We start from the raw sequence: 57,671 nt of genomic DNA on the forward strand, positions 1-57,671 counted from the left end.
GTATATTATTTCAGGGTATGAAAAAAATTGACCCAGATCAGTTACCAAAAAATAATTAACCAAAAAGTAGTACAACACTCGCAAAACAACACTTAACCAAATGATTTATATAGATTTAAATCACATTTTAAATTTGAATAAAAAACAAGCAAACAAAACATTTTCGTATACACCTTGTCATATTCTGTAAAAAAGTTTCATTTTTAGTCAGTTAAGTTACATGTACATGGATAAATACGTGCCACTAGGAGTATATCCATCAAATTGCAACTCACCAGATTTTGACACGAATTTTATTAATTCTGTGCATCTGTTAACAATTTATCAACTCAATCTCATATACGAAGCAATGATTGCTTCAAACGTAACAAAAATATTTCTTTTTCCCTCTTTTACTACAGCATCCATACTCATCGTGAAACTAAAATGACAGCACTCTCCTAGCCCTTTTCTCTTCATTAGTTTTTCTACAAAAAAACAGGCTATTTAACTTAGTTTTTTTCATTAGTTGTTTCTTCATTTCTGCATTACATTACGCCCAATTCACCTACTTCGGTCATTTGGAGGTTCAACAATATGCAAAATTTAGAACTGGCAATATTCCTTCAATTCTTTCTAGGTTTAGTTGCCGCAGTTAACCCTATTGGCATCATGCCTGTGTTCGTTTCTCTTACGGCTCACATGCCTCCAGAAGAAAGGAATAGGACAGCCTTACAAGCAAATATTGCCGTTGCAGTTATTCTGATGGTGTCGCTAGTGGCTGGGCAAATGCTGCTTGATATGTTCAGCATTTCTTTAGATTCGTTTCGCGTAGCGGGCGGGTTACTTCTGCTTAGCATCGCTTTCTCGATGATGAGCGGTAAGTTAGGTGAAGATAAACAAAACAAGCAGGAAAAATCAGAATACATAAGCAAAGAACAAATTGGCGTGGTTCCACTGGCTATGCCGTTAATGGCTGGTCCTGGTGCGATTAGCTCAACCATCGTGTACGGTTCTCGCTACCCAGCAGCAATTGATACATTTGGAATTGCCCTGAGTATTGTCGCCTTTGCTTTATGTTCATGGATGCTATTTCGTTCAGCCCCAGTCATAGTGAGATTTTTGGGGCAAACAGGCATCAATGTGATTACTCGTATCATGGGCTTAATTTTAGGTGCACTTGGTATTGAATTCATTGCGAATGGATTAAGAAACCTCTTCCCAGGGCTTGCTTAACCCATATTGACTGTCTATCTGGTTATCAAGTCTTGGTAACCAAGTGTTGTTCATTCGATTAAGCACTGAATACCGCAACTAGAACGCTGAGGTGAGGAACGTAGAGGTGAGCTCTACCCTCGCCTCTTTCAAGTGAAAACGGTACTATTGAAAAATCATAGTATTTACAGCGCCAACTTATGTCTCGCCACTCACTTAAGCATCATTTATACGTCATTATCTTTGGTACGCACACGCCAGCAGGAAGAGCTTTTGATATCGGCTTAATTATTGCGATCATTGCTTCTTTGATTGTGCTGGTTTTAGATTCCATCCCAGCTTTAAATGAGCAATGGTCAGACGTATTCATGTATTTAGAATTTGGTTTCACTGGCCTATTCACTATTGAATACTTACTACGCCTTTACTGCTCACCGAAACCAAAAGCTTATGCTGGTAGCTTTTACGGTGTCATCGATTTACTAGCAATTCTCCCGACTTATCTTGCGCTTTTCTTCCCTACAGCGGCTTATATCAGCGTGATTAGAATGCTGCGCGTGATGCGAATCTTCCGAATCCTAAAATTAGTTCGCTATTTGCAAGACTCTAATATCTTATTGCGCTCTCTCTTGATGGCTAAAAGAAAGATCCTAATTTTCTTTAGTACTGTTGGCATCTTAGTCATCATTTTAGGCTCGATAATTTACGTTATAGAAGGACCAAAGCACGGCTTTACTTCAATCCCACAAAGCATATATTGGGCGATTGTGACCATTACAACCGTGGGCTATGGTGATTTGGTTCCGCAAACTAGCATAGGCAAAGCTATCGCTTCTATTACCATGCTGCTGGGCTATTCAATTTTAGCGGTTCCAACAGGGATCATTACTGCTGAACTGAATCAAGAAATGAACTCGCATAAGTCATTAGTAAAATGTCCTAACTGTTCTAAATCAGGTCATGAAAGTGACGCGATGCATTGTAAATATTGTGGCAGTGAACTGGCAGACCCAGATAAAAGAATTACCACTCCAGAATAGGCATTCAGCAAAACAATCACCACCTCTCTAGGCGGTGGTTCTTAGGAGCCAATAAAGCAGGTTGTGCCATATAGAGATATCTTGTTAGATAGGCGCCTTGCTATAGAGATAACTTGTGTTATTAAGATATCTCGTGCCATAGAGATAGCTAGCCTGCTATCTCTAACTTAACCACATTACTTTTATCACTTTTTACTAACTGTTCTACTAATGCATCGGCAGTTAGAGGTTTAGATAAATAAAAACCCTGCCCTGTTAAACAGCCCATATCAAACAAGTCTTGCTGCTGTTGTTTCGTTTCAACCCCTTCAGCGACAACTGATACGCCCAATTCATTGCCTAGTTGAATAATCGATTTGAGCAAGACCTGCGAGGTATTATTCAATGTGTAATCCATAACAAAACTTCGATCAATTTTAAGTGTTTGAAAATCAAAATCCTTCAAATAAGAAAGCGAGGAAAACCCCGTACCAAAATCATCCAACGCAATTCTTACACCTAATTGTTTAAGCTCCGAGAAAATGACTTGTGCAAGTTCAATGTCTTCCACCATCACCGTTTCAGTAATTTCAATTTCAAGCTTATTCGTAGACACATTTGAATCTACAATAATGTTTTTTAATCGCTCAAAAAACTCTGGATGTTTAAGGCTTCTTGCTGAAATATTGATTCCTATAATGCCAAGATCGACTCCCTGCTCTAACCATCGTTTCTGCTGGTTAAGTGCCTTTTGAGTAACCAATAAATCAAGTAACCTAATTTGCCCGGTAGATTCAGCAACTGGAATAAAATCATTCGGGTTCAACAGTCCCTTAGTTGGATGCTTCCATCGAACTAATGCTTCAACACCTTCTACTTTTTCCGTTGCTAAGTGCCATTTAGGAAGATAATGAAGCTCAAATTCATCGTTTTCGATCGCGATATTGAGCGCAGTCTCCGTGTCCTTCTGAGACATTGCAATGCGGTTAAGCTCTTTTGAATAAAACTGGAAGTTGTTCTTACCCATTGATTTAGCATGGTACATGGCGTTATCTGCGTAACGAATCAAGCTATCTTGTGTCGCGCTGTCTTCCGGATAAATAGAAATACCAATACTTGCAGAAACGTGGACATTAGCACTTCCAAGTTGAAATGGAGCCGCTAAGGCATCATTGACTTGTGACGCGATTTTGTTCGCAACACTGATAGCTTTACTGACATCAGCAAGGTGACCAAGTACCACGACAAACTCATCACCACTGAAACGAGCAGATAGATCGGTCACACGTATGCAGTGGTTAATACGTTTTGCCACCAGCTTAAGCAGCTGATCACCAACATCATGACCATGCTGGTCATTCACTTCTTTGAAGTGGTCAAGGTCGATAAAAAGCAGAGCAAACGATTTTTTTGAGCGTTCAGCATTGAGGATAGATTGGTTAAGCCGATCTAAAAACAATGAACGATTGGGTAGACCAGTAAGTGGGTCAAAGTATGCTCTGTTATGTAATTGAGTGTTTTTTTCTTCAATGGCACTTTTGGCATCCGTCAAAGACTGTAAAAGAGAGTCTCTATTTTTCTCATACTTATGCTGGATTCGAATGGAATAAGCGGCAATCACAATGACAGCAAGAATAAGTGTAATACTGGTTCTCGTGTAACTATCAATCCCAAGCTCATAACTGGCTTTAATCACCCGCTGTATATCATCAGCCTTACTCGCAAATTCTAAAAATTGCTCATCACGTCGCACGGAACTGAACACAACAGCACGGTCTGATTGAATATGCTGATAGTTCGCTTCAGCTTTAACCCTGAAATCAGCCAACATCTCGCGTAAGGCGATAAGTCGTTTACGAATTTCAGGGTCATCAACAGGTTGATAGCTCCCCATGATACTTTCACCACCCTCTAACAGAGCAACGACATGCCAATCGGCAATTTCAAGGTAGTACCATACTTCCTGTATTGATTGGGCGGTATCACCCGACATAATTTCATCAAACCACAAATACGCTAATGTGCCATTAACCTTTATCTCTGCTGCTGCTTCCGCTAACGGAGATTTTTTAACCAGCAAATGAGTGGATTGAGACACAAGTGCCGAAGTAAATGTGATGACTAACACAGCTAATAGTGATGTAAATAAGTACTTACGTTTCATATGACGATACGAGTTTGATGACCAAAAATAAGAATAAAAACAGAAGCTTTAAACCATAAGTCAGAATTATTTCAATTTAGTGAATCTCCAGAGTTTTATGACTTTCATGAAAGTTTGATGAACTTTTATTCAATGAGTTGTTTAAACTATTGAGAAGATTTATATTTTTCACCAATTATCCTATTGGTCTTTCCACCTTCACTATGCTTAAAAATAATGCCTAACACTTTGTTCGCTCTAATCACTCGACTCTTATTTAGCTTTACTTTAGTTTCAGCCGATTTCGTGTGGGCAAAAGATTTAATCCAAGTTGAAGGCTCAAGCACTGTGTACCCAATCACTTATCAGTTGTCACAACAGTTCATGTTAGCGGAAGGGACTAAAACGCAGGTGGTCATTGGGATTACGGGAACAGGTGGTGGCTTTCGCAAATTCTGCCGTGGAAGAACCGATATATCCAACGCATCAAGACCGATTAAAGAAACTGAAAAAGCATTGTGCAAAGCAAATGGAATTGAATTTTTAGAACTGCCTGTAGCCCTAGATGCATTAACGGTTGTCGTAAATAAACAAAACAATTGGGTTAATTCATTTTCTTTAGAACAGCTCAATAAAATTTGGCGTGCGCCCTCAGAACAAAAACTGAATACTTGGGAAAAAGTTAACGCACACTACCCCAATCAACCTTTGAATTTACACGGACCTGGCTCTGATTCTGGCACTTATGATTATTTTGTCGATGTCGTACTGGATAAAGAAACAAGTCGCCAAGATTACATAGCGAATGAAGATGACAATGCCATGACGGCTGAAGTGGCGGCTGATAGATACGCAATGGCTTTCTTGGGGTTTGCTTATTACTCGTCGAATCAAGATAAGTTAAAAGCTATCGCCATTGTGAATGAAGATGGGGCAGCGACACTGCCTAGCGTTGAGAACGTAACAAACGGGCTTTATGGGGACTTATCAAGACCACTTTTTATTTATGTGAATAAATCCGCCTTAGATAACCGAGCTTCATTAAAGCGTTTTTTAGAACTCTACTTTCATCAAGACAATATCCATAGAGCAGTTACCAAATCCGGTTATATTCCTCTATCATCAGAAATGTACGACAAAGCGCGAAGCATTCTACAACAAGGGAAAACAGGATCTGTATTTAACAATGAAGATCTAAGCCAAAATTTTGAACAGTTTTTATATCAAGAATAATTAACACCCGCTAGTATCAGTGACGACTTCTGCTGTCGCACCTGAACTATCAGCAAAAGCATGAATTTCATAACGAGAATAGCACTGTGTCGCTTCTATTTCTTCTTTCGTTGGATAAGGATAATGTGTTTTTGCTTCGACTAATTCTGATAGCGTAAAAATCATATACACAGGTACTGTATATCCCGGGCTGTAGTTATCATAAACTGCCCAAACAAACTCTGGATCTTTAGAAAGGTTATTTGAAGAATCTAAAACGATGAATTTAGGCATTCCATTAGGTTTTGTTGCAGGAAATCCGTAGTGGTATTCTCGCCCTTCATCATCTGAAGTATTGGAACCAGCCCATGCTTTATGCTCTAACCCAGCTAACACTCCCTTGCCTAAGCCAATACCAGCTGCATTATTAAGAACACCAGACACGCCTTGAATAACGGAAGCTCTGGCATCGTCTTGTAAATTAAGAAACCTTGGGGCAGCAACTACGGCTAATATACCTAAAATAACAATGACAACAATTAGCTCAATTAATGTAAAACCTTTCGTTTTCATGGGGACCCCTTCTTGATATTCGGGGGCTACGTTATCGCCATCTTGTAAAGAACTTGTCAGCTAAAATGAAAAAAGCACCGTTTAAGGTGCTTTTCAGAAAATTCTTACAGATACTACTTCTCAGCAAGAATGATACGTAGTGTACGACGAAGTGGTTCTGCAGCACCCCATAGTAATTGGTCACCAACAGTGAAAGCGTTCAAGAAGTCATTACCCATAGACATCTTACGAAGACGACCAACAGGAATAGACATTGTGCCCGTTACTTTTGCTGGAGTCAGCTCTTGTGCAGTAATGTCGCGATCGTTTGGAATCACTTTTACCCAATCATTATGAGTCGCGATAATTTCTTCAATCTCATCCATTGGCACATCTTGCTTAAGCTTGATAGTTAAAGCTTGAGCATGACAACGCATTGCGCCAATACGAACACATGTACCATCAATTGGAATTGGCGCACCGTCTAGGCCAAGAATTTTATTAGCCTCAACGCCAGCTTTCCACTCTTCTTTACTCTGACCATTTTCACGCTTCACATCAATCCAAGGGATCAATGAACCAGCAAGTGGCGCACCAAATTGATCAGTTGGGAATGATGCTGAACGGATAGTGTCTGCAACCTTTTTATCAATATCAAGAATTGAGCTTGATGGGTTAGCCAATTCAGAACTTACGCTGTCATTGATCACTCCCATTTGAGAAATCAATTCACGCATGTTCTTAGCACCGGCGCCAGAAGCTGCTTGGTAAGTCATTGCGCTTACCCACTCAACTAGACCTTTTTCATAAAGCCCGCCAAGCCCCATAAGCATTAAGCTAACGGTGCAGTTACCACCAACAAAAGTGTTTGTGCCGCTATGAATGCCTTGCTGAATTTGAGCCAAGTTTACAGGGTCTAGTGTAATGATAGAGTCTGCATTCATACGAAGCGTAGAAGCAGCATCGATCCAGTAACCTTTCCAACCCGCTTGACGCAATGCTGGGTAAACTTTCTCGGTGTAACCACCACCTTGACAGGTAATGATTGCATCTAATTGTTTGAGGCTTTCAATATCAAAAGCGTCTTGTAGCATGCCCGCGTCTTTACCGCCTAAAACCGGTGCAGGAATACCAATTTGAGATGTGCTGTAATAAACAGGTTCAATAAGATCAAAATCTTTTTCTTCAACCATACGCTGCATTAGTACAGAACCAACCATGCCACGCCAACCGACTAGACCTACTCTCATCTCGAACTCTCCATGTAAAAATTAAATTGCTTATCCCCATCTATAAGTTTTTCAGCCAAAGAACTCAAGTGCTTTTTGTCAAAAATTGTAAGTTTTTCGTTTCTTTTAAGTGAACACGGTGAATCATGGAGTTATCCATATTGAGAACCCAGAGCTTATTGCACTGATTAATCGCCTGTTTTTATCCTAACCATCAAGAAGTAGAACAAAAAATGCACTAAATATTATCTTTATTTATTTCAATTAAACAGAAATTACCACTAACGATTATTAGTTAAGCAGAATAATACTTCACATAACGAAAACAACGTGCGACAGAAATCAACATGTAACAACCATGAATTTAACAAATAATTAGACCATAAAACCACAAGATATATATTTAATAGTCAAATATCACAACCTTTGCGTATTTTTTCGATATAATAAACTAATTAATGTAGTGTCCACTGCGTACCCCACCCCATAATAAAGCACTACAAATGCTCGAAATAACAAGAGGCTTCTATGCAGCAACGAATAACCCGCCTACCTAGCCTGTTACAGGTAGTCATAGCGTTAGGATTATTTTTATCACTCGCATTCTCTTTCACAGCACAACTTGATCTCCCAATTCAACTCGCCCTTTATATAGGCTGGTTTATTATCATTGGGCTTGGTATTCGACTCGGTCATGAATATAAAGATCTAGAGAAATCAGCATTAAACGGAATATCTAATGGCTTAGGGGCTGTTTTAATACTTTTAGCTGTTGGTGCGCTTGTCGGAACCTGGATCTCAGGAGGCATAGTACCTACCATTATTTACTATGGTCTTAAAGCGATTCACCCTTCAATTTTCCTTCTTGCTACTATGATCATTTGTTCACTTACTGCTCTAGCAACGGGGACTTCTTGGGGAGCGGCTGGTACAGCTGGTATCGCGATGATGGGAATTGGTCAAGGGCTTGGCGTTCCAGCACCTATCACAGCTGGTGCCGTGCTTTCTGGCTGTTATTTCGGTGATAAAATGTCGCCACTTTCTGATTCAGTGATCCTTGCTTCTTCTATGTCAAATGTGGAAGTTGTTGAGCATATTAAGGGAATGCTGCCAGTAGCCTTAATTAGCTATGTAATTACGGGCATCATGTTTACTGCATTTGGATTTCACTACGCAGGTAATGTTGACATGACTCAAGTTGAATCAGTCATTAAAGCTATGGAAGTCCAGTTCTACATTACACCTTACTCTTTCGTACCTGTTCTGATCGTTCTTGGCTTGCTTGCTTTCCGTATGCCTTCTTTCCCAGTTATCAGTTTCGGTTCTCTACTCGGTATTATCTGGGCGGTGATGATTCAAGACATCGATTTCTTAACTGCATTCAATACCGCTTGGGCACCATTCTCTATTTCATCAGGCGTTGAATTTATTGATTCGATACTCAACCGCGGTGGTATGTCATCAATGCTCGGCTCTGTCGCTGTTATCGTATTTGGTTTAGGCTTTGGTGGTCTGCTTGATAAGGTAGGTGTACTTGAAACGATAGCTAAAATATTCGAGCGACGCGTGAATAGTGCAGGTTCTCTAGCAACCAGTACGATTGCCACAGCATTCATGGGTAACGTATTCGGTTCAGCTATGTACGTTTCTTTGATTCTCACTCCAAAGATTTGTGCGAAGAACTATGACCGCCTTGGCTATAAGCGTAAGAACCTTTCACGTAATGCTGAGTTTGGCGGGACATTAACTTCAGGTATGGTGCCATGGAGTGACAATGGTATTTATATGGCAAGTATTCTTGGTGTGGCTACACTGTCTTATGCGCCTTTCATGTGGCTAAGCTTCATTTGTATTATCGTGACTATTGTGACGTCTTACATGGGTTGGTTTGTTGATAAATGTGAGCCGACTGCACCAGCAGCCGAAGAAAACGTTCAAGCGGATTTAAGTAAACAATCAGCTTAAATCTTTAAATTAAGAACCCTGTAAACATAAAAGAGCGCCCAATAAGGCGCTCTTTTTCATTGTAATTCTCCGACTGAAACGGTCAAGTATGAATATAGATAGCTAGTTATATCTCTTTGCCTATTCACCTTCAGAAGTAATAGCTTCCAACTTTAGTCATCTGAAACATATTCCTGAGCCGCTTTAACCGTAGCGCAGATAGCATCAGCTAACTCCTTTAAATCGGCTTCAGATACCAAGTTAGATTGCTTCAATGCCAATTCAATGCTGGATGATATTGTACCTAATCGATCAGCTTTAATACTGCCTGCGACACCTTTAAGGCTATGCACAACTCGCAAAGCCGAAACTAAATCTTCTGCTAATAATCGCTTAAATTTATCTGCATCCTGAGCATGATCTTGAATAAACACAGAGAGCAACAAAGCCACAGATTCTTCATCATCATCTAAATTTTCAAGCATTGCCGGTATATCAATAACCATTGTAGAGTCATTAGTTGAGCTAGAATTGGCTCCTGTCATATTAATTTCTTGAGCGCTCATCACTTGCTTCGCTCTACAATTTTCTGGATTAAGCCCATCAAACAGGCTTGAGCTGTCTTGAATTGAACTTTTAGCCGGAAAGTCATTCGAATATGAAACACCGCTTTGCTCAATATTGCTTGAAACATCACTTGGTCGATTATTTGGTAGATTACTTAAAGTATTTTGAGACAGCTCTTCAATATGGTTTTGAAGAATACTATCTGTATGTTTATCAGAAGTACTACTAGCAGGTGGTGACTCCTCTCTCTGCGAAGCAACTTTTGCTAAAGTGAACAGAGCAATAACAGAGAAAACTGACACGAAGTTAATAGCGGTCATCCCGAGTAAAAAATAAAACTGCCCTTCATGGAATTTAGCTTCGACAAGGATAATCTGCTCTTGAGCAGAGTTTTGTTTCATTTTTTCAATGATGTAATTGAGCCTTGCGTAATCACCTAGCACCCCTGAGCCTTCGGCTAACATCTTCTGAATCTCTTGTTGTTCAGTTAAATCTAAATCGTAAGATGCCTCTAATATAGAATCGAACGTTCGATAAATTGCCGGGGAAGATTGGCTGTCAGAATAAATAGCTTCAAAAACAACCACACCTAACTCGTTAAGCAGTCGCTTAAAATATTCAGATGACTGTTCATTTGAACGTTGTAATTTTATATCACTAACCAAATTCTGAAGTTGGCTTTCAAGAGGGCTGAATTCATTAAATTTTTCTAAAAACTGGTCCGTCGAATACAGCAACTGATTGATATCAGGAAGAAACCAAGAATCTTTAAATTCAGATTCAATTTGTAAGCGAATCGAATAGACTAATTGAGCATCTAAGGCGAGATTATTGACTCTGGTGATTCGTAATGGCTCTTCATGGTAGATAGATTGACGCAATTCGATAATTCGGGTACCCAGTTCTTCTACGCTTTCAAGCGACTGGTTATAAGAACGACTTATATGAAGAAGAGTAAGTGAAGGCAATAGCCATATAAAAGCAATGATTATGAATAGCTTTAGCCGAATGGATGGCTTTTGAGGGATCGTGACTGATAGTTCCATCTAGTTTCCTTTGCGACACTATTTAACGACGTAAGCTTTTAGAGAAAGCCAAATTATCGATATTTATGCAAAATGTTGAAAGCGATGACATCCTATCATCGCTTATTTTTAATTATTTACCGCTAGAACACATTATTTATTACGAGTCAGCTGATCTCGCAAGTTTGGTGGTGTACCCTTAATCGTTAACGTGTCTGTCTCTGGATCATAAAAAATACGCTCACCCAATAACAAACTATCAAAGCTGACATTTAAACCGCCACCAGCACCTACATATTTTGTAAGCTTGCGCATAGTTGCTCTATCGGCAGGAAAGCTATCTTCTAGCTCATATCCTTGCTCGTTAGTATAGTCGAAAAAGCTAGTGCCATCTGTGCTTGCTGGCAGTTCACCAGATAATTCGCGAACTTGAACTTCATCGCCCGCTTTAAGCTGTTCATTGCAGTAATCAGCCACTTGTTTTTTATAGCTAATGGCTTCTTCTTTTTCTAATTTAGAATCAGAAACAAAATCTTCAACGGCTTGCATTAGCACTTGGTTTTGCTGCTTAGTATCTAAACCCACTTCAGCTTGTAGAAAATCCAAGAAGAAATCGGCAACTTTACGACCTACGCGCCCTTTAATATAAGCAAGGTAGCGGTTCGATTCTTTGTCGGTCTCATAAGTCGAAAGATCGACACGAGCGACAATATCCATTTTTGAAATATCCAGATAATCAGTTGCGCTGATATCTAAACCCTCAGTGACTTTCAAGCTTTCATTAGAAGGCAGTAAACCAATGAACAGGTAATCAGTAGCAAGTGATTGATACTCGGCTAAAATCAAAGTGCCTTCATCTGCAAATGGGTACTTCGATAGCTCATCTTTTAGACGTAGCGCACTTTGTTGAGAGAAATCGTAAAAGTTTCGTTCGCCTTTACGCAGCTCTTGCAACCATAGTTGAAATTCGCTGTCAGATTTAAAAGATCCAAATCCTTTGCCGGCTTTCGAATTAAAAACTCGATGAAGCTCGGCAACAAGGCTTTCAGATGAAGAATCGTTATTTAAAGATTCAGCTCGATAGTTAACAATCAGTTCTTCCTGATCATTCTTTCTTAGCTGATGTAAAATTACGTTGGAAAGGTGAAGGCTCATAATGAAAATATTATCGTTCAGGTTTCAGTTGTCATGAATAGTAGGTTATCATAAGCCGCTTTTACTATCATTATTAGAGTCCTTATGCCGATTATATCTAAATACACAGATGAACAAGTTGAAAATATCCTAGCTGAAGTAGGTGCTGTACTTTCTAAGCATAAAGCTTCACCAGAACTTTCACTGATGATCGCTGGAAATATCGCAACCAATGTCTTAAATACAAATGTTGCTGCTTCACAACGCAAAGGAATTGCTGAAAAATTTGCAGAGGCTTTAGTCTCTTCATTAGATGACACTAAATCCCACTAAGACTGACAGACGGATAAAAGAATAATAAATGGTAGACAGCGCAAACTCATATAGCGATCGTGTTTCTCGCCTTGTTGGCTGGGGACACTGGTTTGCATTCTTCAACATCATTGCTGCGATGTTGATCGGTACTCGTTATATTACCCAATCGGCTTGGCCTGAAACCTTATTAGGGCAATTCTATTTAGCTGTATCTTGGGTTGGTCACTTCGGCTTCTTGGTTTTCGCTCTCTACCTTTTAGTGCTATTTCCACTGACTTTTGTATTACCCGCAAAGAAATTACTGCGGTTGGTTGCTATATGTTTTGCCACCATAGGCTTAACTGTTCTCCTAATTGATACCCAAACCTATCAAACTATTAATCTCCATCTGACCCCTGTGGTGTGGGAATTACTGTTTAGCGAAGAACAAACGGCGATCAGCTCCGATCTTCAGCACTTATTTATTGTTATGCCGCTTATCTTCCTGCTCCAACTTGGCTTATCCGAGTGGGTATGGCGTAAGCAGCGTAAACTCGCGCACAAACACGTAGGTCGCCCTTTAGCCGCAGTCTTCTTCCTGTGCTTCATGGCAAGCCATGTCATTTATATTTGGGCTGATGCGTATTTCTATAACCCAATTACGAACCAGAAAGCCAATTTCCCTCTTTCTTACCCAATGACAGCTAAAAGCTTCATGGAAAAGCATGGTTTATTGGATAGAGAAGACTACCTCCAACGCTTAAAAGATAGCGAAGGTGATGTTGATCTTGTTCGTTACCCATTAGAAACCATTCAATATAATCGCCGAAGTGATGATTTAAACATTTTAGTGGTAAGCGTAAATAACCTACGTTCAGATACACTAAATGCGGATTCAATGCCAGCGAGCTATGCTTACGCACAGAACAGCATCAATTTCACGAACCATTACAGTTCAAGCAATGATATGTATGGCGTATTTGGGTTGTTTTACGGATTACCAAGTAGCTACTCAAGCAGTATAAAAGCGCAAGGTTCAAGCTCTGTATTACTCGATGTATTGGATCATAACGGTTATCAGTTTGCCGCTTTCAGCGGTGACAATTTTGATGACAATTTATACAGCGAAGTGATTTTCCGAAATAAAACACTCAGCGATTATGAATCAACCTTTGATGATGCAAGTGCTGTTACAGCTTGGGCTTCATGGTTAGAAACATCAGCAACCAACGATCCGTGGTTTAACTTCATTGAGTTAACGACCTTGGATAACTTTTCGAGTGAGACTCAGCCTAAACGCAGCCTTCTAAGCCCTAGCGAACGATTTAAACAAGATTACCGTCAAGCAGCACAAGCCGCTGATGCACATTTGTCTAAGATTTATGAAGAATTAGAGCGTTTAGAATTAGATAAAAATACCGTTGTGATTATCACTTCAAACCATGGTACTGAATTTAATGAAACGCAGACTAACAGCTGGGGAGCAAATTCCAACTACAGCCGTTACCAACTGCAAGTCCCTATGATAATCAATTGGCCAGGTAAAAAAGCGACGGAATACTCTCATCGCTCAAGCCATTTAGATTTATCAGTAACGCTGCTTCAAGATTTACTAGGCGTGTCTTCAAACCCTACAGATTTCAGTAGTGGTCGAAATATTTTTGATGAAGGCAAACGAAAATGGATTTTAGCGGGTGACTCAAGAGAGCTTGCTCTCGTCACACCAAAACAAACTACAGTGCTAGATAAGTTTGGTAACTACAAACTTTATGATCAGAATTACAAACGCTTAAAAGATACAAACCCTCGCCTTCCAGTATTGATGCAAGGTTTAACTGAATTACAGCGCTTCTATACAAAAACAGACTAGGTAACGAGCTAAATTAAAGAGTAAAACCTATCTGAGTTGATATAAATATCTAGCTAAATTAAAAAAGGAAGCCATTGCTTCCTTTTTTATTATCGTCAATGTACATAAAACAGACAAACGAACTTAATTATGCAAATTAGGGGTTTACAAGATCTCTGTACCCTTATATTATGCACGCCAACGGAGGGATGGCTGAGTGGTCGAAAGCACCGGTCTTGAAAACCGGCAACCGTTAATAGCGGTTCTAGGGTTCAAATCCCTATCCCTCCACCACATTAAAGAAAGCCGCTGAGAAATCAGCGGCTTTTTTGTATCTGCTAAAACGCCCTGTTATTTCCATTCTTATCTATAAGCTTCAGCAACAATACTTGCCAAGATATCATTACGCTGCTTTCTGGCTTACTTCAAAGCGACCCACTAATTGATCTAATCGGCTAAGTGCATTTCCCATTAAAGTAACTCTGCGAGCTAACTGTTTTGTGGACAACTGTAACTCCGAGATTGACTGTTGAGCTTCATCTGCGGTTTTTCCATTTTTTTGACTGCTTTCATCTAGATTAGACATAGTCATAAATAACTCACTGACCGCGACTTGTATCTGCTCACTTCGAGCATTTGAATCAACCATCAAATTACCTTTACTCACATTCTCAACACCATGCTCCATCGATTCAACAGCGCTACGTGATTTAGTATGAATAGCCTTCATCAAGTCACTGATATGATTTGCAGCTTTTGATGTACGATCGGCTAGCGTTCTAACTTCAGAGGCCACTACAGAAAACCCGCGCCCGTGTTCCCCAGCTCTTGCTGATTCAATCGCAGCATTTAAAGCTAGCAAATTAGTCTGTGCCGTTATGTCGGTAATAATGTCTATGATATCTGAAACTTTAGTCATCTCATTATTTACTTCATTAACACTTAATGCTGAACTTTCGACGATATCACGAACCACTTCCATCCCCTGGACAGATTGGTTGTATTCTTCCTCTGCACTTTTTACAGCTTGCTCCATAACCGTATCCATTTGCGTTGCAGATACAGTGGCATTAGTAATTTCACTTTGCTGATACTGGCTTAATTGCAGCATATTACTTAACGCTTGAGATGCCTCTTCACTCGTTTGGTTCATAGCCACACTTCGTCGGAACATAGACTCTGACACCTGCCGAACTTCATTACTCGCATGAATCAATTCGCTAATAGTACTATCTAAATTATCGATAAAACTATTGGTCCAGCGCCCCAAATTACCTAACTCATTATGACTAAAAGTGCTAGGGTCTAACCGCCTGCTTAAGTTCCCATCCCCCTCAGCTAGAGTCTGCATTACACCCGTCATTTCATGTATTTTGTTAGCTAAAGGTTTGGCACTGAAAGTTCTAAACAGAAAGAAACTTAACAGCGCACATGCAAGTGTCATCCCTACATGCATAAAAGACGTAAGTGAAAATAAGTGAGTCAGCAATAATGGAACCACTAAGGGCAAAAGCGTACAGCCAATAAAATACTTAGATAAGGTATAGCTCAAGCTTCTATCTCTGTAGACTTCCTCTAAATCAGATTCGCACATCATACCAAACACATCAGGGGAGCCATCCAGCTGAAAAATAACGCCTTTACCAATAACGGGGATATGACGATAATCCGAATAACCGGGATATTCGACGAATAAGTTACTGCCATTTTTTATGGTTTCTCTTACTCCTGGGTGGAGTTGCTTGGTGGCAGGATCTGTAAAACGGATTTCAAATTCAGTGTGATGTCGAACCCTGACGGTACCCCAATCTGTATTGATTCCTTGTTTTAAGTTTTCACCATGCGAAAAAGTGTCATCTTCAAAGCGAGAGCGAGATAAAGCCATACCCTGCTCAACTTTAGGATCATGATTCGACTCAACCATAAAAATATAGTTGTCACCCGACTCACTATAAATATGCCCAGCTTCTCTTTGGATAATATCGCCAATAACATCATTCGGAACACGCCCACATAAACATAATGACTTACCATCTTCACGAGAGAAAGGAATGTAAAACATCATTGTAACTTGATCATGAAATGACGAGCTTGAGGGACCAACTTTCAATGTTCGAGAGTCAATATACGGGCCATGAAGATAACGTTTAGATAAGCCCTCATCTAGTGCTTTTTTGTCTCCAAGCATTGCTCCAACATGATCCACATGACTTGATGACTGTGCTATTCCTTGAGAATCCACGACCGCCAGTTCGGAAAAAACAGTACTCCGCTTAAGTAATCCAATTAGCGCCTCTTTCTCTTGTTCAGCAGTTCGATTCGCCAGATAGATGGCTGAATCCTCTAAGAAATGCCATTGATTTTCGACCCAGTTATGCAGAAGTTTGACTCGCGTTTGAGCAATACTTTCAAAGGTTTGCTCAAGTTCTTGTGTCCTGCCCTTATTTAAAAAGCATGCCCTACGCATCGCCAGCTTCCCAGTTTCACCAAACCACTCAAGCCAACCGCGTTCCTTGTCCGTTAGGTTCATTTTTATCCCTTATGTACTTATATATTATATATAGACAAAGCAATTTATAGACCACAATCGGGTAACGCTAAACTAGGTAAAAAATGATACAAATCAAACAGATACAGCGTGCCACAAGCATCAAAACAGTGCATCGCCTGACTCTTTTTGGTGCTCTACCTTTTTAAGCATTGGGTACATGAGTACATGAGTACATGAGTAAAATTAACGAAAGACTTTATGGACAGCTCTAAGCAGTTGTAGGTGAATGGGGATCTCCACTGATTCCCTATCTACTCACTCACACAATAATAAACACCTTTTGTGGTAAAGAGGTAGATCGCACAATGCAACAAACGCCAGCAACCTTCATTGCTAGCGTTTAATCTTAACTAAGCCAAATTGCTATTGTTGAAGCGTTCTCAACACCACCACTTCATTCTGATCTAAGTTAAATGTACCACTACCATCCGATACAACGACTTGATCACCGCCTAAGACATTATCGTAAGTTCCGTTTGCTAAACCTAAGTTAATGGCATTCACCGAAGTGCTGTTACCTAAATTCATTGCCACGACGACCACATCATCCCCAGCATTGCGCTCATAGACTAAAACATCATTGCTTACCCAACGTTCAATGTAAGAGCCTTGCTGAATTGCATAACTTTCTTTACGCAATTTACTCAGTTTCTTAATCATTTGATAAGCCGGCGTATTAGTATCAAAACTTGGCATCATTTCACGGTTATATGGGTCATTGCCCACCTGCCCAAATCCATTGGTCGTAAAGTTCGCTGCATAGTGTTCAGTACCATAGTAGATACAAGGGACACCGCGAGAAGTCATAATAAGAGCTAAACCTAACTCAACACGATCTTGAGCGAAAGGAGCACTCTGGCGACCGCCCCATTTATCTTTGCCGGGTCCAAAGTTGGTAGCGTCTGAACGAAGCACCGTAGATAAACGTGGAGCATCATGGTTATCTAAGAATACAACCTGCCAATCACTCGATGTAAACTTAGTATCGCGAATTTTCATGTACTCATTAATCGCGTACATACCGGTACCATTGGCACGCAACAGCGCATCTTCTATCGTATTACGTAGACCAAAATCCAATAGTGCAGAACCAGATGTATTAGCAAAATCAATCGACTTAGCATTAATACCTGTAGCGGTGGCACCTGCATCCATCCATTCTCCGAAGAAATAGAACCCAGGCTTACCCTTCGCTTTTGCGTAATTGTTCAAATCGCCAGTCCAGCGTTGAATAAAAGATTTATCCATATGCTTGATCGCATCAATACGAATGCCATCTACACCGAGGTCAATCCAGAACTTTGCTCCTTCAACTAAGTATTGATAGGTTTTCTCCTTACTTTGGTCAAAGTCAGATAGATTAAATAAGTTGTGGTTTCGAACTTGATAGTAATCATCCCAATTCGTCACTCCACCATTATGGTGATACCAGCTTTCAGTATCGCCATCGAAGTTAGTTTGGTACACACCATTCTTATATAACGCACCATATTCATTTTCATCATTGGGGTTAGAATGGTTTGGTGCATAATCCAGCACCAACTTCATGTCATACTCATCCATTTTCTGGCTAAGAGTGCGAAAATCGTCAATCGTGCCTAAGTGCTCATCCACCTGGAAGAAATCACGTCCCCAGTAGCCATGATAACCAGCGGAACCATCTTTGTTTAATTGGTCGACATTATTAACAGGCGGAGTAATCCAAATAGAAGTAATACCCATGTCTTTTAGGTAATCTAACTTACCTAACAAACCTTTGATATCACCACCAAAATACTTCTTATAATCAGATCGGTCTGCAGAGTAAGTCTGAGCATTATTACCGGTATTATTTGCAGTATCGCCATCAGAAAAACGATCTAAAAAGACGAAGTACATCGTCTCATCACGCATATCAAAAGCGAGTTTTTCATGGACTACAACACTGTTGGTATCAGCGTAGAAGTTAATCTCATACGTTTTATTAGGATCAACAACGAAGTTAGCTAGTGGGTAATTTTCTGACCAATCACCAAAACGGTCGATCTTGAAACTTGGAGGGTTACTGCCATCCCCTGTATTAAATTTTTTAACTATTTGCCAATGGTTAGGTTTCACTTTAACCATGCTTTCTGTTTGCCAATTATTTGCAGTTCCACGAAAATAAGCTTGATTCCAATCTGCAGCAGCAGGCAAGGAAGCAAGCAATACTGAAAAGAGTACTAACTTGTTCTTCATCATCTTGTCCTATTTTACGTTGATAAGTGGTTATTAGGGGTGCAGCAAACCCTCCAAATAAAGTCTTGGATGGTTATATCGATATTAAATAGTCTTGATTTACTTTTTACTTTTTACTTTTTACTTTTTACTAAAAATAACCCCTATATATATTTAGGGGATATTTAAAGAGCGAGAGTTGTGGTTAATAATTTACAAGGTTATATTTTCTTCTGTTTCCGCATCAAATATATGACAGAACCCTGAATCAAAATTAAACCTCACATTACTGCCAATATCCGAGGTGGTAATAGTTTGATTATTAACACGAGCAACAATTTCATTATTACCAATTCTAAAGTACAAATACTTTTCATTACCTAAGTTTTCGACGACGGTTAATTCACCAAGGTGAACATTCACCGTTTCATCATCGTTAGCTAAATCAATATGCTCAGGTCGAATACCTAAACACACTGGCTTATCTATATAGTTAAGCAACTTCTCTTGCTTATCTTTAGGGATAATAATTTGGGCACCAGGTGCAAGTTCTACGTAAATATCGTCACCAAGTTTGCGTAAGGTTGTGCTCACTAAATTCATCGCTGGTGAACCAATAAAGCCCGCTACAAATTTATTTTTTGGGTAATTATAAAGATTGGAAGGGGTATCTACTTGCATGATGTTGCCTTGGTTTAACACACAAATTCTATCCCCTAGCGTTAGCGCTTCTGTCTGATCATGTGTCACATAGATCATTGTTGCCGGGTTGCCCTCTTCTTTCAAAGACTGATGCAATTGAGCAATTTTAACTCGCATTGAAACACGCAATTTGGCGTCAAGGTTAGACAGTGGTTCATCAAACAAGAATACATCCGGTTTACGTACAATCGCTCGTCCCACGGCTACACGCTGGCGTTGTCCACCCGACATTTCTTTCGGTTTACGATAAAGCAAATCTGTAATTTCTAATTTTTCAGCCGCTTCTTCAACACGTTGTTTGATCTCTTCTTTCGGCTTTTTCTGCATCTTTAGACCAAAAGCCATGTTGTCAAAAACCGTTTTATGCGGGTAAAGCGCATAGTTTTGGAACACCATTGCAATGCCACGATCTTTAGGAGGTAAATCATTAACGACTTGATCACCAATACGAATATCACCACCTGAAATACTTTCAAGACCCGCTATCATGCGTAGTGTGGTGGACTTAGCACAACCAGATGGACCCACGAATACCATGAACTCACCTTCATGAATATCTAAGTTAATTCCATGTACAGCTTTAAAGCCATTGTCGTATTCTTTTTCTACTTTGCGTAGGCTAACTGTTGCCATTTGATACTCCGCATACGGGTTATATACTCAAGTGTAAAAATAAGGCTCACTTGGTATCGCTTATTCAAAAAATTAAAACTGTCTATTTAGCGAATAGTTCTACTTAGCGAGTGATTCTAAAGAGTAAAAACACTCGCTAAATAGGCAAAAGAAGAGAGTACTTAGTCACTTATAGGTGAACCTAAAGACTTTGAAGATCGATTAGTACTCTCAACGGAAATAATGCTATTTACACGCCTTTATAAGAGCTCGTACTGGTTTCTTATCCTTATTGATCTCAATACTCCACAAGTATTTTCCATCTTCAGGGATGTTTACTGTTGTATTTTTTGCAAAACCACCACGTTTCAGTTCTTTTTCATAGCCTACAAGCATCTCTTTGCCTGCAGCAGTAAATTGAGGATTCCAACTCATGGTTGCAAACTGTAAGCTTACATTTCCTGCTTTTTCTTCACTCACTACTTGGTAGATACCATTACCTTTATGAGACATCTGGCGGTTATCCATGTGCATCCACTGGCCGTCAGGGAAAGTACCAATCACAAACAGTGAAGGGCGAATAGGACCACGGTCTTCAACACTCGCTAAATTACAGTCAGCAAAAGGACCAGTAGCAAGGTTTTGAGCAACTGCTGGAGCATCTGAAGTGCTTGCACACCCCATTAATGCAGAAGACAAAAGAGCAGTAAGCAGCAGAGTACGTTTCATTATAAATTCCTTATTATTCTAATCATTAAATAGTCAGATTCATCTTCGTGTCATGATCGAAAATATGACTAAAGTAAGTATCAAAGTTCACGTTAAAATATTTACCAATATCATCGGTATTCAAAACTTTATTTCTAACCTTTGAAACAAACAGTTTATGTTCAATATTAAAAATAAGGTTATAGCCATTATTCTGTTTTTGTAACTCAGTAAACTGACCTTCTACGGTATTCAATTTATCATTATCATCGGCTAGATAAATGAAATCAGGTCGGATACCAAACTTAACTTTTTCGTTAATATAGTTGGATAAGCATTCTTGGTGATGAAGCGGGATATTTAATGTGGAGTTATCTCCTAGCTCTAAATACACACCTTCAAAACCATCTCTTATATAAGCATCAACAATATTAATTGATTCGTTCATAAAATTATTACTTAATAATATTCATAAATTAAAAACTCTCGCGATAAACCCCTTATTCTTAGGAGATTCATTACTATTCGATTTCTTACTTTCATTTGTTAATTTATTAAGTGTGGCTAAATTTTTATAATACGAACGTGCGTCTTTTGCTGGATAGCCAAACAAATCACTATTTTCTGGGAAAGAGTGGCTCACACCTGATTTCGCTTTAACAACCGAGTTCTTGCCTATCGTGAGGTGTCCAGCAGTGCCAGCTTGACCATGTACAATTACATTATCTTCAAGAATGGTGTGCCCTGCGAAGCCAGTTTGAGAGACTAATAAACAATGCTGCCCAATTTTACAGTCATGGCCTATTTGCACTAGGTTATCAATTTTGGTGCCTCGCCCAATCACGGTATTACCCAAGGTGCCACGGTCAATTGTGTTGTTACATCCAATTTCAACATCGTCTTGAATAATCACCCGACCAACACTTTCTACGCGTTCATAGCGTGTTAGCTTGCCAGTCATATATTCAAAACTGTAATTACCTATCGAGTTATTGGAATCGATAGTCACGTTATTACCGATCGCGGTCCCTTCTTTGATAACCGTATTGGCATGAATGGCGACATTATTACCTATCGTCACGCCGTTCATGATTTTCACACCGGGCATAAAGTGGCAGTTCTCACCTATTTGACAATGCTTTCCAATATAGACATCTGGAGCATCAGAAGTATTGCCTTGATCAAACAATTGATACTTATGTACTTTATAAAAGCGCATCAGTTGATTGAGCTTATCGGCATCAAGCTCATCAATAACAATTTTCGTTTGAGCTTGGGTTTCAAGCACGACTTTTGGTCCAACAATGACATCCGCTAAAGTTTCAGAAAGCCCCTTAAGATCTGACTTAGCAAATACTATCGCTAACCCTCCTTTCTCATCGCTTGATACTGGGCGAATCGTTGATATCTCTATCGACTCATCACCTACCACTTTACCACCAAGGATTTGAGCAATTTCTGAAACTTTGAGCATAATGTCCGACCTACTATTTATTAAAAGCGGTATAAAGCTTGTAAGAAGAGGGTATTTTGTTCAACCACTTTTTCATCACCTGCATATTGAGCAGCATTCGATGTTTCAGTGTCTTTCGCCCATTCATATTCAGCTTTCATTAACCAATCATCACCTACAGCTTGCTCATAGCCTACTGTCGCTTTACGAATATCTTTGAAGTAGTCGTCGTTACTGCCAATGCCATTCGTTTCGTTTTCACCGATACGCGCTCTCACATACATAGTACCTGCATCATCAAAGCTGTATTGAACGATTGGCTCAGCGTATTTTTCAGTAAAGTCACTGACTTTATTGCCGTTTGCGTCGTTTTCTTTAATTTGGTAGAAAAACTCAACACCCATTTCCCAATTACCAAAACGCTTATATGGCTTGAAGAGTAAACTATATCCCTCTTCTTTTATCGTGCCCCACGCACTCTTATCTTCATCATTCAATAAATATTCAAGGTTTGAATAGAAACCAGCGCCATACTCATTATCCCAATAGGTTAGATAGGGTCTAAAGCTGTGTTCCGTTGTGGTATGGCGCAATCCACTAACACCTGCCGTGGTATATATCTGGCTTCTTGTATATTCGATGTCATAGACCGCACCAGTCGCCCAGCCACTGCCTATGTTAAAACCTTTGTTCAATGACAAAAGATGCTTGTAGCCATCTTCTGTTTCAGAATAATGACTTCCGTCCTGCTTGATTAACTCTTTCTTACGGTCTTCCAATTTAAACGCATACAGAGCCGACATGTTCCACTTTGCATTTTTGTAGAACAAACTGACTACTTCGTGAGTCCTAGTTTTCTCAGTAGATTCAGTCCCCCCCCACTGCGCCCAGTCGGTAGTCGTTTTGTATTCATACTCAACGGATGATCCAACGTGACCGCCAAACTGCATAGCTTCATCAAAAAAAGTATCTTCAGGTGCAAAGCCTCGGTCGCTTGCTAGTGCAGTGGTGCTAATGAGTAGGGTGTTAGCTATCACTACAGACAATATTGTTCGTTTCACAGTATTTCCTTATTAATCCGGCAATGGAGTTATTTTTAATAATTCTGGCCACGAATTTTAGTAGTTCACGTTGAACGCCTAATTATTGTTCTGCATTTATTTTTATTTTTCTTCCTATAGAAATGATATATGAGACATTGGTCACCTTTACCTATGGAAATAATTGACCACCATCACGAATAGTAGGGTTTTCACCAACCTAAGCGTCAAATTGAGCCTAGTTCTTGCTGCCGTTCCTTAACTAACCAGGTTTCATACATAACAAGCTACAATACTATTAAACCTGTAAATATAGTGACACAAATCACAAACACACTTCTATTCCACTCAATTCGTATTGACATATTTTGGTCGAGACATAACCTAGTAGTATCTTATGAACTACTACTTTGATTGTGCGGTGTGGATATGAAAAAAAATCTATTTACGACAACGTTAATGGCTGCAGCTTTAGTATCAGGATTCGCTTGTGCTGAAGAAATTGTGCCAGAAAGCGGTGCAGAGCTATTAATTTGGACAGATAAATCAACTGTCGATTACATGGAATATGCAGCTGAATCTTTCAACAAAGATTTCGCCCAAGATATTAAGTTCTCATTTAGAGGGCTTGCACCCATCGACTCGGCATCTCGACTGATTCAGGATGGTGGCTCAGCGCGTGTTGCTGACGTTGCCGAGATTGAACATGACCTACTGGGGCGCTTAGTTGTTGCCGGTGGCGCAATGGAAAATCTAGTCTCTGCAGACCGAATCAATAGTACATTCATGCAAAATGCTATCAGTGCGTCACAAGCAGAAGGCGGCAGTTATGGCTTTCCTGTCAGCTTCGCAACAACGGCTCTTTTCTATAACAAAGATCTACTGCCTGAAGCGCCTGAAAACTTTGAGGAACTCATTGAGTTTTCAAAATCCTTCAACAGTAAAAAAGAGCATAAGTACGCCTTACTTTGGGATATCCAAAATTACTACGAGTCACGTATGTTCGTCACACTCTATGGCGCTTATGAGTTTGGTAATAACGGGACGGATGCAAAAGATATTGGCATTGACTCTGAAAAGGCTCAACAAGGTTTAGAGGCAATGAAGAAACTGCGCGTTGCTAATGACTCTAACCCTATTGATATGCGTAACCCGCAAGTTCGCCGTGGTTTATTTAGCGAAGGTAAAGTCGCCGCGATTATCGATGGTCCGTGGGCGATTCAAGGTTATAAAAACTCAGGCATCAACTTTGGGGTTGTGCCTATGCCTAAATTAGAAGGTCAGCAACCTCGTACTTTCTCAACAGTTAGGCTTGCAGTTGTCTCTTCCTATACTGAATATCCAAGAGCAGCTCAATTATTTGCTGACTACCTCACGACCGACAAAATGCTCAAGAAACGTTACGAAATGGCACAAGCTATCCCGCCAGTTCAAACCGTTATGGAAGAGATTATCGTCGATGCTGACGAAGCAACTTACGCCATTATCACTCAAAGTTTCTATTCAGACGCTATGCCTTCAGTACCTGAGATGGGGTTCATTTGGTCGCCAATGGCAAGTGCAATTACGGCATTTTGGGTAAATGATAAGTCACCAAAAGACGTATTAGACCGAGCTCGCTCAATTATCGAAGAACAGATCGAACTCCAAGAGTAAAGAGGATCTATGTTGTTATCAGAGACTAAGCCGGCACCACGAGTGCCTGCTGCTCTCCTCATAATGGGGAGCACACAACTCTTAAAAGGTCACTGGGTAAAAGGTGGCGTATTCTTAGCAATGCAGCTAATTACGTTACTGGTTTTCCCTGAGCTACTCTCTTCGCTGAAAGGGTTAGTCACTTTAGGCGACGTAGCTCAAGTGCGTAAAGGCTTTACGATCACCCAAGGCGACAACTCAGTATTTATGCTGGTAGAAGGTGTGATCGCCCTACTCTATAGCTTCTTATTCATTTGCTTATATTTAGCCAACGTTAAAGATGCAAAAGAAACCCAAAGAACCAACCTGACTTTACGTGAACAGATCAAAGATATTTACGACCAAAAATTCGCATTTATCATGCTGTCCCCTGCTTTTGTAGCCAGTATTGCTTTCATCATCATGCCGATCATCATTACTGTGATGGTGTCATTTACTAACTATTCTGCTCCTCACCATATCCCACCAAGGAATTTGGTTGATTGGGTCGGTTTTAAGAATTTCTTTGCCTTATTTGAGCTTAAAATTTGGTCAAGTACCTTCTTTGGCGTGGCATCCTGGACAGTAATGTGGGCATTTTTTGCCACTATCTGTACTTGCGGTTTTGGATTTTTGTTGGCGCTTGCATTGCAAAACAAAAACATCAAAGCAAAGAAAGCGTGGCGTTTTGTTTTCATTCTTCCTTATGCCATTCCAGCCTTTGTGACCTTGTTGATGTTCCGCCTACTTTTGAATGGTATTGGCCCGGTTAACGCGGTATTGAATTCTTGGGGACTAGATTCTGTTGCTTTCTTATCTGATCCATTTACCGCAAAAATCACGGTTATTGCAGTCAGTGTTTGGGTCGGTGCACCTTACTTTATGCTTCTTATCGCGGGTGCATTAACGAATATTCCCGAGGACCTTTACGAAGCCAGTGAAGTGGATGGAGCCAATAAACTCCAGCAGTTCTGGGAAATAACTTTGCCTATGGTATTACACCAAGTTGCGCCATCTCTAGTGATGACCTTTGCCCATAACTTCAATAATTTCGGTGCAATTTTCCTATTAACCGAAGGTGGTCCAATAAACCCTGAATATCGATTTGCTGGTCACACCGACATCTTGATCACTTGGATCTACAAACTGACATTAGATTTCCAGCAGTACCAAATTGCTTCTGTTATCTCAATTGTCATCTTCTTATTCTTGTCTGGTATTGCTATTTGGCAGTTCCGCCGCATGAATTCCTTTAAAGACGATGTAGGTATGTAACATGGATAAGTTTATTGGAAAAATCGGTACAGCTATCGTTTACCTCTTCTTAATAACCAATGCGTTGTTAGTACTTGGACCGGTAATTTGGACTGTTATGGCGTCATTTAAAGCGGGTAATAACTTATTTAGCTCATCGTTTACAGGGATGGAGTTTACTCTTGACCACTACCGAGCACTTTTTACCGACACGCCATATTTTGAGTGGTACAAAAATACGTTCTTCCTAGCTACCGCCAATATGATTATTTCACTGATCGTGGTAACCATTTCGGCATTTGTATTCTCTCGTTATCGCTTCAATGGAAAACGGAACGTGATGATGAGTATTTTGGTGTTACAGATGTTCCCTGCGTTTCTATCAATGACCGCTATTTACATTTTATTGTCCAAAATGGGCTTAATTGATACTTACGCTGGCTTACTGTTTGTTTACGTCACAGGTTCTCTTCCCTTCATGATTTGGCTTGTGAAAGGTTACTTCGACGCTATCCCAACATCATTAGATGAAGCGGCCAAAATTGATGGCGCAGGTCATATGACGATTTTCTTAGAAATCATTTTACCACTAGCCAAACCTATCCTTGTCTTTGTCGGCTTAGTTTCATTTACAGGACCATGGATGGATTTCATTTTGCCAACGCTAATCTTGCGTAGTGAAGAAAAAATGACTCTCGCAATTGGTATCTTCAGTTGGATTTCATCGAACTCCGCTGAGAATTTCACCTTATTTGCCGCAGGTTCTTTGTTGGTAGCCGTCCCCATCACGTTGCTATTCGTTGCAACACAAAAACACATCACCACTGGTCTCGTCAGCGGTGCAGTAAAAGAATAACGCTAGGAATACAGCATGATTACAAGAAGTTCACTTACACACTCGGCAAAGAGTGCGGACAGTTACGCCTATGATAATGAAACACTGCACCTGCGATTACGTAGTGCAAAAGGTGAAATTGAACGTGTATCCCTGTGGATAGGCGACCCTTACCATTGGGCTGAAGGCGGTCTTGATGGTGGTAATTTAGGAGGAAGCGATGCCCACGGTTGGGTAGGTGGTAACGAAGTAGCAATGATTCACGAAGGTGAAACTGAGCACCACGACCATTGGTTTGCAGAGTTTAAGCCGCCAAAACGCCGTAGCCGTTACGGGTTTATTTTATACGGTAAAGATGGAGAAAAGATCCTCTTCGGTGAAAAACGATGCGCTGATTTATCTGAGCCTAAAAAAGCAGAAGCAGAACTCAGCAACTTGAGTAACTTTTATTGTTTCCCATACATCAACCCACGCGATGTATTGAAAACACCGAGCTGGGTAAAAGACACCATCTGGTACCAGATTTTTCCTGAACGATTTGCAAATGGTCGACCTGACCTATCGCCTATCAATGTCCAACCTTGGGGAACCGAGCCTAAATCGGATAACTTTATGGGTGGAGATTTGTGGGGCGTAATTGAAAAGCTCGATTACTTACAAGATCTTGGCGTTAATGGCTTATATCTTTGCCCTATATTTACTGCCAATGCCAACCACAAATATGACACGGTTGATTACTATAACGTCGACCCACATTTTGGCGGAAATGAAGCGTTCAGAGCACTGGTAAAAGAAGCCCACCAGCGCGGCATGAAAATCATGTTAGATGCCGTATTTAACCATATTGGTACTCAATCTCCTTTATGGCTGGACGTCGTTGAAAAAGGAGAGAAATCCAAATACGCCGACTGGTTCTGGATTAATAAATTCCCAGTTTATCCTGATACGCCTAAAGAGGAATGGGACTTCTGGAACCTCAATTACGAAACCTTCGGTAACGTCGTTGAAATGCCAAAGTTAAATACTGAAAACGAAGAATGCCGTGCATATCTCCTAGATGTAGCCCGTCACTGGGTAGAAGAGTTCAATATCGATGGCTGGCGTTTAGACGTCGCCAATGAAGTTGACCACGCTTTCTGGCGAGACTTTCGAAAAGTCGTCAAAGGAGTCAACCCAGATTGCTACATTCTTGGTGAAATCTGGCACGAAGGCATGCCTTGGCTGCGCGGTGACCAATACGATTCATTGATGAACTATCCTTTGACCCAAGCCATCACCGACTATTTTGCTCTTTCAGCGTTTGATAAGCACAGCTTCATTAATGCCGTAAATACCTCCTATATGGCATACCCAAGAAACGTTAATGAAGCGATGTTTAACTTGCTTGATAGCCATGACACTACGCGCATCCTTTCTCTATGCCAAGGTGATACACGCAAAGCAAAACTCGCGTATTTATTCATGTTTACTCAAGTCGGCGCACCTTGTATTTATTACGGTGGTGAAATTGGTATGGATGGTGGCCGTAGTATGGGCAGTGAGGATAATCGTAAATGCATGGAGTGGAATGTGGATAATCACGACCTAGACTTTAAGGCGTTCATCAAAGAAATGATCGCTTTACGTAAGGCTAATCCCGATTTAAACCAACCTAACCTAGACTGGGTATCTGTAAACGATGCTGACTGTATTGCTTATCGCCGAGCTGACCACTTATTTGTTCTCAATAATAGCGAACACGACAAGCAAATTGAGCTAGATGGACGTTTAATCTCAGTCAAAGCATTTGGCTATCTTATCGAGAAAGTTCAATAACTTGATGAACACTGCCATTGTTATGGGAATCTCTATTGATTCCCTACTTACTCACTCAATAATAAGCACTTCTTTTGGTAAAGAGGTGTATCGAACCGTGCAGAAAACGCCAGAAGATAAACAAAGCCTATTTAAATATCTCGCAGAACTGATCACTCAAGTTAGCTGGCGATATGGGCAAGTCACGGCAATAGGTATCAGTGCTTCTGAATACTACTCTTTAGATTTTCTATCTACCGAGCGGGACGCTTCTCAAGCCGACCATTTACCCCTGGCACAATTGGCTATTGATTTAACAAACCGTTTTAACTGTGATTGCATACTCATCAACCACGCGCAAAGTGCTGCTATGACGGAGTTCCAACGCTCCAAGAGCCTTACGAATTCAACAGTATTAAGTGCCACCATTGGTGATAGCTGCGGGATCAGTTTCTACAATAAAATGAAGAATGTGCATCACTCACTATGTGCTAATTGGACTCATTCAACACTGCCCAACTTTCAGTGGCTCGTTGATGGCTTAACACCAATCTGTCGCTGCGGAAATGAAACATGCATCGAACAGTTTGTATCCGAGCAAGGCATTGAACGTCAATATCACCAAGTCGTATTACGTGATCGAACTCTTTCACAAATTTTTGATGGTGTTAATGAAATAGACACACACTCAACCCGAATCTATCGAACTTTTGTTGACCAACTGGCTCGTAGTTTAATTAAGCCCATCCAGTATTTACGCCCTAGTCAGTTAATTTTATCTGGATCCGCAAGCGCCTACCCTTCTTTACGTAACGATTTGAAAGTCGCGCTCTATCGCAACAACGCCGCGAGTGACTTACCCGTAATCACTCAGCTACCGCAAGATAAATTCCTTTTTGCATACGGCGCTTCTCTCATCGCAATAAAAAATAACAACAATCATTTACGCTCATAGTTGCAGGAATGGTAACCTTAGCAGGAAGAAAACATTGAATAGTTTCAGAGGACAACCCGTGTCAGAGCTAGTGACCAAATTGATGGATTTTGGATTTACCAAAACCGATGCACTTGTTTACATTAATTTGCTGAAAAATGGCCGCTCCAGCGGATATAAAATAGCGAAAGAGATCTCTATCTCGCGATCTTCTGTCTACTCATCGATAGATAATCTCTACACCAATGGCTATATCTTTATGTCCGATGGGGACACAAAAGAGTATGAAGCCAAATCACCTGATTTAATTTTCAGCCAAATTGAAAAGAAGACTGTAGAGAACATTAATATCCTCAAAACAGAACTTTCAAAGATGATGCTGCAAGAGGAAAAAGAATTCGTCTATAACCTCACAGGCTCTGAGAATTTGCTGCAAAAAGCCAAAGAAATTATTAACCAGGCTAACCTTGAGGTTTACCTCAACACTGATTTTAATTTAGAGCTATTTTCAAAAGAATTATGCGATGCAGTAGAGCGTGGTGTAAGAGTTATCGGTTTCTCATTCAATAAAATGGCGAAACCGCACGAAAAGATAGAATTATACTCACGATCTGAAACGGAAGAGACAGAATACCCTTCTCATCGCTTTATGTGTGTGGCAGATATGAAGCTAGCCTTGATGTTTTCTCATCGTGAAGAAACCGTGGGGTTGTATGCGAATAATCGGCTGATCGTTAAGATGATTGCTGAGCATATTCATAGTGATATCTATCTAACTGAATACGAACGTTTAGAGCCTGAAAAACGCGTGCGTGTGAACACTATTCATGAACAGCACAATTCCATGGTGCTAGACGAACTTAAGAAACATTAATGGTCACATTTTAATAATCCGCTGAAAAATCAGCGGATTTTCTTTTTTTCCAGCTATGGTTTTACTAACAATTTTTTCTTTGCTGGAAAAATCATTTATGAACACTGATCTCTGGTGTTTAGATAATTAACCAGATGAGAAAGGGTGACGGCGAAGTGAAGACTGGCTGAACAATAAACTTATAAAATATCGAAAACACCCCCCAACAGATTAAGATACATTTAGGCTCACTGCCGCCTCTAACAGCTGCAAATGAATAGGTACTAAGTCTTCATGTTGCGTTCGGTACCCACCACCAACTACGCATCCAATCGGAATCCCTTTCTCTTTTGCTAATGCCAACATGAATAAATCACGCTTATAAATACCTTCTGTCGTAATATTTAAGTAGCCAAGTTCATCTTCAATGTGAATATCGACCCCCGCATCATAAATAATCAGATCCGGTTGATGGTGTGCAATCGCCATTTTTGTCACTTGTTCAAAGCAGTTTAGGAACTCTTCGTCACCCGTATCTCTAGCTAAAGGAACATCAAAATCAGAACTTGGCTTTCTGGCAGGGAAATTCTTATCACAATGAAATGACAGTGAAATCACGTCAGAATCATTAGCACATAATGTCGCGGTGCCATCCCCATGATGAACATCACTATCAATAATCAGCACTTTATCTATACCATCAAATTCTAGAGCGTGTTTCGCAGCCAGAACCAGATCGTTCACTAAACAGAAACCACTACCAAAATCATAGTGTGCGTGGTGATACCCTCCGCTCAAGTGGATAGCCAGTCCATGTTCAATCGCCAGTTCCACCGTTAAACACGTCCCCCCTCCCGACAGTAATGTGCGCTCAATTAACTGCTCACTCCAAGGGAAACCAATCCGCCTCATTTTAGCCGCAGGCATAGAGCCTTGAACTAATAGGTCAATGTAATCAGGGCAATGAACTTGTTTAACCTGTTTAACATTAAGTTTCTCTGGTACCACAAAATTGAATACACCCGACCACGACGGCAGTGTCTCGATTTGCTGTATCGCTGCTTCATAGAGCAACCTGTACTTATCTATTGGATATCTGTGCCCGTCAGGCAATGGAAGTTGAGAGTAGAACGGATGATAAATAAGAGGGATCATACAAGGTACCAAATCTGAGATACTAAAATGGTATCAGGATAAAGCTTGGATTCAACTTAATTAAATGATAATAATTATCAATCAATATAATTATTTGGCTTTTTATGAATCTTAACTACTCATTCTTCTTAGGTGTATTTGCAGGTACCTTCGCGGCACTCGGTGCTTTTATCAGCTTTATGATGTTAAGTTGGTGGGCTGTCGATTTTCTGATATCGGTGAACAATGTAGCTTAAAAGTTGGGCATGAGACTTCAGTGTATAAAAATTAAGTGTATTAGCCTGATCTTGAACCGACTTGATAAACTTCGCTACACTTAACATATGCCGACTACTCGCAAGCCACTATCTTCGTTATTTATCTCCCTGATCTTCGTCTTGGTATCAGGGTGTAAACAAGCATCTCCTGGCGATGTTTTTAACGACTATCACGAACGTATCGCTCGAGTTCAAGATGCAAGTCAGCTAACTCGTGAATTCGAAGCTTCACCCTTGCCACGTAAGCGTGAACTTTTCATTAGCCCTCCTGAAATATCGATCAGCCTATTAGACAGTTACCAACTGCGCCAGTGTGGTCTATTTAATCTCATAGCAGAAAGAAACTCGGTACTTGGAAAAGTCGCCGATGAGTTTCGTAACTTTGACTACCAAGTGGCTTTAATTGAGGGTTTAGAATCGTGCTTAGCAACCAACAACGTCACCAAGTTAGATGATAGCGTCGTTCAGCAACTCGTTGAGATTAAGAAAAAGAAAGATGCTCAACTTAAAATACATAAATGGAACCTGCTGTATACAAGCCAAGCAATGCAAAGTCAGCTTAGATTTAAAGGCTGGATAAATGAAGATGTTGATGTTCGGGTAGGGCAAGTCAGCGATGCACTTACTTTTCTCAATAGCGCTATACTCACACCATCAACCCAAACCAAAACTGTAGACGTACAAGAGGTTTTGGAAAGAAACCCTATTATTGGGGATTTGAATTACTCTTTAGCCAATGCCGCATTTCAGCTGGCTTTAATCACGACCCAACTAGAACAAAATGACCATAAGATCACTTGTGGAAAACAGCGTGACCAAACCCAATTTCGCTATCTAAATAACGTATTTGAACAGCAATACATAGAAAAAGTGCAACCCTATATGGCTCACCTTGATGGCTATTATCAAACACTTTCTCCAAGCCTAACCCTTTTCTCTCAGACGCTTTCAAGCCACCAATATCAATTTCCAATCCAAGACAGCCACCAGAGGTTTAGGCTAGCCATATTAGATCACGTAAAATATTGGCAGCAGATTTTTCAACGTTGCGGTAGAAAGCTAGGCTAGCCTTTGGTCGATTTTCTTGCGGTTGTTTTTTTACGTGTTCCACCTTTTCTACGCTTGAAGGCAGGTCTTTCCACTTTAGGCAAATGACGTAATGATTCCGGCACATCACCCGTTTTGACTAGCGCCATCAAACCATCAACTTTTCCTTCAAGCGCCTGCATAAATGGCTGGTACGCTTGATTTCGTTCAGCCATGCCTTGCAGTTGATGCTCCCAGTGAGCGGTCATATCTGGGTATGTTGAATCAGTCGGCAATGCATTAATTAGCCCTCGACCTGCAGGGCTACTATGGATGCTTTTTCCTTGGCGAGTCAGGAGTTGCCTCTTAAATAAAGTATCCAAAATCCCTGCTCGTGTTGCTTCCGTGCCTAAGCCATCGGTCTCTTTTAGTATTGCTTTAAGATCTTTATCCGCAACAAATCTAGCAATACCAGTCATTGCTTGTAATATAGTGGCTTCAGTAAAATGCTTCGGTGGTTCGGTTTTTTTATCGCTGATTAACCCTTCACGGCAAGTTAGCACTGTTCCTTTCGCTAGAGGTGGAACCGTATCGACTCCTTCTTCTTTCTCCGCTGTATCACTTTTACCCATAAGCACTTTCCAGCCAGGGCTCAAAAGCTGACGTCCTTTTGCAGTAAAAACACCACCAGCAATATCAAAGACTAACTTCGCATCAGCAAAAACCGCATGTGGGTAGAATTGCATTAAATACTGCCTAGCAATTTGTTGGTAAATTTTCATTTCATTCGCTGACAAGCCATTAACCGACGATTTTTTAGGCGTAGGGATAATCGCATGGTGGGCATCAACTTTACTGTCATTCCAAGCTTTCGACTTAAGAGATAAATCAGCCCCTTGAGCGCCGCTTGAAAGCTCTTTAGCGTTATTCGCAATAGCATCAACAACAGATTCTCTTTGAGAGTAATGATCTTTAGGGAGGTAACGGCTGTCCGAACGCGGATAAGTAATGAGTTTGTGTTTCTCATATAAAGACTGACAGGTATCTAAGACTTGCTGTGCACTCATACCAAAACGCTTGGCAGCATCAATTTGTAAGGCAGATAAAGAATAAGGTAAAGGAGCGGATTGTTTGGTTTGTTTTTGCTCAGACTCAATAACGGTCGCAGGTTGATTCGTAATGCGATTAGCCACATTTTCAACCAATTTACGATTAAGTACTCGTCCTTCTTCATCTTGCCAAGGTTTGCATGCCTCGCTTGGTTTCCAGCGAGCTCGAATATCAAATGACTGACCACTTTGGCCACCATCCGTTGGTTGGTATGGAATTAGCGCATGCAAAGTGAAGTAGTCTTTCGAAACAAAGTTTTCTATTTCTTCATCTCTGCGAACCACCAAACCTAACACTGGCGTTTGCACTCGCCCTACCGACAACACACCTTGGTAACCCGCTTTTTGACCTAATAAGGTATAGGCGCGCGTCATATTCATTCCGTATAACCAATCAGCACGTGAGCGTGCAAGAGCGGAGATAGAAAGTGGGATGAATTCTCGGTTACTGCGCATTTGATTTAATGCTCGTTTAACCGCAGGCAAGTTTAAGTCGCTGACAAGTAAACGCTGCATCGCTTCTTTTTTGGTTTTAGAAACCTTGCAGTAATCAATGACTTCATCAACAAGCAATTGCCCTTCTCTATCAGGATCGCCTGCATGAACAATTTGAGTGGCTTCTTTGAGTAGCTTTCTGATTACTGTGAGCTGCTTACTGGATGTTTTTCTTGGACGAAGCTGCCATTGTTCAGGAACAATCGGTAAATCGGCTAAGTTCCACTTTTTATAGCGTGCATCATAGCTATCGGGTTCAACTTGCTCTAATAAGTGACCAATACACCATGTAACGATATCGCCATTACCACAACGAATAAAACCTTGGTCTTTCTTTTGTGGGTTAGGTAATGCTGCTGCAATCGCACGCCCTAAACTTGGTTTTTCGGCGATGATAAGACGAGACATAGTTTTCCAATAGCTATAAATAATTAGAGCCACATTATCTAATGTGGCTCTAATAAATCAAGGAAAACTGTTTATTTGTACAGCTAAAAACTTCGTATTAACTTACAGAAATTCAACAAATTGAGAGAACTCTCTTTCTGGGACTTTCATTGGCGTACAACCTGGAGTGCCTAGGTAAAGGAAACCAACAATTTCGTCTTCCCCTTCTAAGCCAAACGCTTGATGTACTTCTGGGTGGAACATCCACTTTCCTGAACGCCAAAACCCCTGAAAACCTTGTGCAACTGCGGCCATTTGCATTGCTTGTGCAGCGCAACCCGCAGACAAATGTTGCTCGAATGCAGGCACTTTGTCATGTTCCGTCACTTTTGCGATGACAGTGATAACCATAGGTGCTCGAAACGGCGCTTTCTTTACTTTGTCGATGACCGCTTCTTCACTTTCGTCCGCTTCAGCTGCTCGAACTAAAATATCGGAAAGCTTTTGTAAGCCTGTACCTTGTGCAATCACAAAGCGCCATGGCGTTAGCGCACCATGGTCAGGAGCTCGTAAACCGGCTTTGATAATATTTTCTAACGCAACACCTTCAGGTGCCGGATCAGAGAGTTTTGCGATTGAGCGTCTGTTGAGCAATAGATCCAAAGCATCCATTTGAAGTCCTTACTAATTTTTATTGTTTGTATAGTTGAACTGTAGCACAGATTACAAACGATAATAAATCTCAACAGCTGTCCATTTATAGCATTATTTAAAACGGTACTGGAAACAACAAAGGCTCCTAAGCTTATGACTTAGTAGCCTTATTTACTTTTCCACTTCAAGCTCATTTAGCAAGAACATTTAACGATCTTCTAAGGCTTGAGAACCCGCTCTACAGCTTGATGGCTAGCTCAACACCTTGGCGAATCGCACGCACAGCATCCAGTTCACCCGCATAATCAGCACCGCCTATCACGTGCAGTTTGCCACCAAACTCTTGCCACATATCTTCAAATGGACGAACAGACACTTGCCCTGCACAAACAACCACCGAATCAGCGTCTAGCACTTGCTGTTTCTTATTGATTTCAATATGCAGCCCTTGATCATCAATTTTTTGGTAACTCACGCCGCCTAACAAATTCACACCGCGCTTTTCAAGCGTACGTTTATGAATCCACCCCGTTGTTTTACCAGGACCTTTACCTACGCGACCAGCTTTACGCTGCATCACCCAAACGGTTTTCTCACTGAGAGAGTCTGGGTAAGGATACAATCCCCCTGGGTGTTCCATATTTTTATCAATGCCCCACTCGTGTAGCCAGTCATCAAGACTATGAGAAGCAGGTTCCGTTAGCATTGTCGCGACATCCACACCAATACCACCAGCCCCAACAATTGCGACCTTATCGCCAAGAACTGTTTTTTCACGAATGAGCGTTTGGTAATCCACAACATTGCTTTGTTCAATACCTTCAATATCTAGCTTCCTTGGCTCTACCCCTGCTGCCATAACAACTTCATCGTATTTAAGCAGCATTTCGAATGTGGCTTCCGTGTCTAATTTAAGATTGACCCCTGATGCATCAATTTGATTAGCAAAATAACGAATCGTTTCTCTGAACTCTTCTTTCCCGGGGATTTGCATGGCTAATCTGAATTGACCACCGATACGGTCATTTTTCTCTAGTAGGTCAACGTCGTGCCCACGTTGGGCCAAGGTCGTCGCACAAGCAAGCCCTGCTGGACCTGCTCCCACAACCGCTACTTTTTTCTTCGTCACTGCAGGTTGAACCACAATTTCTGTTTCATAACATGCCCTAGGGTTAACAAGGCAGCTGGCTCTTTTCCCCTTGAACACATTATCAAGACAAGCTTGGTTGCAGCCAATGCAGGTATTGATGAATTTAGCTTGGTCTTGGGCTGCTTTGTTAACGAAATCTGGATCGGCTAGGAATGGCCGCGCCATTGACACCATATCAGCTTGCCCAGAACTCAAAATTCTTTCGGCATCTTCTGGTGTATTAATTCGGTTACAAGTCACCACAGGAATAGAAACATGCGGTTTCACTTTCTCTGTGACCCAAGAGAAAGCACTTCTAGGAACTTGAGTGGCAATTGTCGGTACACGGGCTTCATGCCAGCCAATACCGGTATTGATGATCGTAACGCCCGCTTCTTCTAACTTTTTAGCCAGCAATACAACATCGTCAAAGGTGCTGCCTTGTTCAACCAAATCAAGCATCGATAATCTGAAGATGATAATGAAATCTTTCCCTACGGCTTCACGGATCGTTTTTACAATTTCAAGAGGAAAACGCATGCGCTTTTCATAAGATCCCCCCCATTCGTCGTAACGCATATTGGTTCGCTTACAGATGAATTGGTTAATCAAGTAGCCTTCTGAACCCATGATCTCCACGCCGTCATAGCCTGCAAGTTGTGCCAGTTCTGCACTGTTTGCAAAAGCATCAATCGTTTTTCTAATTTGGCGAGGGCTCATTTCACTAGGGGCAAACTTGGCTATCGGCGCTTTAATACCAGAAGCACTTTGAGCAAAGGGATGCATCGCATAACGACCAGCGTGTAAGATCTGTAGTGCGATTTTACCGTCATGCTTATGCACAGCATCAGTCACAACTTTATGTGCTTTGGCGTGCTTAGGTTTGCTGAACTCCGCACTGAATGGGTGAAGCCTGCCTCGCAAGTTCGGGGAAAAACCACCCGTAACGATAAGCCCTACACCACCTCTTGCTCTTTCTTCATAAAAAGCGGCGAGTTTATGCAAACCTTCTTTATTTTCTTCTAATCCGGTATGCATTGATCCCATCAATACGCGATTACGTAATTGAGTGAATCCAAGATCTAATGGTTCGAGCAAATGTGGGTACATGGCAGACATCACTTATTTTATTATCTTCGTGGTCAGACCAGAGTATTACTCAAAAACCAAAATATCAAACACCTGTTTACAATTATGTAACACCGATCATAATGCGCAGTTAATTGAAAGCCGATCATAAAGGTAAAATCACCAAGTCACGGGAAGCAACCTACACTTACTGAGGTGTTAAAGTGTGTTACTTAACTGAGAATTGATATCAATTAACGGTATTGACCTGTGAATATTCGATGAAAGATAGTTTGGTTGTTAGAATTAACGTAGGATACTAAGCAGTTAATATTATTAAGATTACCTGTATAACCGTTCTAATAAAGCCGTAATCTTGCTGTGGAGACAGAATGAAAAAAATATTCAAATTTATTAGCATGATCTTCAAAGGAATATGGAAGCTCATCACTTTTATTCGTTTAGCGTTAGCTAACATTTTCTTTTTACTGAGTATTGCACTGATTTATTTTGTGTATTTTTACTCCACCCCAACGCAGCCAACAGTTCAGCAACAATCTGCTTTAGTACTTAACCTTTCAGGTCCGATTGTCGAGCAAAGTCGCTACATCAACCCTGTCGACTCTCTGACTGGTTCTATCTTTGGTCAAGACTTACCGAAAGAGAATGTGCTTTTTGATATCGTTGAAACCATTCGCTATGCAAAAGACGACGATAACATCACCGGTATTGTGCTTGCTCTACGTGAATTACCTGAGACAAACCTTACAAAACTACGCTATATAGCAAAAGCATTGAACGAGTTTAAAGCCTCTGGTAAGCCTATATATGCGGTTGGTGATTTCTATAATCAAAGCCAATATTACTTAGCCAGTTATGCGACAAAAATCTTCATGTCACCTGATGGTGGGGTGATGCTAAAAGGCTACAGTGCCTACTCCCTTTTCTATAAAACGTTCTTAGAAAAACTGGACGTGAACACACACGTATTCCGAGTTGGCACTTATAAATCAGCCATCGAACCTTTCATCCGTGACGATATGTCAGATGAAGCGAAGCAATCAGCTTCTCGCTGGTTGGGTCAATTATGGGGAGCATATGTCGATGATGTTGCCAATAACCGCCAAATATCCGCGGACACTCTCAACCCAAGCATGGATTCTTTCCTCGAAGATCTAAAATCAGTAGATGGCAATATTGCTGATCTTGCAAAAAAACTGGGGCTTGTCGATCAACTATCAACTCGTCAACAAGTTAGGCTTGAACTAGCAGACGTATTCGGCAGTGACGGGGAAGATAGCTATAACGCTCTCGGTTACTATGAATATCAATCAACTATGCTGCCTAAAATGGATACAGCTGACAGTGATGTTGCAGTTGTAGTGGCAAGCGGCGCAATTATGGATGGTCGCCAACCACGTGGAACAGTCGGTGGTGACACAACCGCTTCTTTGCTTCGCCAAGCTCGTAACGACGACAAAGTAAAAGCGGTGGTATTACGTGTAGACAGCCCTGGTGGAAGTGCTTTTGCATCTGAAGTGATTCGCAATGAAATAGACGCAATTCGCGCAGCTGGTAAACCAGTTGTGGTTTCTATGTCAAGTTTAGCCGCTTCTGGTGGTTACTGGATCTCTATGGGCGCAGATCAAATCTTCGCACAACCAACGACCTTAACAGGCTCTATTGGTATCTTCAGTGTTATTACAACATTTGAGAAAGGTTTAGATAACTTAGGTGTGTATGCAGACGGTGTGGGCACATCTCCTTTCTCTGGGTTAGGTATCACTACCGGGCTTTCAGAAGGCGCTAAAGACGCTTTCCAAATGGGCATTGAAAATGGCTACCATCGCTTTATTAGCCTAGTCAGTGAAAACCGTGGCATTGAACTATCGGAAGTCGACAAGGTTGCTCAAGGTCGAGTTTGGACAGGTCAAGATGCTCTTCAATACGGACTTGTGGATAAAATGGGTGATTTTGATGACGCCATTAGTAGTGCCGCAGCTCTTGCTGAACTAGAAAGCTACAATATCTATTGGGTAGAAGAGCCATTGTCTCCAACCGAGCAATTCATCCAAGAGTTCATGAACCAAGTTAAGGTTTCTATTGGGCTTGATATTCAATCTCTGGTTCCTAGCAGTTTACAGCCAGTTACCCAGCAATTAGTGCAAGATAGCCAACTATTAGAGAGCTTTAACGATCCTCAGGGACGCTATGCTTTCTGCCTGAACTGCCAGGTTCAATAAGCGCGACTCAAGATTGATTCAATTTAGTTATGACGAGAGGTACCTCTGTGTGAGGTGCCTCTTTTTATTACATCATAATCCGCTATAATCGCCGCCCTGTTCCCCATATAACACTAAGTAATTATCACTATGCCAAGAAAACATATCTACATCGCCTATACAGGCGGCACTATCGGTATGCAAAAATCTGACGACCATGGCTATGTACCTGTCGCTGGCTTTATGGATAAACAACTGGCAAGCATGCCTGAATTTCATCGTTCTGAAATGCCTGAGTACACCATCCATGAGTACTCACCATTGATGGACTCTTCCGATATGACGCCATTAGACTGGCAAACTATTGCTGATGATATTCGTGAAAACTACGATAATTACGATGGCTTCGTTATCTTGCACGGCACAGATACCATGGCATATACCGCTTCTGCGCTCTCTTTCATGCTAGAAAATCTCGGTAAGCCGGTTATCGTCACGGGCTCTCAAATCCCACTAGCAGAATTACGTTCAGATGGACAAGCAAATCTGCTCAATGCCTTGCACCTTGCCGCTAATTACCCAATCAATGAAGTGACGTTATTCTTTAATAATAAGTTGATGCGAGGCAATCGCAGCACTAAGTCTCATGCCGACGGCTTTAACGCTTTTACGTCACCAAACCTCTCACCATTACTTGAAGCAGGTATTAATATCCAGTTAGGTAATAACGTGGTGGTAGATAAAAAACCAGCAGGAGAATTCCGCGTACATAACATCACACCACAACCTATTGGTGTAATTACCATGTACCCTGGTATTTCACATGAAGTGATTCGCAACACTTTACTTCAGCCGGTGAATGCAATGATTCTGCTTACTTTTGGTGTTGGTAATGCACCACAAAATCAAGAACTTCTTCAGCACTTAAAAGATGCTTCAGAGCGAGGTGTTATTGTGGTGAACCTAACTCAGTGTTTGGCAGGTAAAGTCAATATGGGTGGCTACGCGACGGGTTGTGCACTAGCGGAATCAGGTGTTGTCAGTGGCTACGATATGACACCAGAAGCGGCACTGGCGAAGTTACATTACCTGTTGAGCCAAAACTTAAGCTACGAAGAAGTGAAGGCTCAGATGCAACAAGTGTTGCGTGGCGAAATGAGTTTATAAAGAGTCTATAAAGTTGAATGGCAAAAAGCGCTAAATAGCTATGTACTCAATAGCTCAATAGCTCAATAGCTCAATAGCTCAATAGCTGATTTTAAAAGGCTGGTTATCATAAATAACCAGCCTTTTTTATATAAGAAAACCACTGTCTTTCTTCTAAATTACATAGATAGCAATGAGCATATATAAAATAGACCGAAGAAATAGATATTAATCGTTTGGATTCACTCTAACGATATCTTGCTGCTCAGCATGAAATTGCTTTTTTAGTTCAGACTTTGACTTAAAACTAATATCACCACCCGCTGCCACTGTCATATGCTGAGCATCTACATTATGCTTAGACTGGTAAAGCATGACAGCTTGCATACATGAATCACGCTGTTCTTGTGAAAGTACAGTGCCTTCAGGCCACTTCCCGGTTTCAACGGCATAAGTTAAACGTTCGTATACATCTGGCGTCATCGCGCTTAGGAGTTGTTCTGAATTCATGGGATGCCTTTCTCGTTACATTATTCACCAGAAAGTAACCTCTGGGTAATTTGAGTCAAGAAGAAGCTAATAAATAAGTGTATTTGATCACAAGTGAAGGATTATGAGAATTTTAAAATGGCTAAGTTTAGCCGTAGCGCCTGTGGTTTTATCAGGGTGCCTAGAAGGTAATAAAAACACAGACCAACTTTGTGAAAGCCATGAAGGTTTGCAATGTTCAGAGCTCAACATGAACGATGGGCAATGTCGAATTCCACGTACCGATTTAATATGGCATCGCTTTGAAGTTTTAAAACAGCCAACCGATGCACACAAAGTAAAAGAATACACATTAGTTGCCGCCTATCGGAAATGTCTTGAGCTTGCTTCTCAGCTTGAACCTATCGATCAATCCGCTTTGAAACAACGTCGATTCTCTGCGTTAATGCACAGCATTGGTGAGCTTGAACGTATTGTCGATGATCTATCTGATTCAAAAGAACCAGAAACCTTATATTTCCTTTGGTCTCAAACAGGCAATACCGATGCAAGGCGTAGCTTTCTTCAGCTTGAAGGCACTAAAGCATTAAACACAGCAGAAATGCAGTATGCGCTGGCAACATTCTATACAACACGAGATTATCCAAAAACCATTTCATTATTGAAAGATGCACTGGTTCTATCTAACGGTAAAAAGGTCAATACTGAAATATTCAAATCTCTCGCCAGTGTTAACCACCGTCTTGGTAATTTAGAAAAGGCGTATATGTGGGCAATGGTGGCGAAACGCTTTGAAGTACCCATTGCATCACAGGCAGAACTTTCAGTGATGTATCGTTTCAATACTGAAAAGTATCAAGAGCTGAATGATATCGCAGACACAATAGAAGACGCGATTGAAGAAGGGATGTTTAAAGCTTCACTTGTTCCAACTAAATGGGATAAGCAAAGCTAACATTTATACAAAATTGAAAAATTCAAACAAGAGCGGTGACTTATTCACCGCTTTTTTCGTTTTTGTTGAAAATTAACGACACCGAGTTTACACAAAACCTTTCGCCTGTTGTTTGTGGACCATCAGGAAAAACGTGACCTAAGTGGCTATCGCATGCTGCACATCTAATCTCAATACGCTTCATACCGTGACTTAGATCTTCAATATAACGTACTGATGTATCATTAATAGGCGCATCAAAGCTTGGCCAACCGCACCCTGAATCATATTTATTGTCAGACACAAAGAGCGGAGCACTACAACACGTGCAACTATAAATGCCAGTTTCATGATTATGCAGCAGTTTTCCTGTGTACGGAGCCTCAGTGCCGCGCAATCTACATACTTCAAATTCATTATCTGTAAGGCGTTCACGCCAGTATTCATCAGGCTTCATCGTATTTCCTCTTGCATTCTTCACGTTAATATCTCTCTACATTAACTCTTATTATATTTACTTTTTTCTATAAAAACTTGCATCTATCTGGTTTTGTAGCACATACTTCCTTCCCGAGATACATTGTACATATACACTCATAAGTGAATCGTCATTTAGAGGTATTTTACCCAACTGGAAGCACACAGAACCACCTGCATCGTTCAAATTTCAATCGTTTACATGTAATTGTTAAGAAAAGCGTCGCTTTTTTTTGACTTTAAACAAGTTAAGACGGATTATCTATTGCAGATGTATACTGGATTCTGTAATTTTACTACCAGTTATCTTTAATCAGAAATTAAGTTGTGGAGCAACTACAATGACTATCAAAGTAGGTATTAATGGTTTTGGCCGTATCGGTCGTTTCGTATTCCGTGCAGCGCAAGAGCGCAATGACATCGAAGTTGTTGGTATCAACGACCTTATCGATGTTGACTACATGGCTTACATGCTTAAGTACGACTCAACTCACGGCCGTTTCAACGGTACTGTTGAAGTTGAAGGCGGTAACCTAATCGTTAACGGTAAAACTGTACGTGTTACAGCTGAGCGTAACCCAGAAGATCTTAAGTGGGATGCTATCGAAGTAGACGTAGTTGCTGAAGCAACTGGTCTTTTCCTAACTGACGAGACTGCACGTAAGCACATCACTGCTGGTGCTAAGAAAGTTGTTCTTACTGGTCCTTCTAAAGATGCAACTCCAATGTTCGTAATGGGCGTTAACCAAGCATCTTACGCTGGTCAAGACATCGTTTCTAACGCTTCTTGTACTACTAACTGTCTTGCACCTATCGCTAAAGTACTTAACGATAAGTGGGGCATTGAATCTGGTCTTATGACTACAGTTCACGCTACTACAGCAACTCAAAAAACTGTAGATGGCCCTTCTGCTAAAGACTGGCGCGGTGGCCGTGGTGCTTCTCAAAACATCATCCCATCTTCAACTGGTGCTGCTAAAGCTGTAGGCGTTGTTCTTCCAGAACTAAACGGTCTTCTAACTGGTATGGCTTTCCGCGTACCAACTGCTAACGTATCTGTAGTTGACCTAACAGTTAACCTAAAAGAAGCTGCATCTTACGAAGAAATTTGTGCTGCAATGAAAGAAGCTTCTGAAGGCGAAATGGCTGGCGTTCTTGGTTACACTGAAGACCAAGTAGTATCACAAGATTTCATCGGTGAAGTTCAAACTTCAGTATTCGATGCTAAAGCTGGTGTTGCTCTAACTGACAAATTCGTTAAAGTTGTATCTTGGTACGACAACGAAATCGGTTACTCAAACAAAGTTCTTGACCTAGTTGCTCACATCTCTAAGTAATTATTACTTAGTGACCTAACTTCGGTTAGTCGCAATTAGCAGTACTTGTCTTGAGACAATAGATATTAAAAGGCGACTCTTGAGTCGCCTTTTTTGTATCCAAAATTTGAGTTTAGCGTCTAAAACTCTAAATAAGATTCAAATATTGTCACGATAGGATAGGAAAAAACTCCCTAGACAGCTTAACGTAAGCCAATATCTGAATCTTATTTATCCATGAGGGTATCGTAATGAATTTATCAAACTTACCAGCTTTAAGTGTCCTTTCTGACAACATTACTATTGTTGAAAAAGATGGCGTAAAGCTTGTCAGAGTTATTCACGACAAAGCAACTGCAGCTATCTCATTGCATGGTGGTCACGTTGTATCTTTTAAGCCGACGGGGCAAGAAGACCTAATTTGGATGAGCCAACAAGCTAACTTTGATGGTAAAGCCGCTTTACGTGGCGGCGTACCAGTTTGTTGGCCTTGGTTTGGTCGAGTAGCCGCACCTGCGCACGGTTTTGCACGATCTAGCCAGTGGCGAATTGTTGAACATCGTGAAAGTGAAAAAGGTGTCATTGTGAGCCTTGGACTTGAACCTAATGAAGAAACATTAGCTATTTGGCCACATCAATTTGAAGCTCGTTTGAATGTCGAAATATCTGAAGAGTTAGTGATCACTCTTGATGTTAAAAATACGGATGATAAGGCATGGCAATTCTCTGGGGCTCTACACACTTACCTAAACGTTGGTGATATTCACAAAACAGTGACAACAGGTATGGGACCGGAATACATTGATGGTTTACAAGATGCTAAAGTTTGCCAAGGTGAACCAAGCTTAGTATTAACCGATTCGATTGATCGTGTTTACACTCAACCTGAAGAAAACATTCTAGTTAAAGATGAAGTGTTAAACCGCACTATCACCGTCCACAACAAAGGGCATAATTCTGCTGTACTTTGGAACCCATGGGTAGAAGGTGCTGCAAGTATGGGTGATATGCAAGATGACGGTTACCTCACTATGCTTTGCGTTGAGTCAACTTTGCACGCTCCAAGTATTGAAACAGGCAAAGAACTGTCACCAGGTGAAAGCCACCAGCTTGTTACAGTGATCTCAACTCAAGCATAAATCTTGTACTATTAATAGGTTAAACCTTGCACAATTTATCGATAACTCCTGCTTAATCAATAAGCTCGATAACGATTTAAGCATCGGAATATAATGCAGCTTTAGGGCTGCATTTACTTTCTTATTTGAAAATACCCACCTAGACTCATATCTAAACTCAAATTTATTGAACAAATCTCGTTCATTTGGAAATTTTCTTCCTAATTTCTCTTTCTTATATTGTTAGTGTTTTCTAATTAATGACTAAATCATTAATTATTATCAATCAATGCCATTTTATAAGTTTGTATTATAAAAAATATGATAGAGAATGATCTATAAACCAACCCGCTACACCTCTATGAATACAGGATAGTTAGTTCATGTTCAAAAAATACAAAAATCAAAGCGTTGGATTCCAACTGAAATTGGTTATTTTGCTTTGTTTACTTGTCGCGTTTGGTTCAATAGCCACACTCGTATATCGAAACGCGTCCCAAGTATTGCTAGATAACACACTCAGAGAGCATCAATCCAAAGTGGAAGCAATGGCTAAAACTATATCGGGTCAGTTTGATGCTTACTTGCATACCGCAGAGGTACTAGAGTCAACATTCCGCAATGGATACTTAGCTGGTATTTATGTTGAAGACTACGACGTAGAATTTAATGGTCACAACATTCTAAACATGACTCAGTATGGGGAAAGCTTAATTAATGATACTAAGCTAGTAGACAGTTTTACCCGTGATACAGGAGCAGTCGCGACTTTATTTGCCCCTTTTGGCGACGATTTCATCCGAGTATCCACATCTCTAAAAGATCCATCAGGCACCCGAGTTGTTGGTGCTTCATTAGGTAAAAATCACCCTGGCTATAACAAAATCAAAAATGGGCAGCCTTATTACGCCCAAGTGACTCTATTTGGTCAACGATACATTACTTATTACTCTCCTTTAGTCAGTGCTAACGGTGAGGTTAATGGTATTTCTTTCATTGGCTTGCCTGTAGAAGAAGCAACACAAAGCCTCTTTGATTCTTTACGTTCTGTTTCTTGGGGTGAAACTGGCTACACCATTATCGTAGATAACGATAAAGACAACCAAGGTAAATATCTTCTACACCCGACTAACGCTGATGGTAAAAAGTCCATCATTGATGTTGCAGATTACGAAGGAAATAAGCCTTTTTATCAACTATTTGAACAAGCTTCTGGGTTAATCAGATACCCATTTGCATACCAAAACACGGTTGGTGAGAAATACCTAGTCTATACGGAAGTACCAGGCTGGAATTGGAAGCTACTTGGTGGAACCTTTATTAAAGAAGTAACCAAAGGCAGCGACGAATTACTAAAACTGATTGCATTTATCGCTACCCTGATTGCTGTTTCAACGATTGTTGTTTTGACCGTATTCTTAAACAGAACTCTTACGCCTTTGACTACCCTTAATGGCTATATGATGCGTTTAGGAAAAGGCGAGGTTAGCCTCAACATTCCTCATTCAGGTCAGCAAACCAAAAATGAAATCAGTAACTTGAATAATGGTGTAGCGGCAATGGCTACTCAGTTAAATACACTGGTTGGTGAAATACGAGACACCAGCGATCAGGTTCAGGTAGGTTCTAACAGTGTATCTCAAGACGCTAGCCACAACTTAACGCAGTCTGATCGCCAACAAGAACAGGTTGAACAGGTTGTGACTGCAATTGAAGAGATGGCAACGTCTGCGGAATCTGTCGCACAGCAAGTCGGTGCAATCGCAGACAATGTGCGCTTAGCTAACGACGATAGCCAACAAGGCTTAGAAGTTGTCGAAGGGGTTTGTATTGATGTTGCACAACTCAACGACCAACTAGACAAGTCTGCTTCTGCAATTGAACAAGTGAGTTCAGACAGTGAAAGCATACAAACCGTTACCAAGATGATTGATGATATTGCTGAGCAGACTAACTTACTTGCACTCAATGCTGCTATTGAGGCAGCCCGAGCTGGCGAACAAGGCCGTGGTTTTGCTGTGGTTGCAGATGAAGTAAGAACCCTCGCTCACCGAACTCAAACATCGGTAAAAGACGTGGTAAGTATCATCGAGAAACTCAAAGCATCAACAAGTAATGCCGTAAGTTTGATGACACAAAGCCAAGAGAATGCCAATCAAGTACTCGATAAAGCGCAAGGTGCTGGATCGGCTCTCGAATCCATTGCCTCTCAGGTTCAATCGATTGCAGCCCAAGCTGAAACGATTGCAGCAACGTCTGAGGAGCAAGCACAAGTGTCCCAAGAGATTGCATCTAACGCGCACTCAATCAGTGATTTGAATCAGCAAAGTCGTGCCACAAGTGCTAAAACCTCACAAAGTGCCGATGAACTGAAAAAACAAGCAGAGTCACTTAAACATCAAGTAGATTTCTTTAGCTAAACATTCATTGCCTTTGGTAAAAATAGCTTTAAGTAAAGATAGCCTTAGGCAAAGATAGTTTAAACAAAGATGGTTTTAGTTAAACCTAAAGTCTATAAATCAATCCATAGAGCCAGCGATCCGTTGGCTCTATATTCATCCCCCACTCTTTTGTTACGCTAGCGAACCGATCAGCTTCCTGTTAAAATTTTCGACTTAAAATTTCCCAGTTCGAGTTCGTAATGACTTATCAATGCCCTTTATGCCACCAGCCTCTTTCTCAAAAAGAGCGTACTTTTTCATGTGATAAAAATCACCAGTTTGATTTGGCTAAAGAAGGCTACGTAAATTTAATGCCAGCCCACCATAAACGTTCAAAAGATCCAGGTGACAACAAAGAAATGATGCAAGCTCGCCGTCGATTTCTGGAAGGTGGACATTACGATCTTATGCGTCAAGCAGTGGCGAAACTGTGTACCCAGCATTTAGCTCAATCAACTCCTACATTACTCGATATAGGCTGTGGAGAAGGCTATTACACCAACGAAGTTGCCTTACAGTTAATAAATAAGTCTCAGGAAGAGTCCGGAAGCCACCAGAAAATGGCACAAACTTATGGCTTGGATATTTCAAAGGTCGCGATAAAATACGCTGCAAAGCGCTACTCTTCATGCCTATTCTCAGTAGCTTCTAGTCACCGCCTCCCCTTTGCAGATAAAAGCTTAGGTGCTGTACTTCGTATTTATGCGCCATGTAAAGCTGAAGAGCTACATCGAGCCATTGTAGATGATGGCGTTGTCATCACCGTCACCCCTGCTGGTCGACATTTATATCAGCTACGAGATGAAATCTATGATGGCGTAAGAATGCATGATGAAACGGCAGAAGATATTGCTGGCTTCGAGCTTTCCCACCAAGAACAACTAAACTATATGATGGACCTAACAGGTTCAGAGGCATTTGATTTATTACAAATGACACCTTTTGCATGGAAGGCAACAGAGCAATTCAAACAACAATTGATGGCTTCCGAGCAATTTAAGTGTGAAGCCGACTTTATGCTAAGAGTGTATCGAAAAGTCTAAACTTGCTATCGATAGAAAAGGTATCACTTAACCACTGGTGATATTAATTATCATTTGCATTGAATAAAAATCTTGCCTCCTTTAGTATGCTCGTTCATCAAGGAGGCATTTTTATGCAACGTATTATTCTTCTCATCACAACTGTTTTACTTACTGCTTGTGCAAGCCAACCATCGGATAGCGATTCTCAAGTCGTTTCCACTTATTATGATTACCAACTCGCAAGCCCATCAGGTCAGGCTATTTCACTTAACCAACTTCCTGACGAGCTAAATCAAGCGGATGTAATCCTTATCGGCGAATGGCACACTCATTCAGGTGTCCATCGATTCCAAACGGATTTACTGAAATCTCTTTCAAGCAGCAATCCGAATATTGCTGTCTCTATGGAACAATTCACACGAAACCACCAAGGGATTTTGAATGCCTATCTAGCTGGAGAGATTGGCGAACAAACATTAATGTCCAAAGCTGCAGCTTGGCCTAATTACGAAAGTGATTATCGCCCACTAGTTGAGCTAGCAAAAGCAAACCGTCTAGACATTATCGCCTCTAACGCTCCTAAACCAGTGGTTCAATGTATAGGACGCCAAGGTCTTGGATACTTAGATTCATTAGATGATCAAGAACGAGCTTTCTTAGCAAAAGACATTGATACTTCAGATAGCCCCTATAAAGATAAGTTTATGGCATCGCTGCATCATGGTTCTCCAGAGCAAACGGAGAAACAATATGCTGCGCAGATAGCATGGGATGAAACTATGGCAGAATCGATTGTTAACTACCTAGCCAGTAACCCTGATAAGTCTGTTGTTCATATTGCAGGAAAATTTCATACAGAAGGTGGGCTTGGTACTGCTGCATCCATCTTGAAGAGGTCTCCAGACTTAAAGGTGGTCGTCATTACACCAGTGTCTGAATTATCTACGGACTCTGTCGACTATCAATTACAGGTTCTTGATCCACCAACTCGTTTTGTTAAGCCCGAAAATCGAATGCTGGCATATAAAAAGCTGGCTGGACGCGGTAAAGGTCTGTCATGTAATTGATTCTGGGCTTGGTGATTGATTATGGGCTTGGGCTTTGTTCCTTAACTTTGGGTTAGCTCCTTTAGCTCTGCGTGGTTCCTTTAACTTGAGCTAGTTACTTTAACTTGGGATAGTTACTTTGATTTGAGTTAGCTCCTGTAACCCGAATAGATATAAATGTATCGGCACGAGAATTGCTTGGATAAAAAACAAGCACAAAGCTGAAAAATTACACAAGTTTTTCACTCGTTAGCCGATACACTTTGTAGGGCATGTTAAGGGAGAGGCACATGACACCCGTAGGATCAAGCACCACTCAAATATATTCACCTCAACAAATGAAGGCTCAGAATGCAGCTCAAAGGTCTGCTGAGACCTCTCCTATCAAGGTGGAACAAAATAAAGTCACCCTTTCAGACGAAGGAAAAGCCTTACTCGCCGCGCTTCAAGAAATTGATAAAGAAGCTAAAACTAACAAAGCATCGAATGAGTCTGTAGGCGACAAAGTGGAATCTTTTGCCCATGGTGCACTGGGAATGGATCACCCGGATAAAATTGAAGAAGAAGACGATGGCTCTTATTCAGCTGGGCAATATCTGTCCGCTGCGGCAACAGTTGGCGGGATACTACTCGCGATACTGTAGTGTTTTGTATATCGCCATACGCATACATCCACCACATCAAACATCACCTCCCCTGATGAAATTTTTATCGTCTTGATAAAATAGTCGATTTGTTCCCTACAATACGTTCACGAGATACTTCTAGGATCGTACTTATGGAATAAAACTCGTGAAAAACTCATTCTCGCTTATTGATAAGCCAACATTTTTCGGTGCCATTGCACTCCTGCTCACGATCGTCTTTCCACTAATTATGTTCCCAACTCAGGGCGCAGAATGGATTGCCGTCGCTAAAATTTTCATGACTGACAAACTCGGTTTTCTATACCTTGCATTAGGCTTAGCAGCTTGTGCTTTTATGGTTTACGTTGTTTTCAGTGACATGGGACAAATCAAACTGGGTGAACCCGATGAACAACCAGAATTTGCCACCGCTTCATGGGCTGCCATGTTATTTTGTGGCGGTATTGGAGCCAGTATCCTTTACTGGGGCTGCATCGAGTGGGCTTACTATTACCAATCACCGCCATTTCAATTAGAACCAGGCAGTGAAGAAGCCGTTAGGTGGGCCGCAACTTATGGTCTTTTCCACTGGGGTCCAATTGCTTGGTCCATCTACCTAATTCCTGCAATACCTATCGCATACTTTTTTTATGTTCGTAAGCAGCCAGTATTGAAAGTTTCAAGTGCGCTAATGCCTGTTCTAGGAGAAAAACGTAGTAAGGGTGGCATTGGCAAACTAGTCGACATCTTCTTTATCTTCGGACTACTAGGCGGAGCCGCGACGACTTTAGGCCTTGCAGCTCCCCTGATCAGTGAAGGCTTGAATGCCCTCTTTGGCATGCCGCAAAATACCTTAACTCAAGCATTAGTTTTGCTGGTTTGTACTGGTATTTTTGCTTATTCCTCTTACGCGGGTTTAGAGAAAGGCATCAAGATTCTCAGCAATATTAACTTCTGGGGTGCCATGGGGTTACTCACGTTTGTACTTATTGCTGGACCTACAATTTTCATGCTCGAAACCGGGTTAGATTCTATCGGGCGATTACTCTCTAACTTCTTCGTCATGGCAACATGGGCAGAACCATTTGGTGGCTATGGCACCTTTGAAAATACTCACTTCCCACAAGATTGGACTATTTTCTATTGGGCATGGTGGCTAGTATTTGCACCTAGTATGGGCTTATTTGTCGCACGCATATCTCGAGGAAGAACAATCAAACAAATGGTCTCAGGTTCGATTTTCTTTGGTTCTCTAGGCTGTTTTCTATTCTTTATGATTTTGGGCAACTACGGTCTTTCATTACAACTTTCTGGTCAGTTAGATGTAGTCAGCATTTTGAATAATGAAGGGGCAACTAAGGCAATTTTCTCTATGTTGGGAGAGTTACCGATGAGCACTTTAGTCATCGCTGTATTTACCGTGCTTTGTATTATTTTTACCGCGACAACTTTTGACTCTATCTCTTACATTTTGGCTTCTGTTGTACAGAATAACGTTACCGAAGAGCCAATGCGCTGGAACCGTATGTTCTGGGCATTCACACTTTCATTCTTGCCAACAGTACTGATGTTCTTGGGTGGGTTAAGCACATTACAAACTGCTGCCATTGTTGGTGGTTTACCACTGCTTGTTATCTCCGTGATGCTGATGATCTCAGCCGTACGTGCAACCAGTTTAGATTTACGCCATCAAGAAGATTACATTGAGCCAACGATCAATATAGAAGAACTGCCAGAGATGGATCCTTGGTCTTCGGAAGGCATGGCTCTTGCTAAATTTGAGAAGGTTAGAGATTTGGCACAAGAAGCCGCTGAAAATGAGCGTGAAGCGTACCAACAACTAACGGCTATCAAGAAAAAGATTCGCTCTTATGTTTTAGAACAATCTGAAGATGTTCAAAACCATGAGCTTCCTTTGGAACTTAAACAAGAATTAGAACTTGCAGAAAGCAATTTAACAGCAGCGCAAGAGAATAAAATTGAGTTGTCTGAACAAGCTCAGAATGCTCGAATCGAGTTTAACCAGGTGGTAGCGACTTTGTCTCCGGTTTAACCTTAGCCATAACAGTCCAAATAATTTGGATACACTCTTAATAAGCAAAAGGCTCACCGATGTGAGCCTTTTTTTGTTTCTTCGTTTTACACATTCTAATATCGAATGTGAAATTAAGCGCGATTTGGGTGATTAAGAATGTGGTCTTCCCAATCTACAACATCAATTTCATACACAACTTTATTACGCACACTTTCACCTGCAGCATGCATGGCAGATTTAGAACCCGTAATTAATGGGTGCCATTCTGGAATCGGGTTATTTTCAGATAATAAACGATAAGCGCACGTATCCGGCAACCAATGAAATTCATCAATTTTATCGCGTGTTAATTTCAAACACTCTTCGCCTGAAGTAAATCGATTCGGGTAGTCTTTGCAAGAGCAAGTTTTGTCATTCAACCAACTACAAGCAACATTGGTGTAATAAACGTCATCGCTGTCTTCATCCATAAGTTTATGCAGGCAACACTTACCGCATCCGTCACACAGTGATTCCCACTCTTGTTCCGTCATTTTATCTAGTGTTTTTTCTTGCCAAAATGGATTACTCATTGGATTACTTCTTACTCTTTTACTGGGATGCGTGTTATACCGCTAGCCCATACAAAGTTCAAGGATAAAAATCACTCATCATTACTGCTTGCTTGAGTATTTTTTGCTACTATCGCGCACCTTTATTAATAAATGAGTCAAATGATGGATTGTCGTCTAGGTTGTGGCGCTACCCTGGTTAAATTCTATTAGAAGTACTACCCTCTCTATATGACTTAGAAAAGAGGTGGAGCGCTTGTGAAAATTGACATTCTCTATGATGTGCCCGTTAGGCTTGGGGAAGCTTCAGATTTAAAACCTGAGTTAGACAACTTCTCTTTCAACAACAGCTACACAACCGCCCAAATACCAATCCTTATTGGTGACTTTCACCCCGTACTGCGCGATAGAATTAATCTTTTTCTTTTACACAAAGCATCAGACGGTCTCAAAGACCTATCATCAATGGCAAAGGCCTTTAAAACGTGGGTAGTTTGGTTAGTTGATAAAAAGATTGATCCATTCTCAGTACCAAGAGTGAAGTATAAGAGCCCGACATACGGCTTTAGACAACACTTAATAGAACGAATAAACGAAGAAAAAAGTTTAAAAACAAGTACTGCGAATAGTTATACTCTAGTAATTAAAGGTTTTTATGAAACCCTATATGATGATGGAATTTTAGATAAATCGAATTTCTATCGCCATAAAATAAGTACTATCAATGGTTACAGAGAGCTTCAATCTTCCGACCTTGCCATAAGGGTTAATCGCCCAGTCGATAATAACCTGACTCCTCTTAGCCATGAAACACAATTAAAAGCTCTAAACCTTTTACAGGGTCAAACCAAAAACTTCCAGCTAGTTTTTAAACTGATGATTTTTTGTGGATTGAGATTATCAGAAGCACTATCATTCCCTTGCAGGTTAATCAAAGAAGAACTATTCCCAAACGATAGCAGCAAAATCATCAAAGGTATTAATATAGGACCAAGCCATGGTGTGAATACCAAATTTGGTGCTGATAGAGAATTATTCATGACGGTTAGACTTGCCCATGAAATTCTTGACCATGAGTATTCTTTCAATCTAAGTCTTATCCGAGAAGACTATATAGAAAGAAAGTGCCTTACATCAAAAATCACCCCTTTATTTTTAAATAAAAGCCGTAAACATTATTCAAAAAGTGCATTTTATAGTGCTTGGGCACGATTTAAAAGTCTCTATAAAAAAACATACCACCACGAATTTCAACACGGACCTCATGATTTAAGAAGTACATTTGCTACGAACTTTGTAGAAGTTGCATTGCATTCGTCCCCAGACAGTATTGATACATGTATAGAAACTGTTCGTTTATATATGGGTCATCAGAGTATTGAAACCACATTAAAGTACATTAGGTTTGTAAATAAAAGAAAGACTGCAAATAATGTTGCTGAAATAATGGATAGATATATTTTTGATGTATTTAAGGAAATCGCATGAAAAAAAGTAAGTATGATGCGGACCTTATAATAAACACTTCTAAAGTAAGCGATGGAAGATACGTTATTGACCTAAACTTGTTAACCCTCGATGGATACTTAGGCACAACAGGTACCATAAAGAGTACTATAAGTGGCGTTAATAAAGCCACGTTCGATAAATACAGCAAGAACTACTCTAAAGATTTACATAGAGAAGCAGAGATTATATCTGGATTTATTATTACTTATAAGTCCCCTGGAAGAAGGACAATATTCAACGTCCTAAAGGAATATCTTGATTTCCAAGTAGATCAAAAGAACTCACTAAGAGATCCCTCTAAACTTCCAGATTATTGTATTTTCCTCCAATCAAGAGTTTACAAGAGAGAAATATCTAGAGATCAAGCTGGAAATCGCCTATCTACTATAAACTCTTTCCTATCTTACTCTGGTGATATTTACTCAAACTATAAATATACATTTTCAGATAAAACATATCGCGAAAGTAATGATGCTTATGATAGCGAAGAACTTTCTAAAATAATACAGACCTGCTTTATAATATTTGAGACAAGTGGTGATGTAATTAATGAGCATTTAGACCGTTCAAAGCAAGGATTTAGAGACTTCTCTATTAATGATGTGACATCAATTAAAGAAGTAAAGCTAGCCAACCCAAAAACTACATTCGATTATATTGTAAGAAACCCTGTATACTGGTTTATGCATAGCGCTTTTATTCTTTTTTGTTTTTTTACGTGGAGTAACGAACAACAGTTGAAACAAAGCAATATTGACGACTTTAACTTGAACGCAGATGGCGTTGATTCTGAATTAATATATAAAGGGAGAGCTCATAAGTTTATAAGACTGAATATTGGCAAGTCCGGCATTGAAGGAGAAAGGACAGGTATAGAGTTTTACAAGCGTTTCATAAAATTACGCTTGAAGTTAGTTGAGTACTTAAAAAGTCTAGACTATATTTTTAACCACCGCGCTCTGTTATTTATGATAAACCAACGCGATAATGAAGTACGGAGACTTAATCCTGCTCTAAAATCATTTGAAAGACACCCTATTGTAAAGAAAATTATAAATATTGACCTGAGCTTTCCCAAAATTTCGAGTAGAAGGTTGAGAAAAACTGTAGAGCAGATAACAGACCGTGAAACTAGAAATCCCTTTACTATACTCGATAAGGCACAGCATAACTGGGGGACTTACCGGAAAAATTATGCACAAGGGAACAAAATAGAAGCAAGAAAAGCCATGGGATCTGCTCTCAAAAAACTTACCGAAGCTTCTATTAATGGAAAAAATTTTAAAGAGAGAAAAGAAATAGCCAAGAAGTATGATGTAATGATTGTTTCAAAAGGAAATTCTGATTACCAATTAAATGGAATAGTTTGCACTGATATTTATGGCAATTCACCTGAATCGAATAAATTCAAGCGTCAACAATCAAAAGATAAACGCACCCCTAAACTATGTGCAAATCTATCAAATTGTATGCATTGTTCAAAATGCGCAGTGATTGAAGATGAAAATGCAATTTATCAACTATTAAGTTTTCAGCATATGATCGATTATAACAAACCTATTTATATAGGTTCGAGTAATGCAAATGAAAGCTATCAATATTTAACATCAAGAATAGATCTTATGCTTGCATTTGTTGATACTAAGATAGTAGCAAGAGCGAGAAAAACCATACAAGATGAAGGTGTTTTTGAAATATGGAAGATTTAATCAGAAATACGTCCATAAATGAAATTAGACCTACGGACTTTGTCGATCAAAGTGTTAACAGTAGTATTTTCAAAGAACAAATCCCTTCTGTTAAAGTTATTTTATCAGCATTGAATAATAAAGATTATGAATCCTTATCAAATATAGTCATTATTCCATCAACTCAGAAAGATAAAGAACCAATCATATTTTCAAACGACATATGGACAAACAAAGATTTTATCAATGAGGGAGAAGTTTATCGCAAGGCAAACTTTTCTGATTTAAGTAAAGGCATTAAGCTTGAATTGAAAATTATCGGCATATTTCTCTTTTGGTTTCAATCAAAAAAAGCAAAAGTTTCGTCTATTATACGTATAATAGAAAACCTTATTGTCATAAGTAAATCATTACAATCATTAAATTTAAATTCAATATATTCTTTGGATAGAGACCCTATTAGAAATAAGTTCATGGCGACGTTCAACGAAGGGAAGAGCTCTGGAACAATAGATAATTACTTTAAATCCCTCGCCAAGCTATGCGATATGCAACATACTTTTTTTTCAGACTATGGGTTCTTCCTTAAAACAAATTTCATAAATTACTCCCCGAAAAGGAAAAGTAACCAAACTTATTGTATGCCAATAGATATTTTACTTGCCTACTGGAGTTCCTATATTAATTACTTTGAAAATCTAAAATTAAACATAAAAAACTGGGAATACATATCCAGTTTACCATATAAATACAGAGAATATTTAAAATTAAACAAACTTAAGCACCATAATAATAACTGGCTTTTTTATTTAGATGAATACTGTCAACAAAATCTTAAAGACATAAGTCTAGATACTAAGTGCAACACTCATAACCTGGTCGTTAAACGTACTGATGAGGATGTAAATGCTTATAAAAACAAGTCATATACATACGAAAAAATTGTTAATGGTAAAATTCACAACGTACCATTATCTTCATACAACCGCAGGTTTCCACA

Annotated in this window: 45 protein-coding genes and 1 tRNA gene (1 of these 46 running past the window's edge); 27 read left to right on the plus strand and 19 right to left on the minus strand. The window is 40.4% G+C overall.

Annotated features, from left to right (window positions below):
* Positions 1-576 precede the first annotated feature (576 nt).
* Entirely contained in the window at positions 577-1,215 is a 639-nt protein-coding gene (locus F0226_RS16590; RefSeq protein ID WP_171736691.1) for a YchE family NAAT transporter, read from the plus strand.
* A gap of 179 nt (positions 1,216-1,394) precedes the next feature.
* A complete protein-coding gene (locus F0226_RS16595; RefSeq protein WP_171736692.1) occupies positions 1,395-2,234 on the plus strand; it encodes an ion transporter in 840 nt (279 codons plus the stop codon).
* Between the two features lie 148 nt (positions 2,235-2,382).
* On the opposite strand, the gene F0226_RS16600 is transcribed toward F0226_RS16595, so the two are convergent.
* A complete protein-coding gene (locus tag F0226_RS16600) occupies positions 2,383-4,377 on the minus strand; it encodes an EAL domain-containing protein (RefSeq protein ID WP_171736693.1) in 1,995 nt (664 codons plus the stop codon).
* A gap of 216 nt (positions 4,378-4,593) precedes the next feature.
* Between F0226_RS16600 and F0226_RS16605 the strand changes: the two genes are divergently transcribed.
* A complete protein-coding gene (locus F0226_RS16605) occupies positions 4,594-5,589 on the plus strand; it encodes a PstS family phosphate ABC transporter substrate-binding protein (protein WP_171736694.1) in 996 nt (331 codons plus the stop codon).
* Here F0226_RS16605 and F0226_RS22695 read toward each other — a convergent pair whose 3' ends face one another.
* Positions 5,590-6,141, minus strand: coding sequence for a type II secretion system protein (locus F0226_RS22695; RefSeq protein ID WP_171736695.1), 552 nt, complete (start codon positions 6,139-6,141; stop codon positions 5,590-5,592).
* A gap of 113 nt (positions 6,142-6,254) precedes the next feature.
* Positions 6,255-7,370 carry an aspartate-semialdehyde dehydrogenase gene (gene asd / locus F0226_RS16615; RefSeq protein WP_171736696.1) on the minus strand — a complete coding sequence of 372 codons (1,116 nt, stop codon included), beginning with the start codon at positions 7,368-7,370 and terminating at the stop codon, positions 6,255-6,257.
* Positions 7,371-7,877: 507 nt separating this feature from the next.
* Here asd and nhaC point away from each other — a divergent pair.
* Positions 7,878-9,314, plus strand: a complete 1,437-nt coding sequence (gene nhaC / locus F0226_RS16620) for a Na+/H+ antiporter NhaC (RefSeq protein WP_171736697.1) — start codon at positions 7,878-7,880, stop codon at positions 9,312-9,314.
* Positions 9,315-9,466: 152 nt separating this feature from the next.
* Here nhaC and F0226_RS16625 read toward each other — a convergent pair whose 3' ends face one another.
* Together F0226_RS16625 and yejK are read right to left on the minus strand one after the other, a co-directional pair.
* On the minus strand, positions 9,467-10,906 hold the full coding sequence (locus F0226_RS16625) for an Hpt domain-containing protein (protein ID WP_171736698.1): 1,440 nt from the start codon (positions 10,904-10,906) through the stop codon (positions 9,467-9,469).
* A gap of 132 nt (positions 10,907-11,038) precedes the next feature.
* Positions 11,039-12,040, minus strand: coding sequence for a nucleoid-associated protein YejK (gene yejK / locus F0226_RS16630; protein ID WP_171736699.1), 1,002 nt, complete (start codon positions 12,038-12,040; stop codon positions 11,039-11,041).
* 84 nt (positions 12,041-12,124) lie between these two features.
* Between yejK and F0226_RS16635 the strand changes: the two genes are divergently transcribed.
* The 3 genes from F0226_RS16635 to F0226_RS16645 all read left to right on the plus strand — a co-directional run bounded on the left by F0226_RS16635 (position 12,125) and on the right by F0226_RS16645 (position 14,456).
* Positions 12,125-12,352, plus strand: a complete 228-nt coding sequence (locus tag F0226_RS16635) for a YejL family protein (protein WP_137374661.1) — start codon at positions 12,125-12,127, stop codon at positions 12,350-12,352.
* Positions 12,353-12,380: 28 nt separating this feature from the next.
* Positions 12,381-14,183 (plus strand): DUF3413 domain-containing protein, encoded by a 1,803-nt coding sequence (locus tag F0226_RS16640; protein ID WP_171736700.1) that lies wholly within the window; start codon positions 12,381-12,383, stop codon positions 14,181-14,183.
* Positions 14,184-14,365: 182 nt separating this feature from the next.
* Positions 14,366-14,456: transfer RNA gene (locus F0226_RS16645), tRNA-Ser, on the plus strand.
* 109 nt (positions 14,457-14,565) lie between these two features.
* Here the strand turns inward: F0226_RS16645 and F0226_RS16650 are convergent.
* The 7 genes from F0226_RS16650 to F0226_RS16680 form a co-directional block, all read right to left on the minus strand.
* Positions 14,566-16,692 (minus strand): methyl-accepting chemotaxis protein, encoded by a 2,127-nt coding sequence (locus F0226_RS16650; protein ID WP_171736701.1) that lies wholly within the window; start codon positions 16,690-16,692, stop codon positions 14,566-14,568.
* 384 nt (positions 16,693-17,076) lie between these two features.
* Positions 17,077-18,930 (minus strand): alpha-amylase family glycosyl hydrolase, encoded by a 1,854-nt coding sequence (locus tag F0226_RS16655; protein WP_171736702.1) that lies wholly within the window; start codon positions 18,928-18,930, stop codon positions 17,077-17,079.
* Between the two features lie 192 nt (positions 18,931-19,122).
* Entirely contained in the window at positions 19,123-20,244 is a 1,122-nt protein-coding gene (ugpC, locus tag F0226_RS16660; protein WP_171736703.1) for a sn-glycerol-3-phosphate ABC transporter ATP-binding protein UgpC, read from the minus strand.
* Positions 20,245-20,469: 225 nt separating this feature from the next.
* Positions 20,470-20,952 carry a glycosidase gene (locus F0226_RS16665; RefSeq protein WP_171736704.1) on the minus strand — a complete coding sequence of 161 codons (483 nt, stop codon included), beginning with the start codon at positions 20,950-20,952 and terminating at the stop codon, positions 20,470-20,472.
* A 25-nt stretch (positions 20,953-20,977) separates the two neighbouring features.
* A complete protein-coding gene (locus F0226_RS16670; protein ID WP_171736705.1) occupies positions 20,978-21,379 on the minus strand; it encodes a hypothetical protein in 402 nt (133 codons plus the stop codon).
* 21 nt (positions 21,380-21,400) lie between these two features.
* Positions 21,401-22,405 (minus strand): UDP-3-O-(3-hydroxymyristoyl)glucosamine N-acyltransferase, encoded by a 1,005-nt coding sequence (gene lpxD, locus F0226_RS16675; protein WP_171736706.1) that lies wholly within the window; start codon positions 22,403-22,405, stop codon positions 21,401-21,403.
* Between the two features lie 20 nt (positions 22,406-22,425).
* Positions 22,426-23,445: a porin gene (locus F0226_RS16680; protein WP_171736707.1), complete on the minus strand. Its 1,020-nt coding sequence runs from the start codon at positions 23,443-23,445 to the stop codon at positions 22,426-22,428.
* Between the two features lie 408 nt (positions 23,446-23,853).
* Between F0226_RS16680 and F0226_RS16685 the strand changes: the two genes are divergently transcribed.
* Genes F0226_RS16685 through F0226_RS16710 form a run of 6 tightly spaced genes read left to right on the plus strand, consistent with a single transcriptional unit; the run spans position 23,854 to position 30,789 of the window.
* Positions 23,854-25,080 carry a maltose ABC transporter substrate-binding protein gene (locus F0226_RS16685; protein ID WP_171736708.1) on the plus strand — a complete coding sequence of 409 codons (1,227 nt, stop codon included), beginning with the start codon at positions 23,854-23,856 and terminating at the stop codon, positions 25,078-25,080.
* Positions 25,081-25,089: 9 nt separating this feature from the next.
* A complete protein-coding gene (locus F0226_RS16690) occupies positions 25,090-26,373 on the plus strand; it encodes a sugar ABC transporter permease (RefSeq protein WP_004734076.1) in 1,284 nt (427 codons plus the stop codon).
* Position 26,374: 1 nt separating this feature from the next.
* Positions 26,375-27,208 (plus strand): sugar ABC transporter permease, encoded by an 834-nt coding sequence (locus tag F0226_RS16695; RefSeq protein ID WP_171736709.1) that lies wholly within the window; start codon positions 26,375-26,377, stop codon positions 27,206-27,208.
* Between the two features lie 15 nt (positions 27,209-27,223).
* A complete protein-coding gene (locus F0226_RS16700; RefSeq protein WP_171736710.1) occupies positions 27,224-29,002 on the plus strand; it encodes a glycoside hydrolase family 13 protein in 1,779 nt (592 codons plus the stop codon).
* A 4-nt stretch (positions 29,003-29,006) separates the two neighbouring features.
* Positions 29,007-29,936 (plus strand): ROK family protein, encoded by a 930-nt coding sequence (locus F0226_RS16705; RefSeq protein WP_171736711.1) that lies wholly within the window; start codon positions 29,007-29,009, stop codon positions 29,934-29,936.
* A gap of 58 nt (positions 29,937-29,994) precedes the next feature.
* Positions 29,995-30,789, plus strand: coding sequence for a TrmB family transcriptional regulator (locus F0226_RS16710; RefSeq protein WP_171736712.1), 795 nt, complete (start codon positions 29,995-29,997; stop codon positions 30,787-30,789).
* Between the two features lie 210 nt (positions 30,790-30,999).
* Here the strand turns inward: F0226_RS16710 and F0226_RS16715 are convergent, their stop codons facing one another.
* The gene (locus tag F0226_RS16715; protein ID WP_171736713.1) at positions 31,000-31,923 is read right to left on the minus strand and encodes a histone deacetylase; all 924 of its coding nucleotides are present in this window, start codon (positions 31,921-31,923) and stop codon (positions 31,000-31,002) included.
* A 323-nt stretch (positions 31,924-32,246) separates the two neighbouring features.
* Here F0226_RS16715 and F0226_RS16720 point away from each other — a divergent pair, with 323 nt between their 5' ends.
* On the plus strand, positions 32,247-33,248 hold the full coding sequence (locus F0226_RS16720; RefSeq protein ID WP_171736714.1) for a DUF3080 domain-containing protein: 1,002 nt from the start codon (positions 32,247-32,249) through the stop codon (positions 33,246-33,248).
* Here F0226_RS16720 and F0226_RS16725 read toward each other — a convergent pair.
* The 3 genes from F0226_RS16725 to F0226_RS16735 form a co-directional block, all read right to left on the minus strand.
* On the minus strand, positions 33,245-35,218 hold the full coding sequence (locus F0226_RS16725; protein ID WP_171736715.1) for a DNA topoisomerase III: 1,974 nt from the start codon (positions 35,216-35,218) through the stop codon (positions 33,245-33,247). The two genes, F0226_RS16720 and F0226_RS16725, sit on opposite strands and share 4 nt — an antisense overlap.
* Before the next feature lie 102 nt (positions 35,219-35,320).
* A complete protein-coding gene (locus tag F0226_RS16730; protein ID WP_171736716.1) occupies positions 35,321-35,869 on the minus strand; it encodes an NAD(P)H nitroreductase in 549 nt (182 codons plus the stop codon).
* A gap of 220 nt (positions 35,870-36,089) precedes the next feature.
* Positions 36,090-38,099 (minus strand): NADPH-dependent 2,4-dienoyl-CoA reductase, encoded by a 2,010-nt coding sequence (locus F0226_RS16735; protein WP_171736733.1) that lies wholly within the window; start codon positions 38,097-38,099, stop codon positions 36,090-36,092.
* A gap of 341 nt (positions 38,100-38,440) precedes the next feature.
* Between F0226_RS16735 and sppA the strand changes: the two genes are divergently transcribed.
* Both sppA and ansA read left to right on the plus strand, forming a co-directional pair.
* A complete protein-coding gene (sppA, locus tag F0226_RS16740) occupies positions 38,441-40,291 on the plus strand; it encodes a signal peptide peptidase SppA (protein WP_171736717.1) in 1,851 nt (616 codons plus the stop codon).
* 129 nt (positions 40,292-40,420) lie between these two features.
* Positions 40,421-41,437, plus strand: coding sequence for an asparaginase (gene ansA, locus F0226_RS16745; RefSeq protein WP_171736718.1), 1,017 nt, complete (start codon positions 40,421-40,423; stop codon positions 41,435-41,437).
* Positions 41,438-41,644: 207 nt separating this feature from the next.
* Here ansA and F0226_RS16750 read toward each other — a convergent pair whose 3' ends face one another.
* Entirely contained in the window at positions 41,645-41,926 is a 282-nt protein-coding gene (locus F0226_RS16750) for a DUF1315 family protein (protein ID WP_137374678.1), read from the minus strand.
* A gap of 103 nt (positions 41,927-42,029) precedes the next feature.
* Between F0226_RS16750 and F0226_RS16755 the strand changes: the two genes are divergently transcribed.
* Positions 42,030-42,860 (plus strand): DUF2989 domain-containing protein, encoded by an 831-nt coding sequence (locus tag F0226_RS16755; RefSeq protein ID WP_171736719.1) that lies wholly within the window; start codon positions 42,030-42,032, stop codon positions 42,858-42,860.
* 40 nt (positions 42,861-42,900) lie between these two features.
* Here F0226_RS16755 and msrB read toward each other — a convergent pair whose 3' ends face one another.
* Positions 42,901-43,296 (minus strand): peptide-methionine (R)-S-oxide reductase MsrB, encoded by a 396-nt coding sequence (gene msrB / locus F0226_RS16760; protein ID WP_171736734.1) that lies wholly within the window; start codon positions 43,294-43,296, stop codon positions 42,901-42,903.
* A gap of 361 nt (positions 43,297-43,657) precedes the next feature.
* Between msrB and gap the strand changes: the two genes are divergently transcribed.
* The 7 genes from gap (at position 43,658) to F0226_RS16795 (ending at position 52,941) form a co-directional block, all read left to right on the plus strand.
* The gene (gap, locus tag F0226_RS16765; protein WP_171736720.1) at positions 43,658-44,653 is read left to right on the plus strand and encodes a type I glyceraldehyde-3-phosphate dehydrogenase; all 996 of its coding nucleotides are present in this window, start codon (positions 43,658-43,660) and stop codon (positions 44,651-44,653) included.
* 230 nt (positions 44,654-44,883) lie between these two features.
* On the plus strand, positions 44,884-45,771 hold the full coding sequence (locus tag F0226_RS16770) for a D-hexose-6-phosphate mutarotase (RefSeq protein WP_171736721.1): 888 nt from the start codon (positions 44,884-44,886) through the stop codon (positions 45,769-45,771).
* A gap of 362 nt (positions 45,772-46,133) precedes the next feature.
* The gene (locus F0226_RS16775; protein ID WP_171736722.1) at positions 46,134-48,170 is read left to right on the plus strand and encodes a methyl-accepting chemotaxis protein; all 2,037 of its coding nucleotides are present in this window, start codon (positions 46,134-46,136) and stop codon (positions 48,168-48,170) included.
* Positions 48,171-48,391: 221 nt separating this feature from the next.
* Positions 48,392-49,234 (plus strand): 23S rRNA (guanine(745)-N(1))-methyltransferase, encoded by an 843-nt coding sequence (rlmA, locus tag F0226_RS16780; protein ID WP_171736723.1) that lies wholly within the window; start codon positions 48,392-48,394, stop codon positions 49,232-49,234.
* Between the two features lie 113 nt (positions 49,235-49,347).
* Positions 49,348-50,283 (plus strand): ChaN family lipoprotein, encoded by a 936-nt coding sequence (locus F0226_RS16785; protein ID WP_171736724.1) that lies wholly within the window; start codon positions 49,348-49,350, stop codon positions 50,281-50,283.
* A 269-nt stretch (positions 50,284-50,552) separates the two neighbouring features.
* Positions 50,553-50,906: a hypothetical protein gene (locus tag F0226_RS16790; protein ID WP_171736725.1), complete on the plus strand. Its 354-nt coding sequence runs from the start codon at positions 50,553-50,555 to the stop codon at positions 50,904-50,906.
* A gap of 148 nt (positions 50,907-51,054) precedes the next feature.
* Complete coding sequence (locus F0226_RS16795; RefSeq protein ID WP_171736726.1) at positions 51,055-52,941, plus strand: BCCT family transporter; 1,887 nt, start codon at positions 51,055-51,057, stop codon at positions 52,939-52,941.
* 113 nt (positions 52,942-53,054) lie between these two features.
* On the opposite strand, the gene F0226_RS16800 is transcribed toward F0226_RS16795, so the two are convergent.
* Positions 53,055-53,495, minus strand: coding sequence for a YcgN family cysteine cluster protein (locus F0226_RS16800; RefSeq protein ID WP_137374688.1), 441 nt, complete (start codon positions 53,493-53,495; stop codon positions 53,055-53,057).
* A 237-nt stretch (positions 53,496-53,732) separates the two neighbouring features.
* Between F0226_RS16800 and F0226_RS22700 the strand changes: the two genes are divergently transcribed.
* The 3 genes in view from F0226_RS22700 to F0226_RS16815 are tightly spaced (each overlapping or abutting the next) and all read left to right on the plus strand, a layout consistent with a single transcriptional unit that may run on beyond the window.
* Positions 53,733-54,962: a site-specific integrase gene (locus F0226_RS22700; protein WP_171736727.1), complete on the plus strand. Its 1,230-nt coding sequence runs from the start codon at positions 53,733-53,735 to the stop codon at positions 54,960-54,962.
* Positions 54,959-56,692 (plus strand): hypothetical protein, encoded by a 1,734-nt coding sequence (locus F0226_RS16810; protein WP_171736728.1) that lies wholly within the window; start codon positions 54,959-54,961, stop codon positions 56,690-56,692. The genes F0226_RS22700 and F0226_RS16810 overlap by 4 nt, the downstream gene beginning before the upstream one ends.
* Positions 56,680-57,671 carry the 5' end (the start) of a hypothetical protein gene (locus F0226_RS16815; RefSeq protein WP_171736729.1) on the plus strand. The gene runs 1,138 nt beyond the window's last position, so only the first 992 of its 2,130 coding nucleotides appear in the window; it begins with the start codon at positions 56,680-56,682; its stop codon lies off the right edge, out of view. The genes F0226_RS16810 and F0226_RS16815 overlap by 13 nt, the downstream gene beginning before the upstream one ends.

The sequence above is a fragment of the Vibrio sp. 99-70-13A1 genome, from assembly GCF_013114625.1.
Classification (GTDB): domain Bacteria; phylum Pseudomonadota; class Gammaproteobacteria; order Enterobacterales; family Vibrionaceae; genus Vibrio.

What these genes read in the sequence shown, in the direction of transcription:
- rlmA (WP_171736723.1), top strand. Translation starts at nt 48,392, where the DNA reads ATGACTTATCAATGCCCTTTATGCCACCAGCCTCTTTCTCAAAAAGAG.
- F0226_RS16750 (WP_137374678.1), bottom strand. Translation starts at nt 41,926, where the DNA reads ATGAATTCAGAACAACTCCTAAGCGCGATGACGCCAGATGTATACGAA.
- F0226_RS16775 (WP_171736722.1), top strand. Translation starts at nt 46,134, where the DNA reads ATGTTCAAAAAATACAAAAATCAAAGCGTTGGATTCCAACTGAAATTG.
- F0226_RS16720 (WP_171736714.1), top strand. Translation starts at nt 32,247, where the DNA reads ATGCCGACTACTCGCAAGCCACTATCTTCGTTATTTATCTCCCTGATC.
- ansA (WP_171736718.1), top strand. Translation starts at nt 40,421, where the DNA reads ATGCCAAGAAAACATATCTACATCGCCTATACAGGCGGCACTATCGGT.
- F0226_RS16700 (WP_171736710.1), top strand. Translation starts at nt 27,224, where the DNA reads ATGATTACAAGAAGTTCACTTACACACTCGGCAAAGAGTGCGGACAGT.
- F0226_RS16655 (WP_171736702.1), bottom strand. Translation starts at nt 18,930, where the DNA reads ATGAAGAACAAGTTAGTACTCTTTTCAGTATTGCTTGCTTCCTTGCCT.
- F0226_RS16690 (WP_004734076.1), top strand. Translation starts at nt 25,090, where the DNA reads ATGTTGTTATCAGAGACTAAGCCGGCACCACGAGTGCCTGCTGCTCTC.
- F0226_RS16595 (WP_171736692.1), top strand. Translation starts at nt 1,395, where the DNA reads ATGTCTCGCCACTCACTTAAGCATCATTTATACGTCATTATCTTTGGT.
- F0226_RS16670 (WP_171736705.1), bottom strand. Translation starts at nt 21,379, where the DNA reads ATGAACGAATCAATTAATATTGTTGATGCTTATATAAGAGATGGTTTT.
- F0226_RS16800 (WP_137374688.1), bottom strand. Translation starts at nt 53,495, where the DNA reads ATGAGTAATCCATTTTGGCAAGAAAAAACACTAGATAAAATGACGGAA.
- F0226_RS16695 (WP_171736709.1), top strand. Translation starts at nt 26,375, where the DNA reads ATGGATAAGTTTATTGGAAAAATCGGTACAGCTATCGTTTACCTCTTC.
- F0226_RS16635 (WP_137374661.1), top strand. Translation starts at nt 12,125, where the DNA reads ATGCCGATTATATCTAAATACACAGATGAACAAGTTGAAAATATCCTA.
- gap (WP_171736720.1), top strand. Translation starts at nt 43,658, where the DNA reads ATGACTATCAAAGTAGGTATTAATGGTTTTGGCCGTATCGGTCGTTTC.
- yejK (WP_171736699.1), bottom strand. Translation starts at nt 12,040, where the DNA reads ATGAGCCTTCACCTTTCCAACGTAATTTTACATCAGCTAAGAAAGAAT.
- F0226_RS16770 (WP_171736721.1), top strand. Translation starts at nt 44,884, where the DNA reads ATGAATTTATCAAACTTACCAGCTTTAAGTGTCCTTTCTGACAACATT.
- F0226_RS16625 (WP_171736698.1), bottom strand. Translation starts at nt 10,906, where the DNA reads ATGGAACTATCAGTCACGATCCCTCAAAAGCCATCCATTCGGCTAAAG.
- F0226_RS16735 (WP_171736733.1), bottom strand. Translation starts at nt 38,099, where the DNA reads ATGTCTGCCATGTACCCACATTTGCTCGAACCATTAGATCTTGGATTC.
- F0226_RS22695 (WP_171736695.1), bottom strand. Translation starts at nt 6,141, where the DNA reads ATGAAAACGAAAGGTTTTACATTAATTGAGCTAATTGTTGTCATTGTT.
- F0226_RS16725 (WP_171736715.1), bottom strand. Translation starts at nt 35,218, where the DNA reads ATGTCTCGTCTTATCATCGCCGAAAAACCAAGTTTAGGGCGTGCGATT.
- nhaC (WP_171736697.1), top strand. Translation starts at nt 7,878, where the DNA reads ATGCAGCAACGAATAACCCGCCTACCTAGCCTGTTACAGGTAGTCATA.
- F0226_RS16790 (WP_171736725.1), top strand. Translation starts at nt 50,553, where the DNA reads ATGACACCCGTAGGATCAAGCACCACTCAAATATATTCACCTCAACAA.
- F0226_RS16785 (WP_171736724.1), top strand. Translation starts at nt 49,348, where the DNA reads ATGCAACGTATTATTCTTCTCATCACAACTGTTTTACTTACTGCTTGT.
- F0226_RS16640 (WP_171736700.1), top strand. Translation starts at nt 12,381, where the DNA reads ATGGTAGACAGCGCAAACTCATATAGCGATCGTGTTTCTCGCCTTGTT.
- F0226_RS16715 (WP_171736713.1), bottom strand. Translation starts at nt 31,923, where the DNA reads ATGATCCCTCTTATTTATCATCCGTTCTACTCTCAACTTCCATTGCCT.
- F0226_RS16810 (WP_171736728.1), top strand. Translation starts at nt 54,959, where the DNA reads ATGAAAAAAAGTAAGTATGATGCGGACCTTATAATAAACACTTCTAAA.
- F0226_RS16755 (WP_171736719.1), top strand. Translation starts at nt 42,030, where the DNA reads ATGAGAATTTTAAAATGGCTAAGTTTAGCCGTAGCGCCTGTGGTTTTA.
- F0226_RS16590 (WP_171736691.1), top strand. Translation starts at nt 577, where the DNA reads ATGCAAAATTTAGAACTGGCAATATTCCTTCAATTCTTTCTAGGTTTA.
- F0226_RS16730 (WP_171736716.1), bottom strand. Translation starts at nt 35,869, where the DNA reads ATGGATGCTTTGGATCTATTGCTCAACAGACGCTCAATCGCAAAACTC.
- sppA (WP_171736717.1), top strand. Translation starts at nt 38,441, where the DNA reads ATGAAAAAAATATTCAAATTTATTAGCATGATCTTCAAAGGAATATGG.
- lpxD (WP_171736706.1), bottom strand. Translation starts at nt 22,405, where the DNA reads ATGCTCAAAGTTTCAGAAATTGCTCAAATCCTTGGTGGTAAAGTGGTA.
- F0226_RS16650 (WP_171736701.1), bottom strand. Translation starts at nt 16,692, where the DNA reads ATGAACCTAACGGACAAGGAACGCGGTTGGCTTGAGTGGTTTGGTGAA.
- asd (WP_171736696.1), bottom strand. Translation starts at nt 7,370, where the DNA reads ATGAGAGTAGGTCTAGTCGGTTGGCGTGGCATGGTTGGTTCTGTACTA.
- F0226_RS16685 (WP_171736708.1), top strand. Translation starts at nt 23,854, where the DNA reads ATGAAAAAAAATCTATTTACGACAACGTTAATGGCTGCAGCTTTAGTA.
- F0226_RS16705 (WP_171736711.1), top strand. Translation starts at nt 29,007, where the DNA reads ATGAACACTGCCATTGTTATGGGAATCTCTATTGATTCCCTACTTACT.
- msrB (WP_171736734.1), bottom strand. Translation starts at nt 43,296, where the DNA reads ATGAAGCCTGATGAATACTGGCGTGAACGCCTTACAGATAATGAATTT.
- F0226_RS16665 (WP_171736704.1), bottom strand. Translation starts at nt 20,952, where the DNA reads ATGAAACGTACTCTGCTGCTTACTGCTCTTTTGTCTTCTGCATTAATG.
- F0226_RS16600 (WP_171736693.1), bottom strand. Translation starts at nt 4,377, where the DNA reads ATGAAACGTAAGTACTTATTTACATCACTATTAGCTGTGTTAGTCATC.
- F0226_RS16605 (WP_171736694.1), top strand. Translation starts at nt 4,594, where the DNA reads ATGCCTAACACTTTGTTCGCTCTAATCACTCGACTCTTATTTAGCTTT.
- ugpC (WP_171736703.1), bottom strand. Translation starts at nt 20,244, where the DNA reads ATGGCAACAGTTAGCCTACGCAAAGTAGAAAAAGAATACGACAATGGC.